Here is a 57,671-nt window from a genome sequence, read left to right as displayed (position 1 = left end):
AGCTGCGGACCCCGGAGGCGGAGATCGCCGCGTTGTGCGCGACCGCTCCCCGGGGCGACTACGCCAAGCTCGACGCCCATTTCGCCGCGCTGTCCCCGCACGAGCGCATCTACGCCGCGCATCTGCTGGCCGAAAGCTCGCTGGTGCAGACCTTCCCTGGCGTGCCGGAACGGGCCCAGCGGCTGCGCGAGCTCGGGGCCCGCAACATCCACGTCACCGGCCCGATCGTCGACGAGCCGGCGATCACCGGGGTGCCCGAAGGCGACCGGGACGGCTACGACCTGCTGATCAACCTCGGTGGCTTCAAGAACTTCCTGCTCGACTACGACCACCACAACGACTACCTGCGCCTGATCGCGCGCTGGGTGCCCGATCTGATGGCCGACCGGCCGGAGTTCGAACGGATCGCGGTCTGCGGCGGCGGATACGGGGCCGGCCGCGAGAAGGTGGTGCGGGTCGGCGGGCGTACGGCCGAGTTCCGCTGCCTGCCGCAGCGTGAGTTCCTGCCGGCCGTCGCCACGGCCCGCAACTACATGCTGACGCCGGGGCTGACCGCGATCCACGAGTCGCTGCTGCTGGGGCAGTTCCCGATGGCCCTGCCGGAGCAGCACGCGGGTCACGTGGCCAACCTGGAGAGTCTCGGCGGCACCAGCTTCCACCGCCTGGGAGCGCGGTTCGCCGACCTGATCGAGGACTACGACATTCCGGCCGACGACTTCGCCGGCACCGCCGCGATCGTCGAGGAGGTGGGTCGCGTCCTGTCCGACGACGACCGCTACGACCGGTTCCGTCAGGGCATGAACACCAGGATCGAGGCCTTCCTGGCCGTCGGCGCCGAGGGTCGCGCCGAGGGCGTCCGGGAACTGAAGAGCCTGCTGCAGGGCCAGTCGTTCGCCGATCTGGTCGGCGAACTGATCCAGCAGTCGTCCGACGCCCTGATCGGCGGTGTCCGGTGATGATCGACAGCCTCGCCGAGGCGCCCCAGCGCGACCACGCCGAGTCGATCGCGGACGAGCTCAGCGCCCTGCACCGCGACCTGGACGGCGCCGGCCGCGACCGGCTCTCGTTCGACGCCTGGGTCCCCCGCAGCGCGCGTAAACAGCGCCAGCGGTTGTTCGTCCGGTCGTCGGTGGACGGTGTCCCGCGGCTGGTGGCCAAGGTGCCGCTCGATCTCGAGGACACGATGGTCGACCGGGAATGGGACGTCCTGTCCGCCCCGGCCGGGGTGGGGGTGCCGAGCCCCCAGCCGGTGGCGCGCTTGCGGCGCGGCTTCGCCATGACGTACGTACCGTCGCGCGACTTCCCGCAGGCGATGAGCGAGGCCCCGGCGCACGAGTGGCCCGCGCTTCTTGGCGCGGCCGTCGATCTCGCGGCGGTGCTGCACACCAGCGACGGCGACGCGAGCCGGGAGTCCGCGGCCGAGGTCGCCGCCCGTTACCTGCCCGGCCTGGCCGGGATCGGACCGAACACGCTGCGCTACCTCGACGGCGCGGCTGTCGGCCCGGCGCACGGTGACCTCGGTCCGTGGAATCTGCGGGTGGATGGTGACGGTGGCCTCGCCATCATCGACTGGGAGGACTACCGCCCGGTCGGCCTGCCCGCCCTCGACGCGCTGAACATCGTGCTCACCGCGGGTCTGGTGGCGTTCCCCGACTACGTGGACCGCGGTTTCGACTGGCTCTACGACCGGGTGTTCCACGAGGACAACCCGTTCCGTACGGCCGCGGACCACGCGCTGCGCCGGTACGCGGAACGGACCGGCAGCCAGGTGCACGACCTGCTCCAGCTCACCCCGCTGTTCTGCCGGTGGATGATCCGCCGGATCGAGGACCAGGGCCGGCCCGCCGGGCACCTGTTCTTCGGCCCGTTCGCCGCCCGTTTCGAGGCCGAGAACGGTGACGGCCGATGACGACCCCCGCGATCTGGGATGCCGTCGTCGTCGGAGGCGGCCCGGCCGGGCTGTTCGCCGCCTGGCGCCTGGCCCAGGGCGGCGCCCGCGTCGCCCTGGTCGAGGCCGGCGGCGGCATGCGGGCGAGCCTGTGCCCACGCGTCTCCGCCCGCATGCGGGGCCAGCAGGTGCGCCCGGCCGAGAAGTTCCGTCTCCAGTGCAACCGGTGCGACTGCCTCACCGGGCTGGGTGGGGCCGCCTTCCACTTCGACACGAACCTCGGGTACGTGCGCGGCCTGTCCCGCTCGAAGATCGAGCAGGACAGCTCGGGGGCGGTCCGGGCGTACAGCGGGCTGGAGCGCACCCTCGGTGACTTCGACCGGGCCGCGGCCGAGGTGGCCCGGGTCTACGAGTTGATGGCCGAGTTCGGTCTGCCACCGGCCGGGACCCACATCGAGGCGGCCGGCGGTACGGCCGGGACAGGCTTCGCGGCCGCCGACGAGGCCGTGTCCCAGGCGATCACCGTGGACGACGCGCTCACCATGGTCGACGCGCTGCTGCTCAAGGCGGAGGCCAACGGCCTGCACCTGCGCACCGGCTGCCGGGTCGAGGATGTGGACCGGCAGGACGGCGTGTGGTCGCTGCGGCTCTCGGACGGCACGCAGTTCCGGAGCCGGTCCGTCGTGATGGCGGTGGGCAAGCTCGGCCTCGACTGGATCCGTCCCCTGCTGCAGCGGCACGGCATCGCCCACGATCCGGCCCGGCGGGTCGACGTCGGTGTCCGGCTGGAGATGCCGCAGGAGGTCGCGGCGCCACTGACCGCTTCCTGCCACAACCCCAAGTTCACGTTCCTCAACGACGGCGGCGAGCCGGTCCGGACGTTCTGCGTCTGTGACGGCGGCCGGATCATGCAGTACTCGTTCCTCGACACGGTGATCCTGGACGGCCAGCACTGCCTGACGACGCCGACCAAGCGGACGAACTTCGGCATCGTCACCACGGTCGACGTGCCCGCCGGCGCCGACGGGACCGAGCACGCGCTCGGCTTCGCCCGGCGGGTGAACCAGGCCGGGGGCGGACTGCCGGTGGTCCAGCCGCTGGTCGAGATGCTGGGCCGGGAGCGGCTGACCGAGCGGCCGAGCAGCAGCCTGATCTATGCCGCCGACGTCGATCTGGCCGCCGCCATGGGCCCCGAGCGCGTCGCCGACATCGCCGGGATGGTGCACCGCCTGGAGGCGCTGGCACCCGGGCTGATCGGGCCGCGGACGGTCGTCGCCGCACCGGTCGTCGAGAAGCTGTACCCCGCGATCGAGCTCTCGCCGGACATGGAGAGCAGCGCGGCCGGGCTCTACTTCACCGGAGACTGCTCCTCCAAGATCATCGGCGTCACGTACGGCGCGGCAACCGGTCTGGTCGCCGCCGAATCGATCCTGCGCGACTGACTGCGCCCGCGGAAAGGAGTCCCATGTTCGACCTGCCCAGCCGGACCTCGGCGGACGCACGGCCACCGGAGCCCGGTCACGTCTGGACGCTCGACGGTTTCGCCGAGTGGTGCGCCGCGCACCCCGGCGTGCCCCCGTCCCAGGTGCTCTGTGCACTGGTCGCGGTGCTCCTCGACCGCTACGGCGCGGCGATGCGCCTGGTCGCGGCGCCGGGCTGCGGCGAGGCCGGGGCCGCCGTGGCCCTGCTCGCCGGGTCGGACCCGGCCTGGCCGGCGCTGCTGAGCGCGGTGACCGGCGCACCGGACGCCGCGGACACCGAGCCGCCGGGCGATCGGCCGGTCGTCCTGGTCACCGACTCCGACACCCCCACACCCGCGGGCGACCTGGTGTGGATCGCCGGCGAGACGACCGTCGAGGTGCGCCTGCGCCCGGCCGTCTTCGGCGAGCAGTCGGTGGCGCGGATGGTCGGGCACCTGCGCCGGCTGCTGGCCGAACTGCCCGGCCACGGTGACCGCCCGCTCTCGCTCGTCACCGTCCTGACCGAGGAGGAGACCCGGCTCAACGGCGGAACACCGCGCCTGCTGCCGGTCTACCCGCCGGTCACCCTGCACCAGCTTGTCGAGCTGCAGGCCTGGAAGACACCGGACGCCTGCGCGTTGGCGAGCGGTGACGAGGCGCTGTCCTACCGCGAGCTCAACGAGGTGTCGAACGTCCTCGCGCACCAGCTCGTCGCCGCCGGGCTCCGCCCCTCGGACGTGGTCGCGGTCGGCGGCGAGCGTTCGCTCGGCCTGTTCACCGCGCTGCTGGCCGTGCTGAAGGCCGGCGGCGTGTTCCTCCACCTCGACCCCGACCTGCCGGAACCGCGGCTGCGACAGTTCCTCGAGGTCGGCCGTCCGCGGCTGGTCGTCCGGGCCGCCGGCGCCCGGATCCCGGTCACCGACCTGCCGGAGGTGGCGGTGCCGTCCGGCTGGGACCCGGCGAGCATCGAGGCCCGGACCGCCCCGGACGTGGTCGTGGGCCCGGAGGACCCGGCGTACGTGCTGTTCACCTCCGGGTCGACCGGCGTGCCCAAGGGCGTCCTGCGATCCCACCGCCTGCACGTGTCCCGGGTCTTCCTGGAACAGGGCATGTACCACCTCGGGCCGGACGACCGGCACCTGCTGAAGCTGCCGATCAGCGCCCGCGAACTGTTCTGGCCGCTGGCCACCGGCGGCACGGCCGTCATCGCCCGGCCCGGCGGCGAGCGCGACGACGACTATCTGCGGGCCGTGCTGAGGGACGAGCGGATCTCCGTGATCAGCGTGGTCCCGTCGATGCTGCGGGCCCTGGCCGCCGACGGCGGGATCGACGACCTGCCACACCTGCGGCACATCTTCGTCGGCGGCGAGGCGCTGCCACCGGACCTCGAGGCGGCGGTCCGCGCCCACGGGTACGGGGTCCACAACACGTACACCTTGACCGAGGCCGACTACGTCGCGCACCGCGGCGGCCCGCTCGCCGAACCGGCGGGCGAATCCACCGTGATCGGCCGTCCGATCGACATGCGGGTGTACCTGTGCGACGAACGTGACCGGCTGGTGCCCCCGGGCCTGGACGGCGAGATGCTGGTCGGCGGCCCGGGTCTGGCCACCGGATACCTCGGCGACCCGGCCCGCACCGCCGAGCGCTTCGTCCCGAACCCGTTCGGCGACCCGCAGGCCCCGCTGCTGTTCCGCACCGGCGATCTGGCCCGGCACCGGGCCGACGGCGCCCTCGAATACCGGGGCCGGCGCGACCTCCAAGTCAAGGTCCGAGGTCATCGGGTGGAGCCCACCGAAGTCGAACACCGCCTGCGGGAGCACGCCGGCGTACAGGCCGTGGCCGTGGCCGGCTATCCGGATCCGCAGCAGGGAGCGGTCCTGGTCGCCTTCCTCGTCGCGGGCGAACCCGAACCCGACAACCGGAGCCTGCGCGAGTTCCTGGCCGAGCGGCTGCCGGCCGCGATGGTGCCGAGACACTTCGTCCGTCTGCCGCGCCTGCCGGTGCTGCCCAGCGGCAAGGTGGACCGGGCCTCGCTCCAGCCGCCCGGCCGCGAACGGTCCGCCGACCTGCCGCCGCCCGTCGCGCCGCAGACGCCGACCCAGGCCCGGCTCTCCGCCCTCTGGCGGCGGGTCCTGCACGCCGACGAGACGGGCATCGACGACACCTTTGTGGACCTGGGCGGGGATTCGCTGCGGGTGATCCTGCTGCGCGCCGCGATCCAGGACGAGTTCGGCGACGCCCCCGGGATCGCCGACCTGATGCGCCGCACGACGATCCGGCAGCAGGCCGACCTGCTCGACGGTGTCCGGCCGGACGTGCCGCCGCCCACGGCCGGGCGCGCCGACCGGACCCGCCAGGCCCGCGCCGAGGCCAACCGCCGCGCCGGGCTCCGGGCCGCGGCAACACCGGAAGAGAGCCTGCGATGAGCGACGTCGCCATCATCGGCATGGCCGGGCGCCTGCCTGGCGCGCCCGACCTCGGCACCTACTGGGCGAACCTGCGCGCCGGGCTCGACCGGATCACCCGGGCCGACGCCGGCGCCCTGCGGGGCATCGTCGACGACCGGCTGCTGGACGACCCGAGGTGGATCGGCGCGTCCGGGACGATCGCCGGGGCGTGCGACTTCGACCCGGCGTTCTTCGGGATGGCGCCGAAGGACGCGCTCGTCACCGATCCGCAGCACCGGCTCCTGCTGACCGTCGTGCACGAGGCGCTCGAGGACGCCTGCCTGCCGGCGGGCGCCCTGCCCACAACGGGCGTGTTCGCCGGGGTGGGGCGCAGCCGCCACGAGGAGCTCGTCCGCGGTGTCCTCGCCGCCCGGGGCGAGGAACCGAACGAACTGGTCCTGGAGATCGGCAACGAGAAGGACCACGCCGCCACCAAGACGGCGTTCCGCCTCGGCCTCGGCGGGCCCGCGGTGACCGTGCAGACGGCCTGCTCGACCGGTCTGCTCGCGGTCCACCAGGCGGCCCGCAGCCTGGCCGGCTACGAGACGGACATCGCGATCGCGGCCGCGGCCGCGGTCCGCATGCCGCACGTGCACGGCTATCTGTACCTGCCGGGCGGCATCGGATCGCCCGACGGCGTGTGCCGGCCGTTCTCCGCCCGGGCCGGCGGTGCGGTGGCCGGCGACGGTGCGGTCGGTCTCGTCCTCAAGCGTCTGGCCGACGCCGAGGCCGACGGCGACCGGATCTACGCGGTCATCCGGGGCTCGGCCGCCAACAACGACGGCGCCAAGACCGGCTACGCGTCGGTCAGCGCGGACGCCCAGGAGCGGGTCCTGCGGGACGCGCTGTTGTTCGCGGAGCTCGAGGCGGAGATGATCGGCGCCGTCGAGGCGCACGGATCCGGCACTCCGCTGGGGGATGCGACGGAGTGGTCGGCGCTCAGCGCGGTCTTCGGCAAATCGCCGTCCACCGTGGTCGGATCGGTGAAGTCGTCGCTCGGCCACCTGCGCGAGGCATCCGGCCTCGCCGGGCTGGTCCGCGCCGTGTTCAGCGTCCGCCACGGCCGGATCCCGCCCACCCTCAACGTGGGGGTGCCGGCCGACTTCGTCCGGCGCGGCGACACCGGCCTGCGGCTCGCCCGCCGGGACGAGGAGTGGACCGCGACCGGCCCGCGCCGGGCCGGGGTCAGCGCCTTCGGGCTGGGCGGGACCAACGTCCACGTCATCGTCGAACAACCGCCGGACCGGCCCGTCCCGTCGCCCACCTCGGAACGGGCACACGTGGTGCTGATCTCGGCCGGGTCGGCGGCGGCAGCGGACCGTACGGCGCAGGCCTGGTCCCGGACGCTGCGGTCGTCGGAGGTTCCGGCGGTCGACGCGGCCCGGGCTTCCCAGCTCGGGCGGCGCCACCGCCGCTACCGGCGGGTGGCGGTGGGAGGCACCGCGGCCACGCTCGCCGAGCATCTCGCCGGGAACGCGGCCGCGCTCGAGTCGGGCGCCGGAGCCGTCGGCTTCGTGTTCCCCGGCGTCGGCGACCAGTACCCCGGCATGGGCCAGGGCCTGCGCGACGCCGTCCCCGGGTTCGCGGATCTGCTCGACGCCAACCTCGACACCTGCTCCTCGCTCGTCGGACGGGACCTGCGCCCCCTCCTCGAGCCCGTCCGCGAGGCCGAGCCGGTGGTCGCGGGCGGCGGAGTCGACCTGCGCCGGCTGCTGAGCCGCCCGGACCCCGGCGGCGCCGGCGTGTACGACCCGGTCGCCTCGCACGCCGTGCTCATGTCCGTCCAACTGGCGATCGCCCGGTCGATGGAGCGGCTGGGTGTCCGCCCGGCCGCGGTCACCGGCCACAGCCTCGGCGAACTGGCCGCCGCCACGGTGGCCGGGGTCTTCGACGACCGGGACGCGCTGCGCGTGGTGGTCCGGCGGGCCCAGTTGGTCGCCGCGCAGCCCGAGGGCGCCATGCTGGCGACGAACCTGCCGGCCGAACGGGTCACCGACCTGCTGGGCGAGGGCGTCTGGGTGGCCGCGGTCAACTCACCGCGCAGCACCGTGCTGGCCGGCGAGCGCGACGCCGTACGCGCCGTCGCCGAAAAACTCTCCGGGCGTGGCCTGGAAAGCCGGTTGATGCCCATCCGGCACGCCTACCACACACCGCTGCTGCGGGCCGCCGGCGACGAACTGGCCGAGCTGCTCGGCGGGATGAGCCTGCGCCCTCCGGCCGTCCCGATGGTCGAGAACGTGACCGGCGACTGGGCCGGCGACGTCACCTCGCCGCGGTACTGGAGCCGGCAGCTCACCACCCCGGTGCAGTTCGGCCGGGCGTTGCGCACCGTCGCGCAGCGCTGTGACGTCCTGCTGGAGATCGGCCCCGGGCAGTTGCTCACGCTGGCTTCTCAGGCCCGGGCCGATCTGGGTGGCTGCCCGGTCGTGCCGACCGTCCGGCGGAACTACCAGACCGTCGCGGACGATGCGGTGTTCGCCGGCGCACTCGGCGCGGTGTGGCAGGCCGGGGGCGCTCCCGACTGGACGGCGCTCGGCGGCCGTGAGCGAGCGGCCGCGGTGAGCCTGCCGCCGACGGCCACTGACGTACGGCGGATCTTTGTGGCCGACGGCGTCGCACCGGCCGCCGCACCGATGCCGGTGCTGCCCGGCACCGTCCCGGAGGTCCCGAAGGCCGCGCCGCCGCCACCGGACACCGCCGACGAGGACGGGGACGGCTTGCAGGCCCAGTTGGCCCAGGTGTGGACGCTCGTGCTGGGCGTCGACGACCTCAACGGCCGGGACGACTTCTTCGCGCTCGGCGGTGACTCGCTGATGAGCGTGCAACTGATCCTCGGCATCGAGGACCAGCTCGGCGTCCACGTGCCGGCGGTCGCGGTGTTCGAGGAGTCGACGCTGGCCGGAATGACCCGCCGGGTCCGGCAATGGCAGATCGATCTGGGAGGAAAATCGTGAACGGGTACTCCGTCGGTGTGGTCGGCGCGGGCGTGATGGGCGCCAGCCTGGCGCAGGCGCTGGTCGGCCGGGGCTTCGACACCGTCCTGCTCGACACCGACCCGGCGGCGCTGCGGTCCGCGGCCGACGCCGTCGCGGCGGCGGACCGGCTCACCCGCCTGCGCCGGGGCGCTCCGCAGACGCCGCCCGGTCAGCTCACCTACGCGTCGTCGACGGCCGCCCTGGCCGGCTGCCGGATCGTCGTGGAGAACATCACCGAGGACCCGGCGGCCAAGGAGAAGGTCCATCGCGAGCTCGACGCGGTTCTGGCGGCGGACACCGTCGTCGCGGTGAACACCTCGGCCGTCCCGATCTCGGGCCTCGCACTGGCCACCGAGCACCCGGAACGGGTCCTCGGCTCGCACTTCATGAACCCGGTGGCGCTGTCCGAGATGGTGGAGGTGATCCGCAGCCCGTACACCGCGGACTGGGCCCTCGACCGGATGCACGACCTGATCGGCGCCCTCGACAAGAGCGCGGTCGTCGTCGGCGACGTCGCCGGCTTCGTCATCAACCGCTGCCTGATGATGTTCGTCAACGAGGCCGCCGCCCTGCTCGACGACGACGTCGCCACCCCGCAGCAGGTCGACCGGCTGTTCCGGGGCTGCCTCGGGCACCGCACCGGCCCGCTGCGCACCGCCGACGTCATCGGCGTCGACACGATCGTCCGCACTTTGGACGTCCTGGCCGAGCACCACGGACCGGACCGGTTCACCCCGTCGGCCCGCCTGCGGCGCATGGTCGCCGACGGTCATCTCGGCCGCAAGTCCGGTCAAGGCTTCTACCGCTACTCCGACGAGGAACCCGCATGAGCACATCGGCCGACGCCGCCATCACCGAATCCAGCGACGACATCGTGGGCGCCGAGGTGTCCCGCTACCTGGCCCGTTACGTCGACGACGTCACCCTGCTGGAGCGGGAACGCCTGATCTCCAGCGGGCTGCTCGACTCGCTGGCCGCGGTGGCCCTGATCGCCTTCCTGCAGAAGCGGTTCGCCATCGAGGTCCTCGACGAGGACCTGGACCTCGCCAACTTCGACAGCGTCGCCCAGGTGGTGGCGTTCGTCGCGCGGAAGCGAGCGGGATGAGCGCGACAACGGCCCCGGCTGTGGCGCGCCTGCTGACGGCGGCCGGGGATCTGACGGCTCCCGGCGCGGTCGGCCCGGACCTGGTCGCCCGCCTCGCCGCCACCGGCGCGCTCGGGGCCATGGTCCCGGCCGAGCACGGCGGCGCGGCCCTGACCCATGCCCGGTACGGGCAGCTGCACCGCGTCGTGGCCGCACGCTCGGCGTCGTTGCAGAGCCTCATGACGGTCCACGGCATGGTCTGTCATGCGCTCACCCGGTCGTCGCGCCCCGAGCTGCAGGCTCTGCTGCCGGAGCTCGCCCGCGGTGAGCTGATCGCCGCCTTCGCGCTGAGCGAGCAGGAGGCCGGCAGCGACATCCGGACGATCACCACCACCGCCCGCGACACCGGCGACGGCTGGGTGCTCAACGGCCGCAAGAAGTGGATCACGTTCGGGGCGCACGCCGACGTCTTCCTGGTCTTCGCGCAAGCGGACGGCAAGGACGTCGCCATCCTCCTACGCCGCGACGATCCCGGTGTCCACGTGCACCCGGGACCGCCGATGAGCGGCCTGCGCGACGCCATGCCGGCCGAGCTGGAACTGCGCGACTGCATGGTGCCGGCCGGCCGGCTGCTGGCCCGGCCCGGCACCGCCCTGACGATGATCGCCGGGCCGGCGCTGACGCTGGGGCGTCTCAGCGTCGCGTACGGAGCCTGGGGTGTCGCCGAGGCGGCCTGCGACGCCGCGCTGGCCCGGGCGGTCGACCGGCACCAATTCGGTGCCCCCCTGCACCGGTTGCAGCTCGTCCGCGGGCTGCTCAGCGACGCGGTGGTGGCGACCGAGGGCGCCGGGCTGCTCTGCGAGCGCGCGGCCGAGGCCCTCGACCGCGACGACGAGTGGGCCACCGGCGAGGTGCTCACCGCCAAGCTGGCCGCCTCCCGGGCCGCGACCACCGCGGCCACGGTCGCGGCCCAGCTGCACGGTGCGGAGGGCCTGGTCGCCGGCAGCGCCGTGGACCGGCTGGTCGGCGACGCCCGGGTGATGGAGGTGATCGAGGGCAGCACACAGCTGCTCCAGCACCTCGTCGCCGAACAGGCACTCGCCCGGTTCCGGCACCGCCGGGCGACGGACCGGGACGACGAGAAGGAGGACGACCGATGACCCCGCCGGTACCCGCGGATCTGGTCAAGTGCGTGGTGTGGGACCTGGACGACACGGTCTGGGACGGTGTGCTCGCGGAAGGCGGAGCGGCGACTCTGCGCCACGGGGTCGCCGATCTCATCCGGACCCTCGACGCCCGCGGCATCCTGCAGTCCGTCGCGAGCAAGAACGAACCGGCCAACGCCCTGGAGCGGCTGCGGCAGTTCGGGCTCGACGAGTATTTCCTGTATCCGCAGGTCTCGTGGAGCCCGAAATCCGAGCTCGTGCGGGCCGTGGCCGACCAGCTCAACATCAACGTGGACACGCTGATGTTCGTCGACGACTCGCCGTTCGAGCGGGCCGAAGTGGCCGACGTGCACCCGCAGATCCGCTGCGTGGACAGCGCCGACCTGGCCGGTCTGGCCGAGCGTCCCGAGCTGAACCCGCCGGCCACCGCCGATGCCCGCAACCGCCGGGTGCTGTACCGGCGCGACGAGCAGCGACGCCGGCACGAGGAATCATTCGAAGGCCCGCGTACGGAGTTCCTGCGCTCGCTCGGCATGTCGCTGACGATCGCCCCGGCCACCCCGGCCGACCTGGACCGGGCCGCCGAGCTGACCCAGCGCACCCATCAGCTCAACACCACCGGCCTGACCTTCGCCGCCGAGGACCTCCGGGAGCTGCTCGGCGCGCCGGACCAGACCCTGCTGACGATGTCGCTCACGGACCGCTTCGGCTCCTACGGCACCATCGGCGTGGCTCTGCTCGGCCTGCACCCGGGGGAGTGGCGGATCCGGCTGCTGCTGATGTCCTGCCGGGTCATGGGCCGCAACATCGGCGGCGCCGTCCTCACCCACCTGATGCACACGGCCGACGCGGCCGGGCTCGCCCTGACCGCGGACTTCCTGCCCAACGACGTCAACCGCCCGATGTACATGGTCTACCGGCTGGCCGGTTTCAGTGAATCGGGTTCCGCGAGCGGGCCCGTCCGCCGGCTCACCCTCTCCGGCACCGCCGCCCGCGATTTCCCCGACTACGTGGACGTCGACTGCCGTCCCTACCGCATCATCCCGCACCTCTCACCCTCCTGATTGGAGCGTCATGGAAGCATTTGTCGACCGCTGGGTGAACGGCTTCGCCCCGCTGTACGAGAACTCCGAACTGTCCGACATCTCGTGGGTCACGACCTCCGTGAGCCCCGCGCTGCAGGGCCTCGTCATCGACGGCACCCTGGCCCGCGGCTCCCGCGTTGTCGACCTGGCCTGCGGCCCGGGTGTGCACGCCAACTTCCTGGCCCGGCACGGCATGCACGTCATCGGCGTGGACCAGTCGGCCGACGCGCTCCGTAAGGCGCGCATCCTGACCGGCTTCTACGGCACCGACGCCACCTTTGTCGAGGGCGACATCCTCGACGTGCCGCTGCCCGACGACTCCGCGGACGTCGTGCACGACTCGTTCGTCTATCACAACGTCCGGCCGGAGGCCCGCTCCCAGTACGCGGCCGAGGTGGCCCGCCTCCTCAAGCCGGGCGGCCTGTTCGTCCTCGTCGGCTTCTCCGACCGGATGACCCCCGGCTCGGGCCCGATCCGCCTGACCTCCGACGACCTGCTGGAGTCGCTGACGCCGCTGTTCTCCGTCGAGGAGCTGCGCCGGTTCCGCAACCTGCCGACCGAGAAACGCCCGGACCAGTGGCACTGGCTCGGCGTCTTCCGCCGCAGGTGAGCGCCGTCACCGGGCCGCTGCTTCCGCTGCACTGGCCCGATGCGTCGGACGAGGTGGCCGCGGACCCCGGCCCGGCGCCGGTCCAGCGGTTCACCGGCCGGACCGTCGTGGTCAGCGGCGGCGGGCGGGGCATCGGGCGGGCGGTGGCCCTGGCGTTCGCCCGGGAAGGCGCCCGGGTCGCGGTGGCCAGCCGCACCACCGCGCAGGTCGACCGGGTGGCGGCCGAGCTGCGCGCCGCCGGCGCCGACGCGGTGTCGCTGACCTGCGACGTGTCGTCGGCCGCGCAGGTGCGGGCCACGGTCCGCGCGGCGGCGGACCGCTGGGGGCCGCCCGACATCCTGGTCAACTGCGCGGGCGTCTTCAGCATGGGGCCGTCCGAGTCCACCGACGAGGCGGACGCCCGCGAGCTGTTCGACACCAACGCGCTCGGGACGCTGCTGATGTGCCAGGAGTTCGGCCGGACCATGCTCGAGCAGAACCACGGGCGGATCGTGAACTTCGCGTCCCTGCTGTCGTTCACCGCCTTCCCGCAACGGGCGGCGTACGCGGCCAGCAAGGGCGCGGTCCTCCAGCTGACCCGGGTGCTCGGGGTCGAATGGGCGTCGCGGGGAGTCCGCGTGAACGCGGTCGCCCCCGGCATGATCCGGATCGAGACGCCCCATCCCGCGATCGCCGCCGGTTCGCTGGACGAGGACGAGATCGTCCGGCGGATCCCGATGGGCCGGCGCGGGCGGCCGGAGGACGTCACCGGCGCCGTCCTCTTCCTGGCCTCGGACGAGGCCGCCTACATCACCGGGCAGACACTCGTCGTCGATGGAGGCTGGCTCAGCTATGGCTACCTGTAGGCGCGCACGGGATCGGAGAGCGGCATGACGACGTATCGCCACGCCATCATCGGGTGCGGCCGGGTCGCCCCCAACCACGCCGACGGCTTCGGGCAGGTGCCGGGCTGGGCCGTCGAGGTCGCGTGCGACCGGGACGCCGCGGTGGAGGTCTTCGCCAAGGAACACGGGATCCCCCGCTGGACCCGGGACCTCGCCGACGTGCTGGCCGACGAGACGATCACCTCGGTCTCGGTGGCCGTGGACCACGCCCAGCACGCGGCCGTCGTCCGCTCGGCCCTGAATGCCGGGAAGCACGTCCTGGTGGAGAAGCCCATCTGCCTGGACGTCGCCGAGGCCCGGGAGCTCGTCGCCCTGGCCCGGGCTCGGGGGCTGGTCCTGTCGGTGGTGGCGCAGCACCGGTACGACCCGGTGGTGCTGGCGGTCCGCGAATGGTTCCGCGCCGGCCTGCTCGGTGACCTGGTGTCGGTGTCGGCGGCCCTGCAGGCGCATCGAGCGCCGGAGTACTACCGGGACAGCTACTGGCGCGGGACCTGGGCCGGTGAGGGCGGATCGGCGCTCATCAACCAGGGCTACCACTGCCTGGACGCGGTGCGCTGGATCTGCGGGGATCTGACCGTGCAGGCCGCGGCGGCCACCACGCACGCCCTCGCGGGGGTGATCGAGACCGAGGAGACGATCAGCGGGCTGCTCGCCGCGGGCGACGCGCCGGTGACCCTGTCCGTGACCGTCGCGAGCCCGGTGGCCTGGAAGACCCGCATCGACGTCGTCGGGCAGCGGGGCTCGGTCGCGTTCGACCTCGACCATCCGGGCCGGCTGCTCGGGTGCGACGGACCGGACGCCCTGGTGCAGGCAGCGCAGAAGCATCGCGCCGACTCCCTCGCCGAGGAGCCGCCCGGCGTCGCGTACTACGGCGTCTCGCACCGCCGCCAGATCGCGGACTTCGGCCGGGCCGTCGCCGGGGGAACGCCCATGTTGACGTCCGCGGACGACGCCGTCGGCACGCTCGCAACGGTGCTGTCGCTGTACGACAAGGCCCTTCCCGGCCGGTGATCCGCCCCGGTGCCGGAACATGCGTTCCGGCACCGGGACACCCCTGGACTTTCACGAGGAGACGCTGTGCCCGAAAGACCGACGACGTCGATTGCCGTGTTCTGCGGGGCGCGCCCCGGCGTCGGCCGCCGGTACCTCGACGAGGCGTACACGTTCGGCGAGGCCCTCGGCCGGGCCGGCGCCGCGCTCGTCTACGGCGCCGGCGAAGTGGGTGTGATGGGAGCGGTCGCGGCCGGCGCCCGTGCGGCCGGAGCACCCGTCACCGGCGTCATCCCGGCCCTGCTCTACGAACGTGAGCGGCCGGATCTGCACACCGGCGAGGTCGTGGTGGTGGAGACCATGCACGACCGGAAAGCGGCGATGTACGACCTGGCCGACGGCTTCGCGATCCTGCCCGGTGGCCTCGGGACACTGGACGAGCTGATGGAGGTGCTGACCTGGAATCAGCTCGGCATCCACCGCAAACCCGTGGTGCTGGTGGACGGCGGCGGATTTTTCCAGCCGCTTGTCCTGCTGCTGGACCACCTGCTCGCCGAGGGGTTCATCAGCCCGGTCGACCGGGCCATGGTCGAGGTCACCACGGATCCCGGCGATGCCGTGGCACGCCTGCTCGGGGCCGGCGACCCGCTGGCGCTGACCACCGTCGCCGGATCGGTGTGAACACCGCCGGCGCCCGGCTCAACCGGGCGCCGGCGGCATGGTGTCAGGCCGGGATCCGTTCCGGGTTCGCCGCCGCCAGCTCGCCGGCCAGCCCGGCGAGCCGCAGCGGGCGGGTGAAGTCGGTCGCGGTCAGGCCCGCGAAGCCGGCCCGGTCGAGCCGCTCCAGCACGGCCGGGACGCGCAGCAGCGAACCGCCGGCGGTGACGAAGTTCTGCTCCAGCCCGGCATCGATCTCCTCCCGCACAGCCGCGGCGAGCGCGGCCCTGGCAGCGTGGGCCGTCGCGCTGGGAGCGCCCTCCTGAGAATCCCCGGCATCGCTGCCGGCGGCCGCGGCCCACTGCGCCGGGTCGGCCGGGTCGTGCGGGGCCCGCGGGCAGAGCAGAATGCGGTCGGGGCACACCACCGCGATGCTGGCGCGGACGGCCCCCAGCACGTGGTCGCGCAGCTCCTGCACCCGGGCGCCGTCGGGTGCCACGACGTACGAGACAAGTCGACCGTCGACCACGCAGGTGTGAGCGGACTCGACCGCCGGATGCTCGGCCAGCACGGCGGAGACCCGCTCGGGCACCACCAGGTCGACACCACGCCGTACCCCCGGTGGCGTCACCCGCGGGCCGGGGGCGGGCAGCTCCGCCGCGATACCGGCCGCGATGTCGGCGGCGATGTCGCTCAGCGGAACATCGCCGTCGAGCAGCAGCCGCCGCAGGATCCGCTCCGGACCGGCGAGCAGCACACGCACCTCCCGCGGCCCCAGCACAGCGGAGTTGACGCTCGCGTACATCTCCATCGTCGTGCCGTGGGTGGCCGCCATCAGATAGGCCTCCCCACCCCGGCGGTCCGGGACGGTGAAGAGCTCCTGATCGGGGCGCCACGCGGTCGGCCCACCGGCGTACAGCAGATCCCACAGCTCGTCATCCGTGCGCTGCTGCAGGGCGCTCAGATCCGCCGTGTGGAAGAAGTTGACCGCCGTACCCTCGCCGAACGACACCCCGCGGCGGACCTCCTCGGCGGTCATGATCTCCCGCAGGCCCAGATAGCCCACCCGGTAACGGCTCTGCGCCGTTGGCGTCCGGCTCTTGAGGCGGGCGACGATCTCGGAGAACGGCGGCTGGTCGGACAGGTCGAGCACGATCGGCAGCATGCGGTGGAAGCAGCCCACTGTCTGCCGGTCCGGCACGCCGCGCCCGGCGAAATGCTCCCAGACCGCGGTGCTCGTCGAATCCGACAGGGCGGCCAGCAAGGCGTGCGCGGCGGCCGAGTACACCACGGCCGGCGTCGTCGAGAGCTGACGCGCCGCCAGGATCAGCGCCGGGGCGAGCAGATCGGAGGAGTAGTACGTGCGGTTGTGCCGGTAGACGTCCTCCTCGGCCGGGACGAACAGCCGGTTGGGCAGCAGCCGTACCGCCTCCCGCCAGAACTCGAACGTCGACCGGCTCGCCTCCGTCGCCAGCCACTGCTGCTCGGCCTCGGCCGCGTCCACGGCCTGCCGCGCCGGCACACCCCCGCCGCCGTCGCGCAGCTCGTCCCGCACGATCACCGTGCTCGCCCCGTCGAACAGCGCGTGGTTCACGACCAGCAACAAACGCCGTACGCCCGTGTCGTCGAGCACCGCGACCATCCGGGTGAAGTTTGTGCTCTCCAGGGTGAACGGCGTGGCGGCGAGCTCGCCCGCGGTGGGGGCCTCCGCCGGGCCGTACACCTCGATCGTGACCGGCCCCGGGGCGTGCACGACCTGGACCGGCGTCCCGCCGTCATCGAGGGCGAACGTCGTCCGCAGAGCCTCGTGCCGGGTGAACAGGTCTTCGACCCTGCGCCTGGCCTCCGGGAGGTCCAGGGGCTCCTCGGGGACGAACTCGACGACCACGTTCTCGAGGTAGTCGATTACCAGCTTCCACCACTCCCACTGCTGGCCTCCGCCGAGTGGACCTACCCGCTCCACCGGTCTTCCCACCACTGACCGTCCTCCCGTCGTCGATGGGTGGAGCCTCACACCGGCTCCGGACCGGGACAACGGACTGCCTCTGGCAGGTTGACGCCATGCAGCAACTTCCCGGCGGTGGCGGGCCGGACGGTGTGGAGGAAATCGCGGCATGCGACAGGCTGCTACCGGGAGGTAACACTGGTCGGTAACGTGGCGGCGAGCCCAGACCCGGGGGAGTAGCCGTGACGGCAGCGCAGCCAGCACAGTCCCAAGTCTCGGAGAAGCAGGCACGGCAGGTCGCCGAGGCCGCCCGCGAGACCGAGTGGCGTAAGCCCAGCTTCGGCAAGGAGTTGTTCCTGGGCCGGTTCCGGCTCGATCTGATCGATCCGTGGCCGGTGACCGAGCCGGCGCCCGCGGCCGCCAAGTTCCTCACCGAGCTCGAGAAATACCTCAGCTCCGAGGTGGACGGCGCCCGCATCGAGCGCGAGGCCCGCATCCCGGACGAGGTCTTCCACGGCCTGGCCCGCCTCGGCGCCTTCGGCATGAAGATCGACCGGGAGTACGGCGGGCTCGGCCTGTCCAACCTGCAGTACTGCAAGGCGCTGACGATGATCGGCTCGGTCAGCCCGGCCGCGGGGGCGCTGCTGTCCGCGCACCAGTCGATCGGGGTGCCGCAGCCGCTGAAGATCTTTGGGACGCCCGAGCAGAAGAAGGAGTTCCTGCCCCGGCTCGCGGCCGGCGAGGTCTCGGCGTTCCTGCTGACCGAACCCGACGTCGGATCCGACCCGGCCCGCCTGGCCACGGTGGCCGAGCCGGTCGAGGGCGGGTTCCGGCTCAACGGGGTGAAGCTCTGGGCCACCAACGGCACGGTCGCCACGCTGCTGGTCGTGATGGCCCGGGTGCCCGGCCAGGGCATCACCGCCTTCGTCGTCGAGGGCGATGCGCCGGGCATCACCGTGGAGCGGCGCAACGCGTTCCTGGGCCTGCGCGGGCTGGAGAACAGCGTGACCCGGTTCCACGACGTCTTCGTGCCCGAAGGCAACGTCGTGGGCGGGCTCGGCAAGGGTCTGCGGATCGCGCTGACCACACTGAACACCGGCCGGCTGTCGCTGCCCGCGATGTGCGTCGGCGCCAGCAAGCGGGCGCTGGTGATCGCCCGCGAATGGGCGGCCGAGCGGGTGCAGTGGGGCCGCCCGGTGGGCCGGCACGAGGCGGTGGCGAGCAAGATCGCGTTCATCGCCGCGACCACCTATGCCATGGAGTCGATGCTCGACCTGAGCTGCGCGATCGCCGACGACGACCGCAACGACATCCGGATCGAGGCCGCCCTGGTCAAGCTGTTCGCCAGCGAGATGGCGTGGCAGGCGGCCGACGAGCTGATCCAGATCCGCGGCGGCCGTGGCTATGAGACGGCCGACTCGCTGGCCGCCCGGGGCGAGCGCGGGGCCGAGGCCGAGCAGCTCCTGCGCGATCTGCGGATCAACCGGATCTTCGAGGGCTCGACCGAGATCATGCACCTGCTCATCGCCCGCGAGGCGGTCGACGCGCACCTCTCGGTGGCCGGCGACATCATCGAGCCGGAGGCCGGGCTCGGCCGCAAGGCCCGGGCCGGGGCCCGGGCGGGCGCGTTCTATGCCAAGTGGCTGCCGGCGCTCGCGGTCGGCCGTGGTCAGGCACCCTCGGCGTACGGCGAATTCGGGCTTCTCGCGGGTCATCTGCGCTTCGTCGAGCGCGCCTCGCGCAAGCTGGCCCGGTCCACGTTCTATGCGATGTCGCGCTGGCAGGGAAAGCTGGAGCACAAGCAGGGCTTCCTCGGCCGGGTGGTCGACATCGGGGCTGAGCTGTACGCGATGTCCGCCGCGTGCGTGCGGGCCCGGGCCGAACAGGAGCGACGGCCCGAGGGTGTGGAGCTGGCCGACCTGTTCTGCCGACAGGCCCGGCTGCGGATCGACGCGCTGTTCGCCGCCCTCTGGGCGAACAACGACGCCATCGACGTGCGGGCGGCCCGGCGCGTCCTCGACGGCCGCTACGGGTTCCTGGAGGAGGGCATCGTCGCGCCGCGCGAGGACGATCGGCCGTGGGTCACTGCCTGGGAGCCGGGTCCGTCCACGGCCGAGGACGTCCGTCGCCGCATCCCACCGGACAAGCCGGGCGCCCGGCCCTGAGGACGGGCGCCTTGGACCGGCTCGTCACGTGGTCATGGACGGAGTTCGAGGACGATGTTGACCGGGTTCCCGGTCACCTGACGGAAGCGGCTGAAGCCGGCCTCGGTGGCCAGTTGGTGCACCACGGCCGGGCCGGCCTGGGCGCCCAGTGCCACGCCGCCGGGCTGGGCCAGGGCGGCCGGCGTGCACTGAAAGGTGGAGGCGGCGTAGCTGAGCGCGGCCAGCGGGGCGGCGAGGTTGGTGACGTAGTCGTCGGCCGCGTGCGGCTCCACGACCAGGACCGTGCCGTCGGCGGTCAGCGCCTTGCGGGCGTGAGCCAGCGCGGCGGCCGGGTCGCCCAGATCGTGCAGGGTGTCCAGCAGGCAGATCAGGTCGAAGCCGTCGGTCGGGTAGCTGGTCGCGTCCAGCGTCTCGAAACGGATCCGGTCGGCGAGGCCGGCCTCGGCGGCCCGCTGCCGAGCGACCTCGATGGAGCGGTCGTGGAAGTCGTAGCCGTGGATGCTCGCCTGCGGGTAGGCGCGGGCCAGCAGGATGGCGGCCGCGCCGTGGCCGCAGCCGACGTCGGCGACCCGCCCGCCGGCGGCGAGCCGTTCGGCGACCCCAGGCAGCGCCGGGATCCATTCGGTGGTGAGGTTGGCGGCGTAGCCGGGGCGGAAGAACCGTTCCGTGCCTTCGAAGACCGCCGGGTTCTGCTGGTCCCAGGGAATGCCCCGGCCGGTGCGGAACGCCTCGGTGAGCTGGTCGATGCCGGCGAACCAGCCACGGGTGATGGTGGCGCCGCCGGCCAGGAAGGCGGGCGAGGCGTCGACGGCGAGCACCGCGGCGGCCTCGGCGGGCAGCGTGTACCGCCCGTCGAGCGCGGCGTAGGTGACAAAACCGGCCGCGGTCTGCTGGGACAACCACTCTTTCACGTATCGGGGGGTTGTGCCGGTGCGGCCGGCCAGTTCCGCGGGCGTGGCCGGCCCACCGTCGGCCAGGGCCCGGTACAGCCCGAGCTGGTCACCGACCGCCACCATGGCCGTAGTGGCCGCGCCGACCATGGCGCCGAGCAGGCGGTTCACGTTCTGTTCGATCAGTTCCGGGTTCATCAAAAACCTCGCACAGTGGATGGGTGGGTTCACAACAGTTCGGCCAGCAGGCTCGCGGCGCGCGCGGCGCCGTCGGCGGCGACTGGTTCGTAGGCCGGGGTGGTGCCGATCTCGGCCGCGACGACCTCGGCCAGGTGATCCGGGGTGAGGTCGGCGTAGTCGAGCCGGCGTCCGGCCCCGTAGCGGCGCAATCGGTGCGCCACATGGAAGTTCTGTTCGTAGTGATGGCGTAACGGGATGTAGATGAACGGCCGCCGGGTGGCGGTCAGCTCCATGCAGGTGGTGAGTCCGCCCTGAACGATCGCGAGGTCGGCGGCGGCCAGGTGCTGCTGCAGGTCCGGCACGTAGCCGTGCACCTCGAGCCCCGGCATGGCGGGCAGGGACGCGGGGTCGATGCGCGGCCCGGCGACCACCACCATGCGCAGACCCGGCGTCCGCCGGGCGATGGCCGGGTACGCGTCGAGCACGCGGCGCAGCAGGTGTCCGCCGACGCCCGAACCGCCCACGGTCACCACGCACACCTGCTCGTCGGGGCGGTAGCCGAGCCGCTCACGCAGGGCGGCGCGGTCGGCGTACGGCGTCGGGTCGAACCCGGTGACATATCCGGAGAAGCTGAAGTGGGCCCGCGTCCAGTCGCTGATGTGCGGCAGGTCGGCCCCGAACCGGTCGGGCACGATGTCCTGCGGGTCGCCGACGAAGATCGCCCGGTCCCGCAACCGGGGGAATCGTGCCACGTGCTCGAGCATCTCGGCGTTGTAGTCGGCTGTGAGCAGCGCTTCCCGGCGGCCACCGTCCGGCATCGGCAGGTGACCCACAAAATCGGTCATCCAGGCGTACGGGAAACGCTTGAGATCCGGATTCTCGTAGAGGAAATGATCCACCTCCCAGGCCTCGTCGCCGACGACCAGGTCGTACGCCTCCTCGCGCACGACGTCACGGAAGACCATGAAGTTGGCGACCAGAATCTCGTCCATCCGGCGCAGCGCCTGGAAACAGTGCAGGTCGTGCTCGGCCGCTTCGCTCTCGATGTGCGCCGACTCGCTGGCCAGCCACCGGCCGGCCGGGTGCACCCGCTCGCCGGCCCGCTTGAGGGCCTGGCTGACCGGGTGCTGGGTGAGCCAGTCGATCCGCACGTCCGGCACCTGCCGTCGTAGCTCCCGGACGATCGCCAGGTCGCGGCGGGCGTGACCGAGCCCGATCGGCGAACTGAGATAGAGCACCCGCCGCGGCCGGTTGGTCCACCGGCTCCAGCTCTCCCGGAGCGGGCGCGGCGGTCGCAGGCCTTCGGCGAACTCGTGGATGAGCACGTTGCAGCGCACCGGGTCGCCGGCGACCGGCACATGTCCGGCCCCCTCCAGCACGACCAGCCGCCCGCCGGTGATCTCGGCCAGTTCCTCGCCGACCCGCACCGGGACGATCCGGTCGTCGCTGCCGTGCAGGTGCAGCACGGGACACCGCAGCCGGGCGCTCCAGTCCTTGATGTCGGCCGGGCTGGGCGGAGGTGAGCCGGCCTCGGTCAGCAGCACCTGGGGCGTGGTCCCACCGGCCCACCGGACGCCGTCCTCGATCGCCTTGGTGGAGAACGGCTCGGAGAAGCACTGTCCGAAGAAGAAGGTGGCGAAGTCCTCGTAGTGGTCGAGCCAGTACTGCCGATTCCATTTCGCCCAATGTGCCGGCGGGTCCTGACCGAGTTCAGGCACGGCCGAGCGCGGCAGGACGGGGGCCGGAGCCAGAAACTTCGCTTTGCTGTCGTCGCCGTCCCCGGCTTCGTGCAGCGGCACCGCTCCGGCGATCGAGACGATGCCCAGCACCCGATCGGGATGCTCGGCGGCGAGTTCGAGGGCCCACCGGGCGGCCATCGACAGGGCACACACGACCGCTCGATCGGTGCCGGTCGCGTCCAGCACGCGCAGTGCGTACTCGACCTGGGTGGTGTGGTGGTAGGCCTCCGGCCGCAGCGGTCGATCGGAGTGCCCGTTGCCCGGTCCGTCGTACACCACCACCCGGTGATGCCGGGCCAGGTAGGGAATCTGCATCTTCCAGGTCTGCGCGTCGACGATCGTCCAGCTCGGCATCAGCAGGATGGTGGGCCCGCCGTCGCCGTGCACCTCGTAATGGATCTTCACCTGGCCGTGCTCGATGAAGCCCTCGCTGTCCGCCTCCCGTGCTCGCATGTCACACCCTTCCGCTTCGGCTGTTCGAGCCTCGCGCGCCGGGGAATCGCGCTCTCGGTCGGTCGACCGACCGACTTGGGTAAGCTAACATTCGGTCGACCGACCGACAAGACGTAGCGCGCTCCAGACGGGAACCTGACACGTTGACCGAACGCACCGCCGACACCCCGGTCCAGATCCTCGAGGCGGCGCGCGGCTGCCTGCTCGCCGAGGGGTACGCGAAGCTGTCCACCCGCAAGGTCGCCGACGCGGCGGGCGTGCCGCTCAGCCAGATCCACTACCACTTCGGCGGCAAACAGGGGCTGGTGCTGGCTCTGCTCGACCGCGAGAACAGTCACCTGATCGGGCGGCAGCAGCGGATGTACGCGATCGACGCGCCACTGTGGAAGCGGTACGAGCAGGCGTGCGACTTCCTGGACGACGACATCGCCTCGGGGTACGTCCGGGTCCTGCAGGAGATGATCGCGGCGGGCTGGTCCGACACCCAGGTCGCTCAGCAGATCCTGGGGCTGCTGCAGAGCTGGCAGACGGTGCTGGAGGACGTGGCGGGCAGCACCAGAGCGCGGCTGGGCCCGCTCACCGCGGAGGACGCCGCCGCCCTGATCGGCATGTCCTTCCTCGGTGGCGAGGCGCTGATCCTGCTCGGCGACGAGACCTGGGCCCGGCGGGTACGCGCCGCGCTGCGCAGCCTGGTGACCCTGATCCGGCACATCGAGGAGGCCGACCGGGCCTGAGTCCAAGGTTCACCCGGCCCGGCCGATCGCGGTCAGGTGACGGTGAGGGCGGTGTCGTCGATGACGAAGGAGGTCTTCAGGGAGGAGTCCTCGACGCCGGTGAATTTGATGGTCACGGTCTGGCCGGCGAAAGCGGCCAAGTTGTACGAGCGCAGCGTGTAGGCGCCGGCGTTGAGGTTCGAGAAGACCTGCAGCGTGGTGGAGCCGGCCTGCACGGTCAGTTTGTCGTACTGGGTGGTGGTGGTTGTCTCGGCTGTGCTGATCTTCAGGTAGAAGGACAGCGTGTAGCTGCTGCACCCGGCGGGCGGGGTCACCGACTGGGACAGGGTTTCGGTTCGGGTGGAGCCGTAGCCGTTCAGCCATGCGCTCCTGGTGCCGGAACGGGGGGAGCCCTCACCGGTGTTGGCGGCGATCACGCCGGAGGAGGCGGTCCAGGGGGCGGTCGCGGTTTCGAAGCCGGGATTTCCCAGCTTCTGCCCGGGGCTGGTGCAGGCGCCGGTTCCGGCGACGGTCAGCGCGTACGAGGCACTGTGGCTCGCGGAACCGGCGCCGGTCACGGTGATGGTGTACGAACCGGGGGCCGCGGCCGTGGTGGTGGCGACGGTCATGGTCGACGAGCCGCCGGACGTGACCGACGCGGGGCTGAAGCTCACCGAGACACCAGCCGGGGCGCCGGAGCTCGACAGCGTGACGGTTTGGGCGCTGCCCGACGTGGTGGCTGTGTTGACCGTGGCCGTGGTCGAGGAGCCGGGAGTCACCGTGGCCGTGCCGGGAGCCAGCGACACCGAGAAGTCGTTGGCCGGCGTACTGCCTGTGGTCAGGGCCCAGACGGCGTACAGCTCGGCGTTGGCCCAGCGGCCCAGGGACGTGCTGTTGATGTTCGAGGGGTACGTGTCGCACGCCCGGTGGTAGCAGGGGTCGTACGGCTGCCCGGCCGTGCCGCCCCACTTGGTCACCTGGGCGCTGGTCTTGGTGAAGCTGGCGCCGGTGGAGTTGATCGAGGACGGGATGCCGGCGTTGCGGAACGAGCCGTCGTCGCTGCAGCACTCCGTCGACGTCTCGGTGGGTACGTTGATCGACGTGAAGTATTCGCGCAGCTTCACGGCGATGGCGTCGGTGCCGGTGACGAAGTAGCCGCCGTTGGTGGAGGCGACCATGTCGAACGTGCCGTACGCCTTGATCGCGCTCTTCTGGGCCGTGGTCAGGGAGTTGACGTAGAACTTGGAGCCGATCAGGCCCTGTTCCTCGCCGGCCCACCAGCCGAACCGTACGTGGTTGGTCATGGTCGGGTTGGCCGCGGCCAGCTGGAGCGCGGCTTCCAGCAGCGTGGCCGTGCCGGAACCGTCGTCGTTGATGCCGGGGCCGGCCGACACGCCGTCCGAGTGGGCGCCGAACATGTAGGTGTTGGCGGTGTCGCCGCCCGGCCAGTCGGCGATGATGTTCTTCGCCGAGCCGCCGCTGCAGGTGGTGCAGGTCTGCGCGGTGACGGTGAAGCCCGCCGCTTGCAGCTTCTGCTGCAGATAGGTCGTCGTCGCGGTGTGGCCCGCGGTGCCGGTGGCGCGGTTGCCGCCGTTGCTGCTCGCGAAGTTCTGCAGCTGTTGCAGGTGCGCGTTGACGTCGGCGACATCGATGACGGGTGGGGCAGCTACCAGAGGAGCGGCTGCCGCCGGCAGGGCGCTGAACGCTACCGTTGCCGCGACGAGAGCAGCCGTCACCGTTCCGAGTCTCATGAGGGGTAGCAGAACAAGAACGGGCTCCCCCGCACAAGATATCGAAATACTTATATTTCTCAGCACGCGTGCCGGTGGCGATGTGGTACCCGTCACACTGCGCTGGGGTGGAGCGGGGTGGCGTAGAGATCGAACGTCACCCATGATGATGATCTTCTAAATGACGATCGGGCGCGCCGACGGGCGCGCCCGATCGCGTCTGCATTCGCGCGGGGGATAACTGAGATGCCGCCCTTCAGGATGCCCTTGCGGGTTCCACGTATGTCCAAATTGGACAAAGCAAGCGCCTTGGCGCTGCTGCTCATCGGGACCTATGCGGCCGTTCCGGCCGGTCCGTCGAGAACGGCGCCGGCTCCGGCGCGGTCCGCGGCGGCGCCGATTGCCTGCCCGGCCGCGCCCACGGCTCACGAGGCGGCCCGAGCCGCGGCGCGCAACTGCCGGGGCGAGGTCGCGGTGGCCGAGCTGACCACCGAGTTCGACCAGGCCTGGGCGCTGCCCGACGGCACGATGCGGTGGGAGCACCGCTACCGGCCCGTACGGGTGAAGCGCGATGGCCGGTGGGTGCCGGTCGACACCGACCTGCGCCGGGCCGCGGACGGCACCGTCCGCCCGGCCGTCACATCGACCCCGGTGGTGTTCTCGGGCGGTGGCTCCGGCCCGATGGCCCAGGTCGGCCCGGACGGCGCCATGGTGCGGCTCGGCTCCCCGGTCGGCGCTCTGCCCGCCCCGGTGCTGAACGGCGACACCGCCACCTACGCCGAGGTGCTGCCCGGCGTGGACCTGCGGCTGACCGCCGATGTGGACGGCTACAGCCAGCTGCTGGTCGTGAAGAACCGGCAGGCCGCGGCCGACTCCCGGCTGGCCGCCCTGCGGTTCGCGGTCGAGTCGGACGGGCTGACCGTGAGCGCGGACAAGGCCGGCAACCTGCGGGCCGAGGACGCGAAGGGCCGTCTGCGGCTGGCCGGAAACACGCCGCTGATGTGGGACGCGAACGGCGTACGGGTCGAATCCATGGGCACCACGCTGGCGCAGGCCGCGCTGTTGGTGCGGCCGGATCGGGCGATGCTGGCCGACCCGGCGACCGAGTTCCCGGTCTATATCGACCCGGCGGTCAGCGCCGCCCGCACGAACTACGTCAAGGTCGACTCCGGCAACCCGGCCACGAACTTCATGAACGTGCCGGGCAACGCCCCGGTCGGCACCAACAACGGCGGCACCAACAAATACCGCTCGTTCTTCGACCTCAACGTCGGTGATACGCCGATCGCCGGCAAGTACATCAAGTCGGCGAACTTCCTCATCACCGAGACGTCCTCGGCCACCTGCGTGCCGAAGCAGGTCGACCTGTGGGCCACCGGCTACGCGGGCGCGGCGAACACCTGGAACAACCAGCCGTCCTGGGAGGGGATCCTGGCGTCCCGGACCTCCGCCGGGGGCTTCTCGTCGGCGTGCCCGGCGCAGTCGCTGACGTTCGACTCGACCTCCCTCGTGCGGAGTGCCGCGAAGGGCAGCTGGACCAACGTGACGGTGGCGCTGCGCTCGCCGAGCGAGACCGACAGCCTGTCGTACAAGACCTTCAACAACAACCCGCGGATGGTCATCGACTACCTGCACTACGCACCGGTGGACGGCTGCCCGGGCGGGGTGGCCGTGGACAGCGACTTCAACGGCGACGGCGTGACCGACGTGGCGATCGGTGCCCCGGAGGCGACCGTGGACGGCAAGGCCAAGGCCGGCCAGGTCGTGGTCAACTACGCCGGCAGCAGCCCGCAGCAGATCCTGCGCCAAGGCGCGGGCGGGGTGCCGGACACCGCCGAGGCGGGCGACCAGTTCGGGTACTCGCTGGCCACGTACGACGCGAACCAGGACGGCTGCAGCGACCTGGTGATCGGCGCGCCGTTCGAGGCGGTCGGGTCGGCGGCCGAGGCGGGTGGGGTCGCGGTGCTCTTCGGCGGGCCGGCCGGCCTGTCGTCGGGGATCTGGTACGACCAGAGCAGCGCGGGGATCGCGGACGACCCGGAGGCGTCGGACTGGTTCGGCTACGCCGTGGCGGCCGGCAACACGCCGTCGGGGGAGCCGGTTCTGGCGGTCGGCGCACCCGGCGAGGACGCCGGCACGGTCGTCGACGCGGGCCTGGTGCACTACCGGCTGGGTTCGACGAACGCGACGGTGCCGGGAGCGGGAACCGACGACCGGACCGGCTTCTCGTTGGCCGTCTCGCCGCATCACCTGGCGATCGGCTCACCGGGCCGCGCGAACTCGGGCCTACCGTGGGCGGGCGCGGTGACCGCGTACACCCATGTGGTCAGCGGCAGCACGGTCACGCAGGCGGGCTCTGCTCTCCAGGGAGCCCTGGCCGATTCGACGTTCGGCAAGTCGATCGACCTGGTTCCGGTCAGCGGCACCACGAATTCTCTCCTCGCCGTCGGCGCGCCGGGCATGTCGTGGTCGGGGGTCCTGAACAGCGGGATGGCGTTCACCTATTCGCTGACGCCGACCGCGTCCACGCTGGTGGCGTCGGTGCACCACCCGGCCGCGGCCAAGGGCGACTACCTGGGCGAGACGGTCGCTCTGTCCCGCGGACCGGACCAGACGCTGGTGGCGGGGGCGCCGGGCGACGACCTGACGAGCGGGACCGACGCCGGATACGTGCTCATGTGGCCGGCGGGCGGCACCGGTCGTCCCGTCCCGATCAGGGGCGGGCCGGGCGACAACGCGAACGACGGCACCTTCATGGCGGCCTCCGCGACCGGCCTCTACCTGACCCGGATCGGCACGGGCGAGGTCGCCGCCTACTCCTGGGCCGGGGTGGCGGCCGGAACACCGAGCGTGACGGCCACCTGGTCGGGCGCCGGGGCCTTCGGAACGGCGGTGCGGTGATGCGCCACAACCGACAGCGGAACAACACGGGGAAGGGTCGCGAGATGGCTCTGGGCAGGAGCGTGCGGGGGCACGCCCGGGGAATCGGCTTGGTCACGGGCCTGTTCGCCCTGCTGGCCGGGTCGGTGGCGGTGAGCCCGCCGGCGGCGACCGCCGAGCCGGTGCCGGCCGGCGGCGAGGCCATCCGGCAGACCGAGACGGACGCGGCCGCCGAGGCGGTCAGGACCGGAGCGCCGGTCGAGATCGGCGCGTTCCGTGGCGAGAACCGTTCGGTGTGGGCGAACCCGGACGGCACCCGGACGGCCGAGGAGCACCTGCGGCCGGTGCGTACGCTGCGGGACAAGCGCTGGGTGCCGGTGGACCCGACGCTCGTGCGGGCCGCCGACGGCAGCATCGCGCCCAAGGCGTCGACGGTCGGGCTGCGGCTCTCCGGCGGCGGCGACGCCGCGATGGCGGAGCTGTCGGCCGCGGGCCGATCGATCGAGATGTCCTGGGGCCGCGACCTGCCGGTCCCCACGCTGGAGGGCAACTCGGCCACCTACGCCGAGGTGCTGCCGGGCGTCGACCTGGTGCTGAACGCGGACGTCGACGGCTTCTCGCACGTTCTGGTGGTGAAGACCGCGGAGGCCGCCGCCTTGCCGGAGCTGGACAACATCGTGCTGCCGGTGCGTACCGAAGGCGTCGAGCTGCGGGAGTCGGCCGAGGGCGGAGTCACGGCGGTGGACACGGCCGCCGGTGGCACGGTTTTCGACGCGCTGGCCCCGCGCATGTGGGATTCCGGCGCTGAGGCGCCCCGCGGGACTTCGGCGATGCGCGCGCTGGCCGAGGAGCCCGCCGAGTCGTCGCGGGAGGCCGACGTCGACGTCACCGTCGATTCCGGCGCCCTGACCCTGACACCGGACCAGGCGATGCTCAGCAACCCGCAGACCCGGTTCCCGGTCTTCATCGACCCGGTCTGGAAAGGCTCGTCCCGGTCGCTGTGGTCGATGGTCTCCAAGGGGTACAACAACGAGGCCTACCCCAAGTTCGACGGCAAGGAGTCCGAGGGCGTCGGCGAATGCCCGGTCTCCAGCGGCACCTGCGCCAACACACAGGTCAAGCGGCTCTTCTTCGCGATCCCGACCTCGGCCTACGCGAAGAAGGACATCCTCGAGGCCGACTTCCGGATCACGCTCAACCACACCGCGGACGACAGCAAGGCCCGCGAGGTGCAGCTGTGGACCACGAAGCCCATCACCACCGCCACCACCTGGAGCAACCAGCCGGACTGGCTCGCGAAGCAGGCGTCGGCCTCGCCGACCAAGACCACGCACACCTGCTCCGGGGTGACTCCCAACGTCGAGTTCAACGTGTTCGACGCGGTCAAGGCGTCGGCCGACGTGAGCCGGGGGACGACCACGTTCGGCCTGCGGGCCGCCAGCGAGACCGACGACTCGTACTGGAAACGCTTCTGCAGTAACGCCTCGCTGCAGGTCCGGTACAACACGAAGCCGTCGCGCCCGGCCGACGGTGAGGTCAAGCAGACGCCCGGCGGGGTCTGCCCGCAGACCGCGTCGTACGTCGACACGTTGCCGAAACTGTCGGCGGTCATGCGCGACCTCGACGACAGCCCGAGCGGTACCCGCGAGAAGCTGCGGGCCGAGTTCCGGCTCTGGTGGACCAACAACGGCGTGGCCGGCTCCAAGACATTCCTGACCGGCGAGAACAATTCGGGCGCCTGGTTCTACTATCCGATGGAGACGGTCACCGGGATTCCCGAGAACGTCGTCATCAACTGGCAGGTGCGGGCGAAGGACACCGCCGGCTACGGCGACTACAACAGCAAGGTCTGCAAGTTCATCCTGGACCGTACGTCCCCGGCGCCGCCGGTCATCACGTCGGTGGAGCTGACCGAGGAGGGGCAGACCTTCGACGGGGTCGGCCGCTACGTCACCTTCCTGATCAAGTCGGCCTCGACGGACGCGATCGAGTACCGCTGGGGCCTGAACCAGGACCCGTCGCCCAGCAACGTCGTGCGGCCGGCCACCGGCGGCGGCACGTCCGAGGTGCGGGTGCTCATCAGCAAACCCGACACCGGCTGGTTCTCGGCCCTGGCGGTCGACCGGGCCAGCAAGACGAGCGCGCCGATCTCCTTCGACTTCGTCGCCAACCAGGAGGTCGGCAAGGCGGAGTGGCGGCTCAAGGACGCCGCCGGCTCGACCGAGGCGGCCGCCGCGACCGGCGCCGTGAACGCGGTGGCCCGGGGCGGGGTCCAGTTCGGCGTGCCCGGGCCGGGTGGTCCCGCCGACTACGCCGTCGCCCTCGACGGGCAGTCGGGCAGCCGGCTCACCGGCGGAGCCGCCGTCGTCGACACCTCCCGTAGCTTCAGCGTGAGCACCTGGGCGAAGCTCGCCGACAAGAACGGCGACCACGTCGCGGTCAGCATGGACGGCACCGGGCAGGCCGGATTCACGCTCGGCTACGACAAGACGCTCGACGCGTGGTCGTTCGCAATGCCGACCACCGCCAGCCGCTCGCTGGGCACGTTCCGGGTGACCGGGGGCAAGCCGACGGTGGGCGAATGGGTGCACCTGGTGGGCGCGTTCGACCACGAGAAGCGCAGCCTCACGCTCTATGTCAACGGCGCCTCGGTCGCGACCGGCGCCCGCCGCAGCACGCCGATCGCGCACGGCCCGGTGCAGCTGGGCAGCCGGTTGCGGACCGGCGGCTACGGCGACACCTGGAACGGATCGCTCGGCGACGTGCGGATCTTCGACCGCATCGTCGTCGCGGCCGACATCAGCATGCTGTTCGCGCTGGTGCCGCAGCGCCTGGCCTACTGGCAGCTGAACGAGGGCACCGAGACCGCCACCACGGAGATCGACGGTGGCCCGGCGCTGGCACTGGGCGGGACGCCGGTCTTCTACCGGCCCGCGGACGAGCTGGCGATTCCGGCGCTGGTCGGCGACGGCCACCTGCAGCTGGACGGGGTCGACGACTATGCGGCGACCAGCGTGCCGGTGGCCGAGACCGGTGACAGCTACACGGTCACCGCCCGGGTGCGGCTCACCTCGCTGGACGCGGAGCGGCCGATGACCGTGTTCGCCCAGAGCGGGACCCGCACCAGCGCGTTCCGTGTCCGTTACGCGCCCGGCGAGGACGGCGAGGCCGGCCGCTTCGAGCTGGTGCTGCCGCACGCCGACGAGTCCTCGACCGACCCGGACCGGCGTACGACGGTGTCCAACCTGCTGCCGACCAGCCAGGACAGCGGCATCTTCCTGGCCGTGGTCTACGACAACTTCGCCGACGAGGTGCGGCTCTACGTCGACGGCCAGCTGGTCGACGAGTCGGACGCGCCGTTCGGCCACGCCTGGAAGTCGACCGGTGGCTTCCAGCTCGGCCGGGCGCTGGTCAACGGAGCCTACGGCGAATTCCTCAGCGGCGACATCGACGACGTGCGCGTCTACGCCGGTGTCGCCGGCGCCACCATGGTCCAGCTGCTCGGGCAGCCCCTGAACGAACTGCCGGAGGCCTGACATGCGTCATCGCTCCTCACTGGCCGCCGTGCTGATCGCGACGGTCACCGCCGGACTGCTGAACGCCGGCACGGCCCCGGCCCGGGCGGAGGCCAAGCCCGACGTCCCGACCCCGGTCGCCCGGGAGAAGCCGGTGGTCGCGGGCAACTTCAAGGCCCGGCCGCGCCCGGCGCTGCCGGCCGTGCCGACCAGACTGCCGGTCGCGGCGTGGCCCAAGGCGGCCGCCGCCGAGCTTCCGGCTTCGGGCGCGCCGGCCGACCTCGGCGGCCTGAAGATCGCGGCCAAGGCCGGGCGGGTGCGGGCCGAGGTTCTCGATCAGAGCCGGGCCCGGGCCGCCGGCGTCGGCGGTGTGCTGCTGAACGTGGTGGCCGAGCGGGCCGCCGAGGTGCGCATCGACTACAGCACGATGGCGAACGTCTACGGCGGTGACTACGGGGCACGGCTGCGCCTGGTCCGCACGACGGACGGCACCGAGGTTCCCGCGGTCAACGACGCGGAAGCCAGGACACTGCGCGCGACCGTGCCGGCCACTTCGGCGAGCGGTGTGCTGCTGGCGCTGGCGGCCGACGACACGTCGTCGCAGGGCTCCTACTCGGCCACGTCGATGTCGGCGTCGTCGCAGTGGAGCGTTTCGCCGAACACGGGTGCCTTCACCTGGTCGTACCCGTTCCGGGTGCCGCCGGTTCCGGGTGGGCTCCAGCCCGAGGTCGCGCTCTCGTACTCGTCGCAGGCGGTCGACGGCAAGACGTCGGCCACCAACAACCAGTCGTCCTGGGTGGGCGAGGGCTTCGAGTACGCGTCCGGTTTCGTCGAGCGCAGCTACCGGTCCTGCGACGACGACGGGCACAAGGACGTCGGCGACCTGTGCTGGGCCCGCAACGCCGTCTCCATCTCGCTGGGCGGCCGGGCCGGCACGCTCGTGCAGGACGACGTGTCCGGCGCCTGGCGTATCGCCCAGGACGACGGGTCCCGGGTCGAGCACCTCACCGACGCCACGATCGCCAACGGCGACAACGACGGTGAGTACTGGCGGGTAACCACGAACGACGGCACCCAGTACTGGTTCGGCCGCAACCGGCTGCCCGGCTGGAGCAGCGGCAAGACGGAGACCAACTCGACCTGGGCCGTGCCGGTCTACGGCGACGACACCGACGAGCCCTGCAAGGCCGACACGTTCGCGGCCTCGCACTGCGACCAGGCCTGGCGCTGGAACCTCGACTACGTGGTCGATCCGCGCGGCAACGTCATGTCCTACTTCTACGAGAAGGAGAAGAACTCCTACGCCTTCGCCGGCAAGACGGACGTCAACGGGCGCCAGTACGACCGCGGCGGCTACCTGAAGTACATCGACTACGGCCAGCGGGCCGGCGAGGTCTACAGCGGCGGCCTGGCCCCGGCCCGGATCAGCTTCACGCCGGCCGAGCGGTGCATCGTCAGCGCCGCCGCCTGCGCCAAGGACAAGCTCACCAAGGACACCGCGGTGAACTGGCCCGACACTCCCTTCGACCGCAACTGCAACGTCGACACCAAATGCAGCACCCAGCAGAAGGCGCCGTCGTTCTGGACCCGGATCCGGCTGGTCGAGGTGACCACCCAGATCAAGGCGAGCGCGACCGGCTACTCCGACGTCGAGAAGTGGCGGATCGACCACTCCTTCACCGACAACGGCGACGGCAGCCGCAGCCTCTGGCCCTATCAGATCCGCCGGACCGGTCTCGCCGGCACCGAACTGCCTCTGCCCGTGACCAGCCTCGGCCCGCTGCTGCTGGAGAACCGGCTCGACGACCGGGACAACAAGCCCGACAACCTGTCACCGCTGGTGCGCCCGCGCCTGGCCTCGCTCGACACGGAGTCGGGCGCGCACACCTTCGTCGACTACGCCGACCCGGAGTGCACGCCGACCAGCTATCCCGCGGTGGGCAAGAGCACAAAGCGGTGTTTCCCGGTCAAGTGGACGCCGTCCGGCTACCAGGAGCCCATCACCGACTGGTTCCACAAGTACGTGGTCGAAGAGACGTCGGTCAGCGACCCGGTCGCCGGCACCGACCAGATGATCACCCGGTACGAGTACCTCGGCGGGGCCGGCTGGCGGTACGCGGCCGCCGACGGCGTCACCCTGGACAAGTTCCGCACGTGGAACGACTGGCGTGGGTACGAGCACGTCAAGATCACCGGCGGGGACGGCGTGACCATGCGTACGCGCTCCGATTCGTACTTCCTTCGTGGCCTGCACGGTGACAAGGACCCCGACGGCGGCACCCGCACGGTCACCGTCGAGGACAGCACCGGCAAGACCTACACCGACCGCGACGAGTACGCCGGCCTGCCGCTCGAGACGATCCTCTACAACGGCGCCGCGATCGTGCGGAAGGAGATCACCGAGCCGTGGAGTGAGGAGACCGCGACCGACCAGTACGTCAAGGGGACCACGAAGTACGACTGGGGATCCCTGCACGCCTGGGCGGCCCGTTCGCTGGTGACCCGCGGTTACATCGCCAAGGACACCGGCGGCTGGCGGGAGATGAAGGCCACTCAGAGCTTCGACGCCAAGGCCGGACGCGTCACCCGGCTGGACGACCAGGGCGACCTGGCTACCACCGCCGACGACCGGTGCACGACGACCAGCTACGCCGACGACGAGACCCGCTGGATGCGGACGTACGCGTCCCAGGTCGTGACGGTCGGCGTGGCCTGCGGCAAGACGGCCGACCCGGTCACCCAGACGATCAGCCAGGAGCGGACGTACTACGACAACAGCGACGTGCTCGGCGCCCTCCCCAGCGCGGGTGACGTCACGAAGAACACCGCCCTGTCGGAAAGCACCGCGACCGCGGACACCTTCGTCACCGTGTCGGCCAAGACCTACGACGCCATGCACCGGGTGCTCACCGAGACCGATGCCGAGGGGGCGGTCACGAAGCGCGGGTACGCGACGACGAACGGTCTGACCACCCGGATCGAGACGACGAACCACCTCAACCAGGTCACCGTCGTGACGTACGCGCCGCAGTGGGGTCTGCCGATCCAGGAGACGGACGCCAACAGCAAGGCGACGGTCAACGCGTACGACTCGCTCGGCCGGGTGGTGAAGGTCTGGTTCGCCGACCGGCGCACCACCGTCGACCCGAGCATCAAGTACGAGTACGGCATGACCCGCGACGCCGCCACCTACGTCCGCACCGACCGCATCGGGAACGACGGCGGCTACCGCACCGAGTTCCAGATCTTCGACGGGCTGTTGCGCCCGCGGCAGACGCAGCAGCCGGGGCCGGACGGCGGCCGGCTGGTGACCGACACCTTCTACACGGCCACCGGCCAGGTCAAGCGGAAGAACGACGGCTACTACGCGGCCGGCGCTCCCTCCGCGGTCCTGCTCGACGAGGACGAGATCCGCAACGGCGAGGTTGCCGGGCAGCAGATCTTCCAGTACGACGGCGCCGACCGGATGACCGTGGAGATCTACGCGGTGGCCGGCGACGAGAAGTGGCGGACGACCACGCGCTACGGCGGTGACCGGGTGCACGTCGACCCGCCGCTGGGCGGGACGCCCACCACCCGGCTGCAGGACGTGCAGGGCCACACCACCGAGCTGTGGCAGGCCAAGGACCGGGCCCGCAGCGGATACGACAAGATCAAGTACGGGTACACCACGTCGGGACAGCTGAAGAGCGTGCAGGACGCGGCTGGCAACGACTGGTCGTTCACCTATGACCTGCTCGGGCGCAAGCTGACCGCCGACGACCCGGACGCGGGCGCGAGCGAGTTCAAGTACGACAAGGCGGGCCGCCTGACCTGGATGAAGACCGGCCGGGGCGATCATCTGTTCACCACGTACGACAAGCTCGGCCGGCGTACGGCGATCTATCTCGGCGACAATGCCTCGGGCACCAAACTGGCCGGTTGGACCTACGACCAGTACCACAAGGGGCAGTTGTCGTACTCACAGCGCTTCGAGGGGACCAGCACCTACAGCATCGCCTACCCGCTGCGCGACTACGCGTACCGGCCGCTGACGACCAGGTACATCGTGCCGACGGGCGAGGGCAAACTGGCCGGCACGTACGACTTCACGGCCACCTTCAACCCGGACGGCACCCAGCAGGGCAGCAGCTCGCCGGTCACCGGTGACCTGCCGGCCGAGTCGCTGGTCTACGGCTACGACGACCTGCAGCGCCGGACGACCGTGACCGGCTCGCTGTCGACGTATCTCACCGGCTCGCTGACCAACCACACCGGCGCGCCCACGCAGCTGAGCATGTCCACCGGCGCCAAGACGATGGCCGAGCTCACCATGGAATACGAGAAGGGGACCGGGCGCCTGAAGCGGGCGACGACGAAGTCGCGGGTGGACGGCGCGCTGACCCCGCAGACCGACCTCCGCTACGAGCACGACCAGGCCGGAAACATCCTCTCCATCGACGACGCGCCGGAGGGCGGGCGGCACGAGAAGCAGTGCTTCACGTACGACTACCTGCAGCGGCTGACCGGCGCGTGGGCCTCGGACACCAGCGCCCAGGACTGCTCGGTCGCGCCCGCCGCCGACACGACGCTGAACGGCCCGGCGCCGTACTGGTCCTCGTACACCTATGACGAGGCCGGCAGCCGGCAGCAGGAGATCGCGCACGACGTCGACGGCGACGAGGACGTCCTGCTGCGCTACGTCTATCCGGAGGCGTCGCAGCAGAAGACGCTGACCGCGGTGGAGACCACGACCGCGGACGGGCAGAAGTCGACCCGGGAGTACAAGTACGACGCCGGCGGCAACACGATCCAGCGGCCGGGCGCCACCGCCACGCAGACCCTGTCGTGGACGGCGGAGGGCCGGCTCAAGCAGATCGACGAGGGCGGGCGCAAGACGTCGTACGTGTACGACGCCGACGGCAACCGCCTGTTGCGCAAGCAGACCGACGCGAACACGCTCTATCTCCCGACCACGGAGCTCAAGCTCACGCTCGCGACGAACACGGTCACCGCGACCCGCTACTACGACCTGGGCGCGGGCGCGGTCGCCATCCGGAGTGCCGCCGGGGTCGGCTTCACCATCGGCGATCACCAGGGCACCGCGGCGGTCGCCGTCGACGCGGCCACAGGCGCCGCGCAGCGCAAACGGACGACGCCGTTCGGCGGGGCCCGCGGGGCCGCGCCGGGCACGTGGCCCAGCTCGCGAGGCTTCGTCGGCGGCCTCGTCGACGAGCCGGAGGGCCTGACGCACCTGGGTGCCCGCGATTACGACCCGGTGATCGGCCGGTTCGTCTCGCCCGACCCGGTGGTGGACTACCTGCGATCGCAGCAGATCCACGGCTACACGTACTCGGACAACAACCCGGTCACCATGTCCGACCCGAGCGGCGAGAACCCGTGGGAGGCCATGTACGGGATCGTCCAGGCCGGGCTGAAGGCGTACTACGACGCGGGCGGAAAGGTGAACGGTTCGTCGTCCGACCACGACGTGGCCGTCCGGGTGCGGGTGGCCAACCTGCGGCGCAACTATCCGAACGCGCACATCAAGTTCGACTACAAGAACAAGTACCAGGGCGCCGACATCATCTGTTACGACTGCTCCCCGGACGCGGTCTGGGTGTGGGAGGTCAAACCGGTCGGCAGCGAGAGCGCGGCTGCCAATCAGGTCAACGACATCAGGGACAAGCTGCAGGAGAACCTGCGATATCGGACGATCGGGAAGCAGGAGCAGGTGCGGGTCGTCCGAGGACCGGTCGGCGCGTTCAAACCGATCGACGAGTATGCGATCGCCTCCAACGGGCACAACGAGGTTCTCAAGGTCACGTCGGCGGCCGACGGCGTCGAGATCTACGAGGTCCACAAGGGTAGGGACGAACCGGACGAGGCCGCGTTCCGGCTTCAGCGCGAGACCAACAAGATCGCGTCGGAGGAGGAGACGAGGTTCCAGGAAGAGAACTTCGAGCGCACCCGGTGGGGACCCAAGGACGCCGGGGCGGTCACGTCGGATCCCGCCGCGGACGCCCTCGTGATCGGGCCGATCGCTCTGGGCGCGGCGGCTTGTATCTTGTACTGCGGTCCGGCGGCGGTCGGTGCCGGAGCGAGGTGGCTGTGGCGCGCCATCAAGCCGGACCAGCAGCCTGCCATGCGCCGGGGCGACTGGGATCTGGCCGGCTGACGCCGGGCGCCGACTGAGGAGAGATTATGTCCATCGACGATCCGATGTTCGACGGACTGGTGGGCGTCCGGATGTCGTTCGACGTGTCGAGGCAGTCGGCGCCCGCCGGGGCGGTGATTCGGCTGTGGTTCGAGTCGGCGTGGGCCGAGCTGGGGGGCGTCCTCAAGGAGCGGGTGGCTGCGGGGGTGCCCGACGACATCTCCGTGATGGCTACGACCGGACTCGAGGGCGCCGACCTGGACGACATGTTCTTCGAGGACGACATGACCAGGTGGCCGGAGTATCTCGACCGGCTGTCCGCGGGAACCTACGTCGGCGCGATGTTTCGCGTCACGGCGAGCGAGGGCGGGTCGCCGCTGCCCTACTACCGCACCGATGACCGCGTCGTGTGCTTCATGTATCGGACCGGCGATGTCGTCCAGCTCATCGTCGAGAGCAAGGAGAAGTTCTGGTACGCCGATCCGGCTCGGGAGGCCGCGGTGGCGGCCTTCCTCGGGCGGATGGTGCGTTCCTGCGACGTCGACTACGCCGAGGCCAGCTTCGCGTACGGCTCGATCATGACGTGCGTCGAGGAGTACACCGGCCAGTTCTGGGCGACAGCAGCCGGGACGGCACGCCGGCAGCTGCGTGGCTACGCCTGGCTGACGGTGGTGCCGTCGTCGCTGGTGCCCCAGGTCGGCGGGGCCGCCGGGCTGCGGTCGAGCGGCGCGTTCTGGGCGGTGGAGGAGCTGCCCGGCGGTGCGGTGCTGCTGCGGGCCACCGAGCATTTCGGCGACTATCGGGATGCCGAGGCGGCCCGGGTGCTCGACGTTCTGCGGCCGGTGCTGCCCTCGGACACGCCGGCGTCGGCGTTCCGCCGGAAGGTCGACATCTGGCGGCGCAGAGCGGTGTAGCTCTGCGCCGACGGCAGGTGCGGCTGATCGGCCCGGGAACAGATGGGGTCAGAGCGGGTGGCACTCGGCGCGCTCGCCGGGGCGTACGTCGTAGCAGCCGTACTGCAGGCCGACGGCTGACTGGTCGAGGACGCCGCCGCTGAAATAGAGCACCGACACCCAGCCCCAACGGCCGTTGCCGGCCTGGGTGTAGGCCCACCAGAAATTGTGGGTCGAATTGTGGTCGTACGGCTCGCCGGGCTGCTGACCCAGGAACCATTGGGTGCCGCCCCCGGCCACGTTTCCGACGGGGCCGGAATTGGGGTCGGGCCGGCTCATGACCGGGATGTCACCGGGGTCGAGCGTGCAGTTCTGACCCTTCAACCGGGCGGCGGGGATCCACGTCGGAACGGAACAGTTGCCGCCACCGCCGCCGGCCGCGTTGGTGGCTATCCAGTCGCCCAGCGATGCGACACCGTTGCTGCTGATGAGGTCGACGCCGCCGTACAGCGCATCGGTCCAGAAGTCGCTGCCGCCGGGGCAGTTGTCGGGGGCCAGAACCCGTACGTGATGTCCTGTGCTCTGGGCTTTGGTGATGTTGTCCCAATGCTTCGTCTGGAGCGGGTTGTTGGCGTTGTAGGTGCAGTCCTCGTTCATGCCGACGCTGGGGAAGCTGATCACCGGGACCAGGTCCGCGTTGTACTGGTCGCGGTCGACGCCGAAACTGCCGTCCAGGAAGGCGTACGTGTCGGCCTGCTGGGCGAGCAGCCCGCGTACGGAGTTGTGGCCGTCGCCGCCCGCCGGGAGCTGATCGTCGTTGTGGCTGCCGGTGATGACCACCTGCACCGGACCCCATTGCCGGGCCGTGCCGTCGACGTGGAAGAGCATTTCCCGGTACGGGGTGAGCGCGTCCATGATCTTCCGGGCCACCACCAGCGGGTTGTTCGGGTCGGTGGCCGCCGCGGCCGGGTCCTCGGGCAGCGCGCAGACGCCCGCGGCCGTGGCGCAGCCGATCTCGACGAAGAGCAGGACCGGCTGGTGGTATCCCGGATATACCCGGCCGCCGGTGGCGTTCACCCGGCTGCTGAGTCCCCGCAGGTAGGTCGCCTCGAACGGCCGGGCGGTGATCCGGGCGTTGCGCGGGTCGCGGCAGGTGCCGCCGTCGAGGTGGTGGCAGAGCTCCAGGTTGCCCTCGCGCAGCACGACGTCGGCCTCGAAGCTGGTGAAGCGGTGGGCGAGCGCGTCCTGCAGCGGCTGCGGGTTGAGATAGTCGTCGTGGGCCGCCGCATGGTCCAGGGGAGTCATCCCCGGCGCCACCGGGGCGGGCGGGCTCGTCGGTTTGTCCGGTTCCTGGCCGCGCGGGACCACCAGCGCGGTGACGCCGGCCAGCACCAGCGCTCCGAGCAGGCCGGCGATCGGCGCCCGCCATCGGCGGGGCCGGCGGGTGGTGAAATAGCCGTCGAGGACGACGGGCTCGGTGACCTGGAGCGCGGGCACGGCGCTCGGGGCTCGTTCGTCGGCCCGGCGCGCCGCTTCGAGAAGAGTCGACACGTGCGTGCCGGCCACCGCGAGGCGGTCCGCGTCGCCGTCGGGGAACGGCTCGCCGGCGATGAGATGGGCGGCCCGGGCGATCGCGACGACCAGGGCCGGGTCGGTGACGCGGGAGGGGTCGCCGGCGAGGACCGCGGCCACGTCGTCCTTGTCGACCGACAGGCCGGGGGCCAGCCGGTGGGTGCGGATCACCTCGGCCAGGTGGCGCAGGGAGGCGGGCTGCCGGCGGCGTCGCGGGGGAGGGGAGCCGGGCGGCGGGGTGTAGACACCGACCCGGGCGGCGTGCGCGACCAGGGCGTTGAGCTGGGAGGTCAGCAGCTGGGTGGCGTCGTGGACGTCGGCCCACCACGGCGACAACGGTTCCGGCACGCTGCCCCACCCCCTTCCGGACATCGACGATTATGCCGCCCGGGTGAGAAACGGTCGGAGTCGGTCGGATTCCGCCGTTCGGGCCGGCCGGGCCGCGATGATCGACGGGGATGAGCGGGAACGGGCAGCCGAACGGGGGAACGACGGCACATGGCGTACGGCTACGACGTCGTCGTTCGACTGCCCGTCCCGCTCGCCAGCAAGCGGCGGATGCTGTCGGCCTCGTACATGTCGTGCTCGACGTAGAGGTTCAGCGCCCGCTCGAAGAACCCACGGGCGCCGACTGGATCTCCTTGCTCCGCCAGGGTGTGGCCGAGACCGGTGTACGCCCGCGCCCGCTGTTCGGCCATGCCGTCGTCACCGGTGATGGCCAGCGCCGCCTCGAAGTGGGCGACCGACAACTCCAGCCGGCCGGCCGCGCGGGTCGCCTCGCCGAGCCCGTTGCGGATGTCGGCCTCGGCGACCCGGTCGCCGACCTCGCGTTTGAGCGCCAGCGCCTGCTCGTGCAGGGTGATGGCCCGTTCCGGATCGCCCCGGCGGGTGTGGACCAGGCCGAGGGCGTCCAGGGCGTCCGCCTCGAAGTTGCGGTTGCCGAGCCGGCGGCTCAGGGCCAGCGCCTCCTGGCCGTGCTGCTGGGCCTCGTCGAGCCGGCCGCACCGCGTCTCGATGTCCGCCATGTTGCTCAGGGCCTTGGCGGCGCTGTCGAGGTCGCTCAGCTCCTGGTGGATCGCGAGCGCCCGGGTCAGGTAGTCGATCGCCTCGTCGAAGTTGCCGAGCGTCCCCTCGTTGTAGCCGAGGTTGTGCAGGGACCGCGATTCCCCGATCCGGTCGTCGGCCTCGAGATAGAGGGCGTGCGCCTTCTCGTAGTGGACCTTCGCCGCGGCCGGACCGCGGTGATAGAAGGTCAGGTTGGCCAGGTTCATCACGGTGTGGGCCTGACCGCGAACGTCGTTGATGCTGCGGAACAACTCGACCGAACGCTCCAGACGATCGGCCGCCCGCTCGTTCTGACCCAGGTTGGTGAAGGCGACGCCCTGCGCCGACAGGGCTTTGGCCTCGGACCGGGCGTCACCGATCGACCGGGCCGCCGCGGCCGCCCGGTCGTTCATGGCCAGCAGGTCGCGATAGCTCGTGTAGAGCAGGTAGGAGAACAGCACTTCCGCGAGACGGGTGGTGTGGGTCGGCCATTCGTGGTCCGCGGCGTACGTGGCGACCACCAACAGCGTGGGGTGTTCGGCGCTCAGCCACGCCGAGGCGGCATCCGAGCCGGTCAGGGCCGGCACGGGCGCGGTTGTCGGCGGGGCCGGCGGCCGGCGGTCGGCGCCCGTGGGATACAGGATCTTCATCGCGCCCACGGTGGTGGCCAGGTAGTGGTCGAACAGGCGGGTCAGCGCCGCCCGCCGATCGGCCGGTCGTTCCTGCTCGTGGGCGCGCTCGGCCGCGTACAGGCGGATCAGGTCGTGCTGTGTGTAGCGGTCGTCGCCCGCGAGCGTGACCAGGTGATCCTCGTACAGCTGCCGGAGCCCGGTCCGTACGGACTCCAGGTCGCCCCCGGTCAGCGCGGCCGCCGCGTAGGCGTCGAAGTCTTCGGCCGGGTGCAGCGCCACCAGCCGGAGCAAGCGTTGCCGGTCGGCGTCCAGATTCTCGTACGACCGGTCGAGCGCGAGGGTCACGCCGTCGTCGAGGCGCCCGGCCCGGCGGCGCTCGTCGAGCCACTCCGCGTGGTCGGCCAGAGCCCAGCCCGGTTTCGCCCGCACCTGCGCCGCGATCAGGCCGAGCGCCAGCGGCAGCCGTCCGCAGAGTTCCGTGATGCGGGCCGCGGCGTCCGGGTCCTCGTGCACCGCGGCCTCGCCGACCTCGTCGGTCAGCAGCCGCAACGCCTCGGGCCGGCCGAACACGTCGAGGGTCAGCGAGACGGCCGGGTTGAGCGCGTCGAGACTGCGCCGGCTGGTGACCAGCACCGAACAGCCCGGCACGCTCGGCAGCAGGGGCCGCACCTGGTCGGCGTCGACGGCGTTGTCCAGCACGATGAGCGTACGGGAGCCGGAAAGCCGCTCGTTGTAGAGCCGCCGGCAGGCGTCGAGGTCGTGCGGGACGTTCGAGCCGGACACGCCGAGCTGCCGCAGAAAGCCGTCCAGCACCGCGACCGGGTCGGCCGGCGGGTGCCCCGGGTCAGGATCAAAACCGCGAAGACTGACGAAGAGCGTTTTCTCGTACGGGACCTGGTGGGCCGCCCGCACGGCCAGCTGGGTCTTCCCGACTCCGGCCATCCCCTCGATGGTGGCGATCACGACCGGCCCGTACGGGGTGAGCGTGTCCCGCAGGCGGCGTAACTCCTCCTCCCGGCCGGTGAACAGCGGCAGCTCCGGGGGCAGGGCGCCGTACACGCGTACCTGCGAAGCCGCCCGCCGCTGGCCGGCGACGATCTGCAACGCCTGCTGCCATTGCGCCAGGTACGCCGGATCGGGATGCAGCACCTGCACGATCGCCGTGACCAGTTCCACGCTGAGCCGGCGCCGCCCGGGACGGAAGCAGTCGCCCACGGTGGTGCGCCCGACCAGCTCGCTGCTCGGCCGGCCGGAACGGCGCCACGCGGCGTTGACCAGGGTGGTGATCCGCGCGTAGGACGGATCGCCGGCCCAGACCTTGAGCGCGTGCAGCCGTCCGGTCAGCTCGTCCATCGACATCGCCACCCCGGGGTCGGGCGGTTCCGGACGGTCGTCGCGCGGCGGCGGCGCGTTGACGGCCTGAGCCTTGGTGATGGCCCGATGCAGCGTCGCCAGGCTCGGCACGCGCGCGCCGCCGGCCTCGGCCACCAGTTCCCGGTGCAGTGCGGATACGTTGCCACCCCAGTGCGCCAGCCGATCGAGCAGCGCGGCATCGACGACGAACTCAACGCGATCCAAAAGTGGCAGTCCCCCGGTCGTACGACATGAAATCCGTTCACGACCCTATCGCGGCGGGGCCATGACCCCAGGTGGTGGCAGCACCACCGCAAAGACGGGGGACGGCCGGTCTGACTCGGCGCCGGCCGAAACCTAGCGTCGGACGCATGAGGAAACTGCTGAGTTTGAGCATCGCGGGGGCGCTCATCGCATCCTCGCTCGTGGTGGCCGCGCACCCGGCCACGGCGGCGACCGGCCAGGTGGTCTCGGTCACCGCCCGGCACACCTATCCGACCCGGGGTGACGTCGACGCGGCGCTGAGCGCCGACAAGTTCGACCCGGGAACCGACCGCTACGGCGTACGGACGTACCGGCTCGTCTATCGCACGACCGACGCCACCGGGAAGCCCACCACGGCCAGCGGCCTGGTCGCCCTGCCCATCAACGACCAGCGGAAACTCCGTACGGTGTCGTTCGGGCACGGCACCTCGATCTACCGGGGTGACGCCCCGTCCACCTCGGACGACGTGTTCCTGACCGGGCCGGCCCTGACGTTCGCGTCGGCCGGGTTCGCGGCGGTCGCACCCGACTACCTCGGCCTCGGCGCCGGGCCGGGTCCGCACCCGTGGATGGACGTGCCGTCGGAAACCACGGCATCACTCGACCTGCTGCGGGCCGCGCGCGTTTTCGCCCGTACGGAGGGAAGGGTGTTGACTCGCGACGTCTACGCCTCCGGCTTCTCGCAGGGTGCTTCGGCGGCCCTCGGACTGGCCCGGGCGTTGCAGGCGGGAGCCGATCCGTGGTTCCGGGCGGCCGCGGTCGCCCCGATCAGCGGCGCCTACGACTTCCGGCGCGCGGAGATCCCGGCCCTGTTCACGCCGGCCGTCCACCCGGTGCTGGCCAGCGCCTACACGACCTATCTGCTGGCCGCGTTCGACCGGTTGCACGACATCTATCCCACGCCCGGGTACGTGTTCCGGAAGCCGTACGTGGGCCTGCCCGAGCTCTTCGACGGCACCCACACCGGCCAGGAGGTCATCGAGGCGCTGCCGGCCACGATCGACGACCTGCTCACGCCCGCCGGCAAGGCGATGCTGCTGCACCCGGCCGGGCGTTTCGCGGCGGCGCTGGCCGAGGCCGACAGCGTCTGCACCAACTGGGCGCCGCGGATGCCCGTACGGCTCTACTACAGCCCCGGTGACGAGGAAGCCGTGAACGCCAACACGGACAGTTGCCACCGCGCGCTCGGCGCCCCGAAGGTCGACCTCGGCGTCAACACCTCCTACAACGGTTTTGTCCACGAGGGGTCCGAGGTGCTGGGCGTGCCCGCCGCGACCCGGTGGTTCATCGAGCTGGGCAACTGAGCCCCGCCCCGGCCGTCGCACCCGGCGGCCGGGGCCCGTCGCGCTTCCGGGTGACGTCGGCCTCATCGCTGTTTTGTCGCTTTGTCCGGGGGCAATCCGGAACACGATCAAACAGGTTCGGGGAGGACGCTCGGTGGATATTGACGGTCTTCTAGCCGGTGTCGAGCGTCGGGCCCGTCTGCACGGCCGGCGTGAGAGCCTTCGTGTGGTCAGCGGCGTGGTCGGTGCCCTGGCCGACGTGCTTCCGGCGCGCTCGCTGGAGTTGCTGGCCCCGCATCTGCACGGCGAGATCCGCGAGCAGATGGACGGCCGCGTACGGGTGGAGACGCCGGCCACCTGCCGCGCCTTCCTCGGGCGGGTCGCTTCGGTCCTGTACGTGGACGAGCCCGACAACGCTTTCCTGGCGCGGGTGGTGCTGGAGCACCTCAACGCGTCCCTGCGCGTGATCAGCCCAGCGGCGTTCGCCCACCTGGTCGCCCCGGACCTGCGTCCGTTGCTGCGCTCGGGCCGGCCGCCGGTGGCGACCCGTGCCGCCGCGAGGCCGGCCGCTCTCACGGCCAAGGTCCGGATGCCCGCGGTGGCACCGGCCCAACTCGCCTGACGCCCTTTCGCCGCAGCCGGGCCCGGGGCTGCGGCGAAACCGGCGCTAGCCCGAGCGCTCCCATCCCGTCGGGGTCGGCCGGATCGCGCCGGCCTCGGCGAACGCGTCCAACCAGCCCTGCATCGGCCAGAAACCCCACCGGGCGGCGAAGAGACGCCCGTTGCGCAGGATGTCGTCCAGGTGCTGCCACGGCGGCGACGAGGTCGGGTGGTACTGGTGGTAGGCGTGCGCGCCGCCGACCCAGACCAGCGGGATGCCGGCCGTGCGGGCCGTCCAGGCCAGGTCGGTGTCCTCGCCGCCGTAACCCTCGTACGCCTCGTCGAAGCCGCCCAGCCGGGTCCACGTCGGCGCCGTCACCGCGAACGAGAGCGACCAGAACAGCCGGTAGTCGTCGGGGCCGGCGACGACGTTCTCGCCGTCGGGCGGGGACGGGCGGGCCGCGTGCGGCGCGGTCAGGGACGGCAGCGCATTGGGCTCCACGGGCCGCAGCCCTTCCGGCAGATATGTGACCGGGCCGCACAACACGGCGTCCGGGTGGGCGGCCGCGGCGGACTGGTACCGCGCGAGCAGCGACGGGCCGGGCAGGCAGTCGGCGTCCAGGAAGACGAGCAGGTCGTCGGCGTGGACGGCACCCCGGTTGCGGCCGGCGGCCAGCCGCATGCCGTGCGGGCCGGGCGGGACGTGCACGACCGAAGCGCCGGGGAACGGCGGCGGCGGGTCGGGGTCCAGCCAGACGACGACGCGGCGTACAGGCTGGGTCGCCAGGAACTGCTGCTGACGCCGTACGTGGTCCAGGCGCGCGGCTGAGCAGAGCGTGATGACGGTGGTCATGCGCCCACCTGCGCGATCGTGTCGGCGGCCCGCTTCGCCGCGCCGGTGACTCCCCACTGTGACCAGTCGGGCCGCAGGGAACGGGCCCGCTCGAGCAGCGCCGGCCACTCGTGGGCCGCGGGCCATGCGGGACGGACGACGGCGAGACGGCGGTCGGTCAGGACGCGACCGGTGGCCACCTGCTCGTCGAACGGGCGCGGCTGGGGGACGATGACCGCCCGGGCGCCGGCGGCCGCCAGGTCGGCGACGCTGTTCTGACCGGCGGCGGCGACCACCACCTCGGCCCGCTGCAACGCCTCCCACGGGTCCTCGATCCAGGTCGACGCCGTGCCACCCGCGAGCTGCCATTGCGTTTCCGGTGTGGCCGCGGCGGCGGAGGCCAGGTCGCTTCCGGCCACGCCGCCGCCCAGCACGAGCACGCGGCCGGGGTCCGGTTCGACGTCCCGCTCCCGGCCGTCGAAGCGCGAGATGCCCCCGACCTCGACCAGCGTGGGCGCAACGGATGAAGCGTGCACACCCACGGGCCATGGGGCCAGCACCCGGGTCGCCGACGCGTAGGCGAGCCGGTGCGGGGTGTCGCTACGGTCGCCGGGCTGGGTGACGACGACGGTGGGGACGCCCAGGAGGCGTACGAGAAGCGCGACTTCGACCGACACGTCGACCACGAACCGGTCGAAGCGGCGGTCGGCGATCGCGCCGGTGATGGCCGCGAACCGGCGTGCGTGACCGGCGTGCCCGAGCGGCGCCCAGTGCAGCAATCCGCCTACGGTCGGGTCGGCTCCGGCCGTGTCGCCGTCGTCGTCACGGTCGAGGTGCACCCATGTCGTCGCGGCCGGCAGGCTTTCCGGTTGCGGCAGCGAGCTGAAGACGACAACGTCGCCGGGCAGATGGGGGCGTACGGCCCGGAAACGGGTCAGGTGCCCGGCGCCGTGGTGGTGGATGTACCAGCCGGTCAGACCCATGCGTCGGCTCCCGCCATGTCGAAGATGTGCTCCAGTTCGATGGCCCGGTGTTCGAGCGAGAAGCGGGCCAGCGCGTCGGCCCGCGTCTGCCGGCGGTCGCGGCGACGACCACGAGCCAGCCGCTCGGCCGCGTCGGCCAGGGCCTCGGCGTCGCCCATGGGCACGAGCCGGACCGCCGGCGCGGATCCCGCGACCTCGCCGATGCCGCCGGTGTCGAACGCGGCGACGGGGGTGCCCGTGGCCAGCGCCTCCGCGACGACGAGGCCGAACGGCTCCGGCCAGAGCGGGGTGACCAGGGCACAGGCGCTGCGGCCGACCAGATCGGCCAGCGCGGGCTGACCCAGCGGGCCGAGGTAGTCGACGCCGTCGCCGAGGAACGGGCGGATGTGTTCCTGGAAGTAGTCGACGTCGCCGACGCGGCCCGCGATGCGCAGCGTGCGGCCGGTGAGGCGGGCCGCCTGCACTGCCACATGGACACCCTTCTCCGGCACGATCCGCCCGAACCAGACCAGGTCGCGGCCGCCCGGCCCGAGGCGCCAGCGGCCGGGGTCGATGGCGTTCGGCAGCACGGCGGCCTCCACCCCGTGCTCGCGCCATTCGGCCGCGGTGTGGGCGCTGACGGCGAGCAGGCGTCCGCGGTGTTCCCCGGCGCGGGCCGGCGCGACGAGCCGGGGCAGCGGCGGCGTGTGCAGCGTGGTCACCATGGGCACGCCGAGCCGGCCGGCCCGGGCCAGTGGCTGCGGGTGCAGGCTGTGGTTGTCGACCAGGTCGATCACGTCCGCGTGACGGCCGATGTGGTCGAGGGCGGCCTCCAGCGCCGGGATGGCCCGTTCGAGGTGCCCGGGCGGGAACGTGGAGTCGGTGGCCTCGCGCTCGTCGGGCCAGACAACGGCCGGCAGCCGGAACTCGGGCGGGCTGTCCTCGAGGAACTGCGAGCCCTCGACCGCGCACAGCAGCACGCGGTGGCCGCGGGCGCGCAACATCCGGACGCGGTCCCACACCATGGCCTCGAGCCCGCCCGCGTGCGGTTCCCGGATCGGGTGCCGCAGCGGCGCGATGACGACGATGGTCCGTTTGCGGCGGCTCATGCGGCTTTCTCCGTACGGCTGAGGACCCGCTCATAGAGGGCGGTGTGGGCGGCGGTGATCGCGGCGGCATCGGCCATGCGACGGCGGCGCCGGTCGGCCGTCCGCTGCGCACGAGCGGCCGAACCGGGGCGGGGCGCGGCGAGCAGGAGTTTCCGTACGGCGTGAGCGAGCGCCCCGCCGTCGCCCATGTCGAAGACGGCGAAGTCCTCCGGATGCTGCTCGCCGGCATACCCGACGGGCGGGCCGGCGACGGGGACGCCGAGGTCCCAGCAGAGCTCGGCCCAGCCGGAGTGGGTGCCGGCGCGGTAGGGCAGCACGGCCACGTCGAGGTCGGCGATCGACCGGGCCAGGGCGTCGTCGTCCAGCCGTTCGCCGCGGCGCAACTCGGCCGCCCGGTGCCCGGTGACCAGGGCGGCCACCCGGTCGCGGGCGGCCTCGTCGCGGACCCGTTCGTTGACATGGACGCGGGCGGACGCGGCGACGCCCTGCGCGCACAGGCGGTCGACGGCGTCGAGCAGGGTCGCGACGGCCCGTACGGCGTCGGTGCCGGGCCGGATGTCCCGCAGGTGCACGCCGATCACGTACGTGTCCGATCCGGTCCCCACCGGCGCCGGCGCGTCGAACGGCAGCAGATGCGGGTGGGCGATGACCTCGGCCGTACGTCCCCAGCGCCGCCGGATCTCGGCCGCCGCGCCCGCGGTCAGGGTCACCAGCTCGTCGGCCGCCCGGACCAGCACGTCGAGCTGCTCGAGGTGCAGTGTCTGGTCGGTCAGCTGCGGGTTCTCCAGATCGTGCAGGGTGTAGACGAGCGGACGGCCGGCGGTTCGCAACGCGCGGACGAGGGAACGCAGGTGCCAGGCCGGGTACGACTCGGTGCCGAAGTGCACGTGCATGACGTCGAAACGGTCCGCGTTGGCGGCGACCCAGCCCGCGTCGCACATGACCGGCGGCCACCAGCGTCCGTCCGGGGCGCCGGGCGGCAGCGGATCGGGCAGCACGCGGACGCCGCTGCCGGCCAGCACCTGGCGCACGTAGGGATGGCCGGCCGGGATCGAAGCCACCCGGACGGCGGGGACGACTGGTGCGGTGAGCGTCATGTGGCGTCCTCGAGGATCGGTCCGAGCGGTGGTCGGTGATAGTTGTTCCCCGACAACTACCCAAGATCACCTGAGACTTTTCCGACACCATCAGATGCCCTCGTACGGGGTATGGACCGGCCGTGGCAACAGCACAACCCGACCCGCGTACGAGGCATTACGGGGTCTTCTACGGTCTCGACGAGCCGGACGACGGCGGTCCTCTCGTGCTCGTCGTCGGCAACTGTCAGGCCGAGTCGCTGCGCCTGATGCTCGACGGCGGCGGGGTGAGCACCGTACGGATACCGCCCGTCCACGAACTCGTCGAGGCCGACCTGCCCCACCTCGCCCGCTGGCTGGCCCGCACCACGCTGCTCGTCACGCAGCCGATCCGCGACAACTACCGGGGCCTTCCGCTCGGCTCGGCCCAGCTGCGGGAACCGCTCGGCCGGGGCGCCCGGACCCTGCGCGTGCCGGTGATCCGCTTCGCCGGGCTTTATCCGGCCCACGCCATTGTCCGGCCACCCTCCGACCCGGGCCTCGTGCCGCCCGTCGTCGCCTATCACGACCTGCGCACCCTCGCCGATGCGGCCGGTCTGCGCCTGCGCCCGCGGCTCGACCCTTCCGCCGTACGGGAAATCGCCGTGCACTCTCTCGACCAGCTGCGGGCCCGGGAAACCGCGCACGACACGGTGGTGGTCTCCGACCTGTTCGCGGCGCCGTCGTTCGAGCAGATGCGCACCCTCAACCACCCCGGCAACCCGGTGTGGGCCGCCCTCGCCGCCCGCGTCCGGGCCGCTCTCGGACTGTCCGAGCACACGGTCGATCCCGGCCGGCCCCTGCTCGACTCCGTCCACGCGCCGCGCGAGGCCGCCGTCCTGGAAGCCTGGGGTCTCGACGAACCGGAACGCCCGCACTGGGTCGTCGACGGCCGCGTCGTCGAGACCGAGGCGGTCCGGGAAGCCCACCGGCACTTCTACGAGCGGCATCCGGACGCGGTGCGGGCCGGGCTGGACCGGCACGCCGACGCGCTGCGCCTGCTGGGGGCCGCATGAGCGCGCTGCCGGCCCTGGCCATCACGGCCGACGAGCGCCACGGGGTCACCATCGCCGCCCGGGAGCTCGCCTCGGCCGTGGAGAGCGCCACCGGCGCGCGGCTCGGGGAACCGGCCCGCACGCTGCTCGGAGACGCCCCTCCGCCGCGCGCCCACCTCCACTTCACCGACCGGCTCTGGGGCTCGTCACCGGAGGACGCGGCCACGCTCGTGGAACGGATCGCCGCCCGGACGGCGTTCACCGTCACCCTCCACGACGTCCCGCAAGCCTCCGACGGCCCGCGCAACCAGCCGCGCCGCGCCGACTGCTACGCACGGATCGCCGCCGTCGCCCGGGGCGTGGTCGTCAACAGCCGGCACGAGGCGGCGCACCTGGCCGAGGCCGGCATCGTGCCCCGGGTGCTCGGTGTCATGCCCCTGCCGGTCACACCCGTTCCGATGACGCCGGTTCCCGCGGCCGGGCCGGGTGACGTCGCGGTGCTCGGCTTCTTCTACCCGGGCAAAGGACACGCGGAGGTCGTGGACGCGCTCACCCCCGGGGCGCGCATGACCGTGCTCGGTGGGCCGTCGGCCGGTCACGAGGCCGACCTGCGCGCGTTCACCGAGCAGGCCGCGCACCGGGGAGTCACCGTCGACGTGACCGGGTTCGTGCCCGGGGAAGAGCTGATCGCGCGGTGCCGGGCGGTCACCGTGCCGGTCGTGGCGCACCGGCACTTCTCGGCCTCCGGTTCGCTCGCCACCTGGATCGCCGCCGGCCGCCGCCCCGTTGTCGTCGAGGGTCGCTACACCCGCGAGATGGCCGAACTCCGACCCGGCACCGTACGCCTCGTCGCCGCCGACCGGCTCGCCGAGGCGCTCGCGGAAGCACTCGCCGACCCGGCGTCGACCTGGCTGGCACCCGACGCGGTGACCCGCCCGCACCTCGACGACACCGCCGCCGCCTACCTCCACTGGTGGAAAGAGGAGATCGCATGGTGAACGGACGTTCCGTGCCCGGCAACCGATGGGACCTGCTCGACGGGACCGAACCCGAGCCGCCGCCCACGGTCTCGGTCGTCGTCGTGCACTACGAGCAGCAGGCCGAGCTCGACCGGACGCTCGCCGCGCTGCGCCGCCAGACCCACCCCGCCGGCCGTACGGAAGTGATCGTGGTCGACGACGGATCCGCCGAGCCGCCCCGGGTCCCCGACGGCGTCCGACTGCTGCGCCAGGCCGACGAGGGGTTCCGCGCGGCGGCCGCCCGCAACCGCGGCGCGGCGGCCGCCACTTCCGACGTGCTCTGCTTCCTCGACGCCGACACGGTGCCCGAGCCCGACTACCTCACGCGTATGTCCCGGCTGCCCGCGCTCGCCCCCGAGGCGGTCGTCGTGGGCCGGCGCCGGCACGCCGACCTCGCCGCCCTGCCCGTCGACGCTCCCGTCGAAAAGGCCGGCCCCGAAGCCGAACTCCCCGAGCCCCAGTGGCTGCGCGACGGCTACCGGCTCTCGCGCAACCTGCTCGACGCCGACGACCGCTCCTACCGGTACGTGATCAGCGCCGCGCTCGCCTGCTCCCGCTGGTTCTTCGAGCGGGTCGGCGGATTCGACGAGCAGTTCCGCACGTACGGGGGTGAGGACTGGGAGTGGGCCTACCGCGCCTGGCTCGGCGGGGCGGTCCTGGCCCACGAGCCCGAAGCGGTGGCCTGGCACGACGGGCCGGACTGGGCCGGGCGCGACCTCGAGGACCCGGCCCGCCGAGCCCGCAAGGACAACGAGACGCTGCTGCTCACCGACCGCATCCCGGTCGCCGGTTCCCGCGGGCACGGCCTGCGCAGCGCCGGCACCGACGTCCTGATCCGCCTCGGGTCGGCCCCGTCACCCGCAGCCGCCTTCGTGTGCGTCGACTCTCTGCTGGCCGCGCTGCCGGAAGCCGTGGTCCGCGTACCGGCCGAGTTCGGCGCCCTGTTCGCCGCCGACCAGCGGGTGACCACGAGCGGCCCCGAACCTCTCGCCCGCGTCATCATCGACGTGCCCGAGGCGGTACGCGCCGACCGTACGGCCAAGGAACTGAAAGAGGCCGTGGCAACGGTCGGCGTCGGAACCCTCGGAACCGTCGAGCTCGGCCCGCTCCGCATCGACTCGTCGCGGGCCCTCGCCCGTCGCACCACGTGGGGCCGGGACTTCTTCGAAACCAACGTCCACACCGACGTGGACCTGGTGCCCCTCGACGCCGACCCCGGCTTGGCCGGCTACCTCGGAGGCTGGTCCTGAGACGCTGTCCGAACTGGACAGACTTCGATTGAGGCGGGCCCCGCGCTCGACTTCGCTGGTGGTGAGTTCGTGTGGTGCGGTTACGCGTTGGCCCGGTGGAGGCGTTCGGCGGCCTGCGCCCGCAACGCGTTGCCGCCCGTTGGAGGGCCGCCGCACAGGGCCAGTTCCCGGGCGTTGTAGGCGGCCATCCACAGGCCGGCCGCCCATGCGATCTCCAGTTCCGGCGCTGTGAACGAGCGACCTCGAGTGTGTTGATAGGCCACCAGGAACGCCTCGGAGCTTCTGATCGGCGCGAGCGTGGGCGGACCGGCGCTGGCGAACGACCCGCTTGCCGCTCCCGCCAGTGCCGCCTCCGGCTGCCAGGCCAAGCTGTCCCAGTCGTGCACCGCCCACACCTGCCGGCCCTGCCACCGCAGGTTCTGTGCCTCGAAGTCGGCGTGGCCGAGCACGCAGGGCAGGCCGGCCGCCAGCAGCCGTCGCCGGGTCCGCTCGGCCGTCTCGACGATGTGTTGGGGCACGAGACGCTGGTCTCGGCGGTCGAGGAAGTCGATCGTCGGCCACACCCCGGGATCGGCGTGGTCCCAGCGCACCCAAGGAGGATTCGGCAGCGGCGGCGCGAGACTCATGCCGGCGAGCTCGGCCATCAACCGGGCGAACACCTGCGCGCAGCGCACGGCTACGTCCGGCGAGTCTCCGTGCAACACCTCGCCGCCGGGCCGGAACTCCTCGGCGTGCACGGCCAGGGCACCGACACGGACCGCCGCCGTGAGCGGCCGGGCACACGCGAACCCGCGCTCGGCCAGCCGGGTCTGCGCCGCGACACACGACCCGGCCCGGCCGTCGTCGGCGCGCGCCTTGACCACGACCTCCCGCCCGCCGGCCAACCGCAGACCGAACACCACCGAGACCTGGTGCGACCGGAACAGCACGTCGTCAGGCTCGTCGCCCAGATGGTCCCGACACCAAGCTGGTAACCAGCCCGGTAGTTCGTCCAACGCCACATTCACGACTGTGTCACAGGCTCACGGACCCATCGGCGCACCGGGAACGGCTCTTCTAGAAACGGTCCCGACCGGGCACGGCTGGTCTTCCGCTCAGGAACAGGCCCAGCAGGGCGCCGGCCGCGCAGAGGGCCGCCGTGATCAGGAAGATCTCGCGGTATTCGGTCTGCAGGGCGGCCTTCAGCGCCACCTCGTAGGCGGCCAGCTGGGTCTTGTACTCGGCCGGCTCCACGCCGAACGGCAAGGGCGTGTTGAGGTTTGCCGTCAGTTCCCGGAAACGGTGCAGGCCCCACGCGGTGAGGGCGGCCACGCCGATCAGCATGCCGACCATGCGGGACACGACCGCGGCGGCCGAGGCCACGCCGTGGCGGTCCGGGGGAGTCACCCGCAGCACGGCGGCGGAGAGTGGGGCGATGACCAGGCCCAGGCCCAGGCCGGCGATGGCCAGGTCGCTGTCCAGGCGGGGGAGGACGCCCAAGTGGCGGGCCGCGAGCACGTCGACCGGCCAGTACGCGATGAGGGCGTATCCGCAAGCGGCCGTCAGCAGGCCGATCAGGGTGACCACCCGCTCGCCCAGGCGGCTGAGAATCAGGCCGCCCAGCACGGCGCCGACCGGCAGGGCGATCAGGAAACGGGACAGCAGCAGGGTGCCGCCGAACGCGTCCTTGCCCAGCAGCGTCTGGGCGACCAGCTGGACGTCGACCAGGGTGACCATCAGGGCCGCGCCGGTGCAGAAGCTTGCGCCCAGGGCGGCCAGGAACGGTTTCATGCGTACGCCGGTGGGGTCGAACAACCTGGTCGTGGCTCGGCGCTCCCACAAGGCGAAGAGCACCAGCGCCACGACGGCCGCGCCCAGGGTGGCCGGGCCCCACGAGGGCAGCACCGCGCGTTCGGGATCGGGGTTGTAGAGGCCGACCACCAGCAGGGCCAGGGCGGCGGCGAGCAGGATGCCGCCGACGACGTCGATGCGGGGGCGCCGCTCGGTCTTTTCATCCCCGGGCAGCGCGAACAGGACGGCGACCGCGGCCAGGGCGGCCAGCGGGATGTTGATCCAGAAGATGCCACGCCAGCCGATCAGGGCCGCGACCGCGCCGCCGTAGAGCGGGCCCAGGACGCTGCCGAGTTCCTGTGCGGCACCGACCGCGCCCAGGGCGACCGCGCGGCGATGCTGTTCGGTCCACAGATCGCCGGCCAGGGCCATCGTCACCGGGAGCAGCGCGCCGCCGGCCAGGCCCTGCACGGCGCGGCCGGCCACCAGCCAGTGGATCGACTCGCCGGAGGCCGCGGTGATGGCCGAACCCGCGGCGAAACCGGCCAGGCAGGCCACGATGACCGCGCGGCGGCCCAGACGGTCGGAGAGCGAGCCGAGCAGCGGCATGCCGGCCACATAGCCGAGCAGGAAGCCGGTCACGATCGGGGTGGCGCGTTCGAGCCGGTTGAGCGGGATGTGCACGTCGCGCAGGATGTCGGTCAGAACGGTCACCACGACGTACGCGTCGAGGGCCGCCAGCAGGACGGTGGCGCCGCCGACGCTGATCGCCAGGCGCCGGCGCGCCAGGACGGGAGCGCTAGGGGGCACTGATCGTCACCGGCGCGTCGAACCCCTGGAACGTCACCGTCACCGTGCCGCCGGGCAGCGTGAAGGTCGATTTGAGCAGGCGCTTGTCGGCGTCGGCGATCCACAGCTTGGCCGGGATGCTGCCGGTCACGCCGGGGACCAGCCCGGCCAGGTCGGTGCCGGTCGAGGTGGCCGCGACGCGCCAGGCGTCCTTGCCGTCGACCTGTTCCTTGGCCTCGGTGGTCGCGCCGGTCGCCGAGCCGAGCACCTTGGCGATGCCGCGGTCGGGGTCGAGGATGGCCGACGGGTCATAGACGGAAGCCGCCAGCGTGAGCGGCAACGCCTGGAATCCGCCGGTCGGGCCCTTCAGGTGGATCTGGTCGCCGACGATCACGAACTCCAGCTCGACCGGTGAGCCGGCCTGCTCGATCTGCGCGGTGCCCTTGGCGCTGCCCTCCTTGGTCAGCGTGCCCTCGGCGCGGCGCAGGCTGAGCCCGGCGATCTCGCCGTCGGCGTTGATCAGGAACTGCGTGGTCTTGATCTCGCGCATCGCCGTGGCGGATTCTTTGACCAACGTGTCGCCGGCCGGCAGGGTCGCCGTCGGGGTCGTGTCTTCGCTGCTCTTGGCCTTGTCCTGGGTGCAGGCGGCCAGCGCGAGCAGAGCGGTGGACAGCGCGAGGACGGCGCGGAGTCGGGGCATACCGCGAATGCTAAACCGGCGCGCAAGCCCACCCGGCGCGGCGTACGGAGAAAAGCGATGGCCCGCCCCGAGCGCGCGACCCTAAAGTGTCGAACCGACTGCGGGATGCGGGTGGAGGTCACCTCGCTGACCGTGGACCGGGTGCGCCCGCGCCTGGATGATCTGGAACGGCGCGGCCGCGTACGAGTGGGGGCTGGTGCGCGGCCGGGCGGGAACGCTGTTCGACCGCCTTCGCCAACGCGGCCAACTTCGCCGTCGGCAACCGGTTCTTCCTGGCCATGATGCTGCGCGCGGGGCTGGCCGGCGCGGTCGGTGACCTCGACTCCCGGCTGATCTACGACGCGCCGCACAACCTGATGTGGCCCGGCGCCGACGGTACGGTGGTGCACCGCAAGGGCGCCACCCCGGCCGGTGACGGCGAGCCGGTCATCGTTCCCGGCTCGATGGGAGCACCCAGCTATCTGCTGAAGGGCTGGGCAGCGACCGCGCGCTGGGCAGCGCCTGCCACGGTGCGGGTCGCAGCATTCCCCGGGGTGCCGCGTCCCGGGGCAGCGAGGCCGAGCTGGACGCTTTCCTGCGGGAGTTCCGGGTCGTGACGCCGCTCAACCCGCGCGACCCGGCGGTGGCGGGGCGGCGTGAGGTCATCGAGGCCTGGCGCCGCGACCTCAAGCAGGAAGCGCCCTGGGCGTACAAGGACGTCTTCCCGGTGGTCGAGAGCCTTCGCAGCGCCGAGGTCGCCCAGCCGGTCGCCGAGCTACGTCCGGTTCTGACTGTAAATGGCCGAGGTGCTCGGACAGCGCCGCCAGGTGGGTGACGCGACCGAGGACTGGCATGCCGGGAGCCGTCGCCTCAAGAAGTAGTATCCCCGGAAATTGTTCGGCAAATCGGCCTGTCTCCCTGTGTGCATTTCGAGACAGGCCGATCGGGCCATGCCTCGGCGTCGATTCGCGGGTTACATTTCCGAACGCAAGGAGAGTCGCAAAGGTCTATCGATCAATTGACTCGGGGGAGCCATGCGAATCAATCTTCGAAGGGGAGCCGCCGGCGTCGTCGGCGTGGCCACGACTGTGGCCCTGCTCCTCGCCCAGCCATCGCCGGCGAGCGCCACGTCGCCCGACGAGGTGTTCGCCAAGCTGCTGGTCAAGCAGGTGACCGGGGCCCACGCCAAGGAACATCTGAACGCCCTGCAGGCGATCGCCACCGCCAACGGCGGAAACCGCGCGGCCGGGACGCCCGGCTATCAGAAGTCGCGGGATTACGTCGCCAACAAGCTGCGCAAAGCCGGTTACAAGGTCACGCTCGACCCGATCAACTTCGTGCAGAGCTGGACCGAGAACAGCCCGCCGACACTGACCCGGACCGCGCCCGACAGCAAGGTCTATGTGCCGAACGAAGATTTCAACACCTTCGCGCCGTCGCCTCCCGGTGACGTGACCGCGCAGGTGCAGGGGGTCGATCTCACGTTGCCGCCGACCCCCACGCCGACCTCGACCAGCGGATGTGAAACCGCCGATTTCAACGGTTTCGTCGCGGGCCGGATCGCGCTCATTCAACGTGGCACGTGCGCTTTTGCCACCAAGGTGCGTAACGCGGGATTCGCCGGTGCCGCCGGAATCATCATATTCAACGAAGGCCAGCCGGGACGCACCGACGCCTTCCCGCTCGACATCGGAGAATGGCGGGCGGCAATCCCGATGGTCTTCGCCGACTTCGCCGTCGGCAACGAGCTCGCCGCCATTCCGGGCGCCACCGTCCGGCTGAAGGTCGACTCCACGCTGACGCTGGGCACGAGCCACAACGTGATCGCCGAGACGCGGCTGGGCAACCCGAAGAACGTCGTGATGGTCGGCGCCCATCTCGACAGCGTGACGGCCGGGCCGGGCATCAACGACAA

37 protein-coding genes and 3 pseudogenes (2 of these 40 running past the window's edge) are annotated in these 57,671 nt (G+C 71.9%); 27 read left to right on the top strand and 13 right to left on the bottom strand.

The features are described from left to right. The 13 genes from JIG36_RS33180 to JIG36_RS33120 all read left to right on the top strand — a co-directional run. Positions 1-956: the 3' portion of a hypothetical protein gene (locus tag JIG36_RS33180; RefSeq protein ID WP_203380359.1), read on the top strand. 304 nt of this gene lie to the left of the window's left edge; only the last 956 of its 1,260 coding nucleotides appear in the window; its start codon lies beyond the left edge, outside the window; it ends in the stop codon at positions 954-956. Beyond that, positions 956-1,909, top strand: coding sequence for a phosphotransferase family protein (locus JIG36_RS33175; RefSeq protein ID WP_203380358.1), 954 nt, complete (start codon positions 956-958; stop codon positions 1,907-1,909). Before JIG36_RS33180 ends, JIG36_RS33175 begins: the two co-directional genes overlap by 1 nt. Further along, entirely contained in the window at positions 1,906-3,330 is a 1,425-nt protein-coding gene (locus tag JIG36_RS33170; protein WP_203380357.1) for an FAD-dependent oxidoreductase, read from the top strand. The genes JIG36_RS33175 and JIG36_RS33170 overlap by 4 nt, the downstream gene beginning before the upstream one ends. Before the next feature lie 23 nt (positions 3,331-3,353). Continuing rightward, positions 3,354-5,777: a non-ribosomal peptide synthetase gene (locus JIG36_RS33165; RefSeq protein WP_203380356.1), complete on the top strand. Its 2,424-nt coding sequence runs from the start codon at positions 3,354-3,356 to the stop codon at positions 5,775-5,777. Beyond that, positions 5,774-8,752: a type I polyketide synthase gene (locus tag JIG36_RS33160; RefSeq protein ID WP_203380355.1), complete on the top strand. Its 2,979-nt coding sequence runs from the start codon at positions 5,774-5,776 to the stop codon at positions 8,750-8,752. The genes JIG36_RS33165 and JIG36_RS33160 overlap by 4 nt, the downstream gene beginning before the upstream one ends. Beyond that, entirely contained in the window at positions 8,749-9,603 is an 855-nt protein-coding gene (locus JIG36_RS33155; RefSeq protein WP_203380354.1) for a 3-hydroxyacyl-CoA dehydrogenase family protein, read from the top strand. The genes JIG36_RS33160 and JIG36_RS33155 overlap by 4 nt, the downstream gene beginning before the upstream one ends. Then, positions 9,600-9,878: an acyl carrier protein gene (locus tag JIG36_RS33150; RefSeq protein WP_203380353.1), complete on the top strand. Its 279-nt coding sequence runs from the start codon at positions 9,600-9,602 to the stop codon at positions 9,876-9,878. The genes JIG36_RS33155 and JIG36_RS33150 overlap by 4 nt, the downstream gene beginning before the upstream one ends. Continuing rightward, positions 9,875-11,017 carry an acyl-CoA dehydrogenase family protein gene (locus JIG36_RS33145; protein WP_203380352.1) on the top strand — a complete coding sequence of 381 codons (1,143 nt, stop codon included), beginning with the start codon at positions 9,875-9,877 and terminating at the stop codon, positions 11,015-11,017. The genes JIG36_RS33150 and JIG36_RS33145 overlap by 4 nt, the downstream gene beginning before the upstream one ends. Further along, positions 11,014-12,087 (top strand): HAD-IIIC family phosphatase, encoded by a 1,074-nt coding sequence (locus JIG36_RS33140; protein ID WP_203380351.1) that lies wholly within the window; start codon positions 11,014-11,016, stop codon positions 12,085-12,087. The genes JIG36_RS33145 and JIG36_RS33140 overlap by 4 nt, the downstream gene beginning before the upstream one ends. A 10-nt stretch (positions 12,088-12,097) precedes the next feature. Continuing rightward, on the top strand, positions 12,098-12,718 hold the full coding sequence (locus JIG36_RS33135; protein ID WP_203380350.1) for a class I SAM-dependent methyltransferase: 621 nt from the start codon (positions 12,098-12,100) through the stop codon (positions 12,716-12,718). Next, positions 12,715-13,563: an SDR family NAD(P)-dependent oxidoreductase gene (locus JIG36_RS33130; protein WP_203380349.1), complete on the top strand. Its 849-nt coding sequence runs from the start codon at positions 12,715-12,717 to the stop codon at positions 13,561-13,563. The genes JIG36_RS33135 and JIG36_RS33130 overlap by 4 nt, the downstream gene beginning before the upstream one ends. Before the next feature lie 24 nt (positions 13,564-13,587). Continuing rightward, a complete protein-coding gene (locus JIG36_RS33125; protein ID WP_203380348.1) occupies positions 13,588-14,613 on the top strand; it encodes a Gfo/Idh/MocA family protein in 1,026 nt (341 codons plus the stop codon). A 66-nt stretch (positions 14,614-14,679) separates the two neighbouring features. Then, the gene (locus tag JIG36_RS33120; RefSeq protein WP_203380347.1) at positions 14,680-15,273 is read left to right on the top strand and encodes an LOG family protein; all 594 of its coding nucleotides are present in this window, start codon (positions 14,680-14,682) and stop codon (positions 15,271-15,273) included. 43 nt (positions 15,274-15,316) lie between these two features. Here JIG36_RS33120 and JIG36_RS33115 read toward each other — a convergent pair whose 3' ends face one another. Next, positions 15,317-17,212, bottom strand: coding sequence for a condensation domain-containing protein (locus JIG36_RS33115; protein ID WP_203380346.1), 1,896 nt, complete (start codon positions 17,210-17,212; stop codon positions 15,317-15,319). A 224-nt stretch (positions 17,213-17,436) separates the two neighbouring features. Between JIG36_RS33115 and JIG36_RS33110 the strand changes: the two genes are divergently transcribed. Then, positions 17,437-19,359, top strand: coding sequence for an acyl-CoA dehydrogenase family protein (locus JIG36_RS33110; RefSeq protein WP_203380345.1), 1,923 nt, complete (start codon positions 17,437-17,439; stop codon positions 19,357-19,359). Positions 19,360-19,391: 32 nt separating this feature from the next. Here the strand turns inward: JIG36_RS33110 and JIG36_RS33105 are convergent, their stop codons facing one another. Continuing rightward, the gene (locus JIG36_RS33105) at positions 19,392-20,447 is read right to left on the bottom strand and encodes an SAM-dependent methyltransferase (protein ID WP_203380344.1); all 1,056 of its coding nucleotides are present in this window, start codon (positions 20,445-20,447) and stop codon (positions 19,392-19,394) included. Between the two features lie 29 nt (positions 20,448-20,476). Further along, on the bottom strand, positions 20,477-22,621 hold the full coding sequence (locus JIG36_RS33100) for an alpha/beta hydrolase (protein ID WP_203380343.1): 2,145 nt from the start codon (positions 22,619-22,621) through the stop codon (positions 20,477-20,479). Between the two features lie 143 nt (positions 22,622-22,764). On the opposite strand from JIG36_RS33100, the gene JIG36_RS33095 reads away from it, so the two are divergent. After that, positions 22,765-23,355: a TetR/AcrR family transcriptional regulator gene (locus tag JIG36_RS33095; RefSeq protein WP_203380342.1), complete on the top strand. Its 591-nt coding sequence runs from the start codon at positions 22,765-22,767 to the stop codon at positions 23,353-23,355. Positions 23,356-23,387: 32 nt separating this feature from the next. On the opposite strand, the gene JIG36_RS33090 is transcribed toward JIG36_RS33095, so the two are convergent. Then, positions 23,388-25,085 carry a M20/M25/M40 family metallo-hydrolase gene (locus JIG36_RS33090; RefSeq protein WP_203380341.1) on the bottom strand — a complete coding sequence of 566 codons (1,698 nt, stop codon included), beginning with the start codon at positions 25,083-25,085 and terminating at the stop codon, positions 23,388-23,390. Between the two features lie 261 nt (positions 25,086-25,346). Here JIG36_RS33090 and JIG36_RS33085 point away from each other — a divergent pair, with 261 nt between their 5' ends. From JIG36_RS33085 to JIG36_RS33070, 4 genes are read left to right on the top strand one after another with little or no spacing between them, the layout of a single operon-like run. After that, on the top strand, positions 25,347-27,965 hold the full coding sequence (locus JIG36_RS33085; RefSeq protein ID WP_203380340.1) for a DNRLRE domain-containing protein: 2,619 nt from the start codon (positions 25,347-25,349) through the stop codon (positions 27,963-27,965). A 44-nt stretch (positions 27,966-28,009) separates the two neighbouring features. Beyond that, on the top strand, positions 28,010-31,480 hold the full coding sequence (locus JIG36_RS33080) for a LamG domain-containing protein (protein WP_203380339.1): 3,471 nt from the start codon (positions 28,010-28,012) through the stop codon (positions 31,478-31,480). Position 31,481: 1 nt separating this feature from the next. Continuing rightward, the gene (locus tag JIG36_RS33075; RefSeq protein WP_203380338.1) at positions 31,482-37,616 is read left to right on the top strand and encodes an RHS repeat-associated core domain-containing protein; all 6,135 of its coding nucleotides are present in this window, start codon (positions 31,482-31,484) and stop codon (positions 37,614-37,616) included. 26 nt (positions 37,617-37,642) lie between these two features. Next, on the top strand, positions 37,643-38,509 hold the full coding sequence (locus JIG36_RS33070; protein ID WP_203380337.1) for a hypothetical protein: 867 nt from the start codon (positions 37,643-37,645) through the stop codon (positions 38,507-38,509). A 48-nt stretch (positions 38,510-38,557) separates the two neighbouring features. Here the strand turns inward: JIG36_RS33070 and JIG36_RS33065 are convergent, their stop codons facing one another. Next, complete coding sequence (locus JIG36_RS33065) at positions 38,558-40,408, bottom strand: hypothetical protein (RefSeq protein WP_203380336.1); 1,851 nt, start codon at positions 40,406-40,408, stop codon at positions 38,558-38,560. Between the two features lie 161 nt (positions 40,409-40,569). Continuing rightward, positions 40,570-43,314 (bottom strand): ATP-binding protein, encoded by a 2,745-nt coding sequence (locus JIG36_RS33060; protein ID WP_203380335.1) that lies wholly within the window; start codon positions 43,312-43,314, stop codon positions 40,570-40,572. 146 nt (positions 43,315-43,460) lie between these two features. Between JIG36_RS33060 and JIG36_RS33055 the strand changes: the two genes are divergently transcribed. Both JIG36_RS33055 and JIG36_RS33050 read left to right on the top strand, forming a co-directional pair. Further along, positions 43,461-44,657 (top strand): alpha/beta hydrolase family protein, encoded by a 1,197-nt coding sequence (locus tag JIG36_RS33055; RefSeq protein ID WP_236048651.1) that lies wholly within the window; start codon positions 43,461-43,463, stop codon positions 44,655-44,657. A gap of 133 nt (positions 44,658-44,790) precedes the next feature. Beyond that, complete coding sequence (locus JIG36_RS33050; protein ID WP_203380334.1) at positions 44,791-45,258, top strand: DUF2267 domain-containing protein; 468 nt, start codon at positions 44,791-44,793, stop codon at positions 45,256-45,258. 45 nt (positions 45,259-45,303) lie between these two features. Here the strand turns inward: JIG36_RS33050 and JIG36_RS33045 are convergent, their stop codons facing one another. Genes JIG36_RS33045 through JIG36_RS33030 form a run of 4 tightly spaced genes read right to left on the bottom strand, consistent with a single transcriptional unit; the run spans position 45,304 to position 49,236 of the window. Further along, positions 45,304-46,089, bottom strand: coding sequence for a glycosyltransferase family 2 protein (locus tag JIG36_RS33045; RefSeq protein ID WP_203380333.1), 786 nt, complete (start codon positions 46,087-46,089; stop codon positions 45,304-45,306). Further along, positions 46,086-47,051, bottom strand: coding sequence for a glycosyltransferase (locus tag JIG36_RS33040; protein WP_203380332.1), 966 nt, complete (start codon positions 47,049-47,051; stop codon positions 46,086-46,088). The genes JIG36_RS33045 and JIG36_RS33040 overlap by 4 nt, the downstream gene beginning before the upstream one ends. Beyond that, positions 47,042-48,139: a glycosyltransferase gene (locus tag JIG36_RS33035; protein ID WP_203380331.1), complete on the bottom strand. Its 1,098-nt coding sequence runs from the start codon at positions 48,137-48,139 to the stop codon at positions 47,042-47,044. Before JIG36_RS33035 ends, JIG36_RS33040 begins: the two co-directional genes overlap by 10 nt. Then, on the bottom strand, positions 48,136-49,236 hold the full coding sequence (locus JIG36_RS33030; RefSeq protein WP_203380330.1) for a glycosyltransferase: 1,101 nt from the start codon (positions 49,234-49,236) through the stop codon (positions 48,136-48,138). The genes JIG36_RS33035 and JIG36_RS33030 overlap by 4 nt, the downstream gene beginning before the upstream one ends. A gap of 122 nt (positions 49,237-49,358) precedes the next feature. Here JIG36_RS33030 and JIG36_RS33025 point away from each other — a divergent pair, with 122 nt between their 5' ends. The 3 genes from JIG36_RS33025 to JIG36_RS33015 are packed head-to-tail and all read left to right on the top strand — an operon-like array spanning position 49,359 to position 52,518. Continuing rightward, the gene (locus tag JIG36_RS33025; RefSeq protein WP_203380329.1) at positions 49,359-50,270 is read left to right on the top strand and encodes a WcbI family polysaccharide biosynthesis putative acetyltransferase; all 912 of its coding nucleotides are present in this window, start codon (positions 49,359-49,361) and stop codon (positions 50,268-50,270) included. Further along, on the top strand, positions 50,267-51,247 hold the full coding sequence (locus tag JIG36_RS33020) for a glycosyltransferase family protein (RefSeq protein ID WP_203380328.1): 981 nt from the start codon (positions 50,267-50,269) through the stop codon (positions 51,245-51,247). The genes JIG36_RS33025 and JIG36_RS33020 overlap by 4 nt, the downstream gene beginning before the upstream one ends. Next, entirely contained in the window at positions 51,241-52,518 is a 1,278-nt protein-coding gene (locus tag JIG36_RS33015; RefSeq protein ID WP_236048650.1) for a glycosyltransferase family 2 protein, read from the top strand. The genes JIG36_RS33020 and JIG36_RS33015 overlap by 7 nt, the downstream gene beginning before the upstream one ends. Before the next feature lie 80 nt (positions 52,519-52,598). Here JIG36_RS33015 and JIG36_RS33010 read toward each other — a convergent pair whose 3' ends face one another. The 3 genes from JIG36_RS33010 to JIG36_RS33000 all read right to left on the bottom strand — a co-directional run bounded on the left by JIG36_RS33010 (position 52,599) and on the right by JIG36_RS33000 (position 55,777). Further along, complete coding sequence (locus JIG36_RS33010) at positions 52,599-53,447, bottom strand: aminoglycoside phosphotransferase/kinase family protein (RefSeq protein WP_307873010.1); 849 nt, start codon at positions 53,445-53,447, stop codon at positions 52,599-52,601. Positions 53,448-53,574: 127 nt separating this feature from the next. Continuing rightward, the gene (locus tag JIG36_RS33005) at positions 53,575-55,098 is read right to left on the bottom strand and encodes an MFS transporter (RefSeq protein WP_203380327.1); all 1,524 of its coding nucleotides are present in this window, start codon (positions 55,096-55,098) and stop codon (positions 53,575-53,577) included. Beyond that, positions 55,088-55,777 (bottom strand): LppX_LprAFG lipoprotein, encoded by a 690-nt coding sequence (locus JIG36_RS33000; protein WP_203380326.1) that lies wholly within the window; start codon positions 55,775-55,777, stop codon positions 55,088-55,090. Before JIG36_RS33000 ends, JIG36_RS33005 begins: the two co-directional genes overlap by 11 nt. Positions 55,778-56,055: 278 nt before the next feature. On the opposite strand from JIG36_RS33000, the pseudogene JIG36_RS54680 reads away from it, so the two are divergent. The 3 pseudogenes from JIG36_RS54680 to JIG36_RS32980 all read left to right on the top strand — a co-directional run. Next, a pseudogene (locus tag JIG36_RS54680) lies at positions 56,056-56,591 on the top strand (RtcB family protein). Between the two features lie 199 nt (positions 56,592-56,790). Continuing rightward, positions 56,791-57,495 (top strand): annotated as a pseudogene (locus JIG36_RS53570) (PA domain-containing protein); the annotation flags it as partial. 69 nt (positions 57,496-57,564) lie between these two features. Further along, a pseudogene (locus JIG36_RS32980) lies at positions 57,565-57,671 on the top strand (M28 family metallopeptidase) (its annotated part continues 568 nt past the right edge of the window); the annotation flags it as partial.

Origin of the sequence: Paractinoplanes ovalisporus, assembly GCF_016834655.1 — a bacterium.
In the GTDB taxonomy this organism is placed as follows: Bacteria; Actinomycetota; Actinomycetes; order Mycobacteriales; family Micromonosporaceae; genus Actinoplanes; species Actinoplanes ovalisporus.
This window is presented reverse-complemented; position numbering and strand designations above follow the sequence as displayed.

What these genes read in the sequence shown, in the direction of transcription:
- JIG36_RS33070 (WP_203380337.1), top strand. Translation starts at nt 37,643, where the DNA reads ATGTCCATCGACGATCCGATGTTCGACGGACTGGTGGGCGTCCGGATG.
- JIG36_RS33165 (WP_203380356.1), top strand. Translation starts at nt 3,354, where the DNA reads ATGTTCGACCTGCCCAGCCGGACCTCGGCGGACGCACGGCCACCGGAG.
- JIG36_RS33125 (WP_203380348.1), top strand. Translation starts at nt 13,588, where the DNA reads ATGACGACGTATCGCCACGCCATCATCGGGTGCGGCCGGGTCGCCCCC.
- JIG36_RS33030 (WP_203380330.1), bottom strand. Translation starts at nt 49,236, where the DNA reads ATGACGCTCACCGCACCAGTCGTCCCCGCCGTCCGGGTGGCTTCGATC.
- JIG36_RS33090 (WP_203380341.1), bottom strand. Translation starts at nt 25,085, where the DNA reads ATGAGACTCGGAACGGTGACGGCTGCTCTCGTCGCGGCAACGGTAGCG.
- JIG36_RS33040 (WP_203380332.1), bottom strand. Translation starts at nt 47,051, where the DNA reads ATGGGTCTGACCGGCTGGTACATCCACCACCACGGCGCCGGGCACCTG.
- JIG36_RS33150 (WP_203380353.1), top strand. Translation starts at nt 9,600, where the DNA reads ATGAGCACATCGGCCGACGCCGCCATCACCGAATCCAGCGACGACATC.
- JIG36_RS33145 (WP_203380352.1), top strand. Translation starts at nt 9,875, where the DNA reads ATGAGCGCGACAACGGCCCCGGCTGTGGCGCGCCTGCTGACGGCGGCC.
- JIG36_RS33140 (WP_203380351.1), top strand. Translation starts at nt 11,014, where the DNA reads ATGACCCCGCCGGTACCCGCGGATCTGGTCAAGTGCGTGGTGTGGGAC.
- JIG36_RS33075 (WP_203380338.1), top strand. Translation starts at nt 31,482, where the DNA reads ATGCGTCATCGCTCCTCACTGGCCGCCGTGCTGATCGCGACGGTCACC.
- JIG36_RS33100 (WP_203380343.1), bottom strand. Translation starts at nt 22,621, where the DNA reads ATGCGAGCACGGGAGGCGGACAGCGAGGGCTTCATCGAGCACGGCCAG.
- JIG36_RS33080 (WP_203380339.1), top strand. Translation starts at nt 28,010, where the DNA reads ATGGCTCTGGGCAGGAGCGTGCGGGGGCACGCCCGGGGAATCGGCTTG.
- JIG36_RS33055 (WP_236048651.1), top strand. Translation starts at nt 43,461, where the DNA reads ATGAGGAAACTGCTGAGTTTGAGCATCGCGGGGGCGCTCATCGCATCC.
- JIG36_RS33000 (WP_203380326.1), bottom strand. Translation starts at nt 55,777, where the DNA reads ATGCCCCGACTCCGCGCCGTCCTCGCGCTGTCCACCGCTCTGCTCGCG.
- JIG36_RS33035 (WP_203380331.1), bottom strand. Translation starts at nt 48,139, where the DNA reads ATGAGCCGCCGCAAACGGACCATCGTCGTCATCGCGCCGCTGCGGCAC.
- JIG36_RS33015 (WP_236048650.1), top strand. Translation starts at nt 51,241, where the DNA reads ATGGTGAACGGACGTTCCGTGCCCGGCAACCGATGGGACCTGCTCGAC.
- JIG36_RS33175 (WP_203380358.1), top strand. Translation starts at nt 956, where the DNA reads ATGATCGACAGCCTCGCCGAGGCGCCCCAGCGCGACCACGCCGAGTCG.
- JIG36_RS33105 (WP_203380344.1), bottom strand. Translation starts at nt 20,447, where the DNA reads ATGAACCCGGAACTGATCGAACAGAACGTGAACCGCCTGCTCGGCGCC.
- JIG36_RS33020 (WP_203380328.1), top strand. Translation starts at nt 50,267, where the DNA reads ATGAGCGCGCTGCCGGCCCTGGCCATCACGGCCGACGAGCGCCACGGG.
- JIG36_RS33135 (WP_203380350.1), top strand. Translation starts at nt 12,098, where the DNA reads ATGGAAGCATTTGTCGACCGCTGGGTGAACGGCTTCGCCCCGCTGTAC.
- JIG36_RS33170 (WP_203380357.1), top strand. Translation starts at nt 1,906, where the DNA reads ATGACGACCCCCGCGATCTGGGATGCCGTCGTCGTCGGAGGCGGCCCG.
- JIG36_RS33160 (WP_203380355.1), top strand. Translation starts at nt 5,774, where the DNA reads ATGAGCGACGTCGCCATCATCGGCATGGCCGGGCGCCTGCCTGGCGCG.
- JIG36_RS33085 (WP_203380340.1), top strand. Translation starts at nt 25,347, where the DNA reads ATGTCCAAATTGGACAAAGCAAGCGCCTTGGCGCTGCTGCTCATCGGG.
- JIG36_RS33045 (WP_203380333.1), bottom strand. Translation starts at nt 46,089, where the DNA reads ATGACCACCGTCATCACGCTCTGCTCAGCCGCGCGCCTGGACCACGTA.